The following is a 57,671-nucleotide window of genomic DNA, read 5'->3' on the forward strand; positions in this document are numbered from 1 at the left end:
GGTGACGGGTCAGGCGGGTGTAACCGACCATGTCGGCAAATCCGACGGCCAGTTCGCGCAGCGTGTCCCCGGCCACCGCTCCCCCGTTCAGCGACCGCGCCAGCGCGGCGTCCAGGTGCCGGCGGAAGGCATAGCGCTGCAATGTCTCGAACTCGGTGACCACCTCGTCGGTGGCGATGCGCGCGGCCTCCGTGGGATCGATGTCCGGCCGCTCGCGGGTGATGGTGGCGAGGCGATCCAGGATCTCCTCGGTCACCAGATCGACCTGCCACTCGGCCAGCCGGGCCATGGACCGGCCCAGCGTGCGCGCCGCGGTGGTCTGCCGGTGTACGTCCGCGGAGGCCAGCACGTGCAGTTTGGCGAAGGTCCGGGCGGCCTCGACATCGGAGTCGCCGTACTCCACGGCCTCGTCGTCCGGGTCGGCCGGGAAACCGAGCGCCACCCACAGCCGCCGGGTGACGCTGTTGGGCAGCCCGGTCAGGTCCGACACCTGGTGCCGGTTGTACCTGCGCGGCCCGCTGAGCAGATAGGGCTCCACCACGGACTGCACCAGTTCGGAGATCTCAGTGGGAGCCATACTTCGACCTTACGGCGTGAATCGATCGGAAAACCCCGGGTTGTTCCGTGTCACAGCCCCGATCTTCCCGATCGGTTCGACCGCCCCGCCACCGCGTGAAACCGCGGCTGCTCGGACCGAACGGCGCGGGCAGGACCACCACTGTGCAGATCCTGTCCGACGGTGGCCGGCGTGCGCTGCGCGGGCAGCCGCCGCCAGATCGCCTGCGCGGGTGCGTCTTTCGATGGCCTGCGTGGGGAATCCAGCGAACAGTGTGCCGATTTCGTCATCAGATTGACGAAATCGGCACACTGTCAGCGGTTTTCAGCGGGTGGTGACCTCGTGCCAGAGGTCGGCGTCATTGCGCTGACGCAACTTGCTGATTCCGAAGACAACGGCGGCGATCACAACGAGGGTGAGGACGAATTTCATGTCTCCCACCCTACGTGGCGGAGTCTTGACGAACAAACATAGGACTCCTATGTTTCCTGGCATGACGATCTCAGCCCCCGCCGGATACACCTACGACAGCCCGAATCTCACGCCCTCCCCGATTTCGCCGGACGAGCTCGCCGAACTCCAGCGCTCGCTGCTGTGGAGCGCCGAGGATGCCGCGGCCCTGCGGCGCGCCGGGGAAATCCTGGTGCCGCAGACCGATCGAATCCTCGATGTCTGGTACGGATTCGTCGGCGCGAACAGCCATCTGGTCGCCGCCTTCGCCGGCGCCGACGGGCAACCCGATCCGGCCTACCTGGCCGCCGTACGGGCCCGGTTCGGGCAGTGGATCGCCGATGTGTGCACCCGCGAGTACGACGCGAACTGGCTGGCCTATCAAGAGGAGATCGCGCGCCGCCACCACACCTCCGGCAAGAACCGCACCGATGGGGTCGACTCGCCCGCCACCCACATCCCGCTGCGGCATCTGCTCGCGCTCATCGTGCCGATCACCGTTACGGTCCGCGGCTTCCTGGGCGCGACCGGCGCACCCGCCGCCGAGGTCGATGTCATGTATCACGCCTGGTTCAAGGCGATCACCCTGTCGGCGGTGCTGTGGGCCAGGCCGTACAGTCCTGACCTGTGGTGAATGCGGGAGACGACAACGAGGTCGCGGACAAGGTGGTCGCGGCACTGGACCGGATCGCCCGCGGCGTCCGCGCCCACCGTCAGGCCATCGCCTCCCGCACCGGCCTGACGCCCCTGCAACTCGAACTACTGCGCACCCTCGCCGACGGCCCGCCGCCCGAACCCCTCACCGGGCTGCTGGCCGCCGAACTCGGGGTCAGCCAGCCCACGGTGTCGGATTCGCTGCTGGCGCTGGAACGCAAGGGTCACGTGGCCCGGCAGCCGGCCCCGGGCGACCGCCGGCGCAGCGCCATCGTCCTCACCTCCGACGGCGCCGAACTGGCCGCCGAGATCCGCGCCGCGGACGACGTGTTGCGCGCCTGCGTCGCGGATCTGCCCGGCGCACAACAGGATCAGACCCTGCGCACCCTGCTCGACCTGATAGCCGGGCTGCTCCGGGCCGGGGTGGTGCAGGTGGCCCGCACCTGCACCACCTGCCGCTTCTACCGCCCGGGCGATGCGGGCACGCCCCGCTGCGACCTGCTCCAGCAGCCGCTCCCCCCGCGTGATCTCCGCGTCAACTGCCCCGAGCATCAACCGGCAGGCGACTGAGCACGAGGTTTGACCTGGGCCAACTCCGACATGTACCTTCGTGCAGGTCCGGGGCCTTAGCTCAATTGGCAGAGCACTGCCTTTGCAAGGCAGGGGTTAGGGGTTCGATTCCCCTAGGCTCCACAAACGAAAGCCGCAGGTTGCCTCGCAGCCTGCGGCTTTTTCGTATTCCGTACGCACCGTATCCGAATGCGGCAGTGGCCTGATCGTGAAATGAAAAAAGCCTCCCGGGGTTCCCGGGAGGCTTTTTCGATCTTTCGAGTGGGCCTAGGAGGACTTGAACCTCCGACCTCTTCGTTATCAGCGAAGCGCTCTAACCGCCTGAGCTATAGGCCCTCGATGGGTGTTCGAAGTGTGTGACTCGAACGAGGCAGAAGATTACCGTACCGAAGCGCCGATAACCAAAACGGCCGGTCAGCGCCCTGCACAGGGCAGGACGGACCGGCCGTAGCGGCGGATCGAAACAGCGATTTCTAGTCGGGATCGGCCAGGGTGACCTGGATGCCGCCGACCAGATCGGTGCACTGGTTGTAGACGAACACGCCCACGGTGGACAGCGCCGTCAGCAGCACCACATTGATGAGGCCGATGACGCCCGCGTAGCCGAAGACCGTGCCCGCGTCGATGAGCGAGGAGCTGGAGTTGGAGCTGTCGGCGAAGTCGCCCAGGGTGGAGTTCACGCGTTCCCAGACGCCCATGCCCTCCAGCACCAGGTACAGCAGGCCGACCGCCAGCATCCACACGAAGAACATGGCCACGCTGATCACCAGCGAGACCTTCAGCGTGGACCACGGGTCGATGTGGCGCAACTGCACGGTGGCGCGCAGCGGCTCACCGGTGGCCGCGGCCTGGGCCACCGCCGCGGGGGCGGACGGCGAGACCGGACCGGCCGGCGCGATCGGCTCCGGCGGCGGCAACGGGTGCCGCAACTCGGACAGATCCGGCAGGTCCTTGACCAGTTCAGGGCGGGAGATGCTGCGGGTCGGTCCGTCGATGCCGACGGACTTCACCATGGCCGCCTCCTTGCGAGCCGCCTTGGCCGCCAGGTCGGTGGTCGTGCGGGCATTGGAGACGCCGGCGTTGAGGCCGCCGCCCTGCAGACCGCCGCCCTTGAGGCTGGCGGTGCTGCCCGGCGTCGGGACCTGGCCCGGGCGGTACAGGTTGGACTGCGGCTCCCGCTGCGGCAGCTGCGACCAGCCTTCCTGGAAGGGCGAACCGCCCTGGGTGCCCGCGGCCTCCGGTGCCGCGGCCTCTGCCGAATTGTTACCTTCCGGCCCGAAATCGCCGGACTGGTCCGACAATTCGGGTGATTGCGGCGCACCGCCGTCGTTCCCGCCGGTCCGCGGAATAGGCCGCGGCGGAATCGGGGACGGGGCGATTCTCTCGGTCACGCCATTGGCATGACCGCGCTGGTCATTCGGCTGATTCGTGGTCAATGGTGAATCCTTCGATCCGTTTGTGCCGCCGCTGCTGTGGTGAAACTACTGCTTCGCCGAACCGCTGGTGTCATCTTCGGCAACCTGGTCGGGCTCATCCGCGTTCCGGGCGATCGCGAGCAAAATATCGCCCTCGCCCAGGTTCATCAACCGCACACCCTTGGTTTGGCGACCGGCCTTGCGAACCTGTTTGGCCGCGGTGCGAATGACACCGCCACCGGAGGTGATCGCGTACAGCTCATCGTCATCATTGACGATGAGCGCACCGACCAGATTGCCACGCTTCTCGTCGTACTGAATCGTCAGCACGCCCTTGCCGCCGCGACCCTGCGCCGTGTACTCCTCGATGGCCGTGCGCTTGGAGTACCCACCCGCCGTCGCGACAAGCAGATAGATACCCTCCTCATCGCGAACCACGTTGAGCGACAACAGTTCATCGTCGGCGTTGAACCTCATGCCCTGCACGCCGGAGGTGGCCCGGCCCATCGGGCGCAGCACCTCGTCATTGGCGGCGAAGCGGATGGACTGACCGTGCGCCGACACCAGCAGCAGATCGTCATCCGCCGAACACAGTGCCGCACCGACCAATTCGTCCTCATCGCGCAGATTCACCGCCACGATGCCGCCGGTCCGGTTGGAATCGAAGTCGGTCAGCTTGGACTTCTTGACCAGACCCTTGCGGGTGGCCAGCACCAGATAGGGCGCGTCCTCATAGGACTTGATCTGAATGACCTGGGCGATCTTCTCGTCCGGCTGGAAGGCGAGCAGGTTCGCCACGTGCTGGCCGCGCGCGGTGCGGTTGGCCTCGGGCAGCTCGTACGCCTTGGCCCGGTACACCCGGCCCTTGTTGGTGAAGAACAGCAGCCAGTCGTGGGTGGAGGTGACGAAGAAGTGCTTGACGATGTCGTCCTGCTTGAGACCCGCGCCCTGCACGCCCTTGCCGCCGCGCTTCTGCGAACGGTAGAGGTCGGTCTTGGTGCGCTTGGCGTAGCCGGTCTCGGTGATCGTCACAACCACGTCCTCGCGGGCGATCAGATCCTCGTCCTGCACATCGCCGTCGGCCGCGATGATCTTGGTGCGGCGGTCGTCGCCGTACTTGTCGACGATCTCGGCCAATTCGTCACGGACGATGGCGCGCTGGCGCTCCGGCTTGGCCAGGATGTCGTTGAGGTCCGCGATCTCGGCCTCGATCTTGGCCAACTCGTCGAGGATCTTCTGACGCTCCAGGGCCGACAGGCGGCGCAACTGCATATCGAGGATGGCGGTCGCCTGGATCTCGTCGATCTCCAGCAACTGCATCAGGCCGGTGCGCGCGGTCTCGGTGTCGGCCGAGCGGCGGATCAACGCGATCACGGCGTCCAGCTGGTCGAGCGCCTTCACCAGACCGCGCAGAATGTGCGCGCGTTCCTCGGCCTTGCGCAGCAGGTACCTGGTGCGCCGGACGATCACTTCCAACTGGTGGTTCACATACAGCCGGATCATCTGATCCAGGCGCAGCGTGCGCGGCACCTTGTCGACGATCGAGAGCATGTTGCAGCCGAAGGAGGTCTGCAACTGGGTGTGCTTGTAGAGGTTGTTCAGCACCACCTTGGCGATGGCGTCGCGCTTCACCGTGATGACGATGCGCAGCCCGACACGGTCCGAGGACTCGTCGTGGATATCGGAGACACCCGCGATCTTGCCGTCCTTCACCTGCTCGGCGATGGCGTTGATGAAGTTGTCGGTATTGACCTGGTACGGCAGCTCGGTGATGACGATCGTGGTGCGACCCCGGTTGTCCTCCTCGATCTCCACCACACCGCGCATGCGGACCGAACCGCGCCCGGTGGTGTAGGCGTCGATGATGCCCTGGGTGCCCACTATCAGGCCGGCGGTCGGGAAGTCCGGGCCCTTCACGCGCTCGATGCACGCCGCGAGGGTGGCCTCCTCATCGGCGTCGTGGTTGTCCAGCGCCCAGTAGATGGCCTCGGCCAGCTCGTTCAGGTTGTGCGGCGGGATGTTCGTCGCCATGCCGACGGCGATGCCGTTGGAGCCGTTCATGAGCAGGGCGGGCACCCGGCTCGGCAGAACGGTCGGCTCCTGCGTCTTACCGTCGTAGTTCGGGATGAAATCGACCGTCTCGTGGTCGATCTCGCGCAGCATCTCCATGGCCAGCGGCGTCAGGCGGCACTCCGTGTAACGCATGGCGGCCGCGCCGTCGTTGCCGCGGGAACCGAAGTTGCCCTGGCCGTCGACCAGCGGGTAACGCAGCGCCCACGGTTGCGCCATGCGCACCAGGGTGTCGTAGATCGCGGTGTCACCGTGCGGGTGGTAGTTACCCATGGTGTCGGCGACCGGGCGCGCGGACTTCACATAGCCGCGGTCGGGCCGGTACCCGTTGTCGTACATCGCGTACAGGATCCGGCGGTGCACCGGCTTGAGGCCGTCGCGCACCTCCGGCAGCGCGCGGCCCACGATCACGCTCATGGCGTAGTCGATGTAGGAGTTCTGCATCTCCTGCTGGATATCGACCGGCTCGATGCGGTCGCCACCCGAGGGCGGAAGCGAAGTCTCAGTCATGAATTGGTCTCCGTAGGAAGTCTTTTGGTGTGTGCGGGCAGCGCGCGACGGGGGTTCGGAGGGCCGGCCCCCGAATGGGGGTCCGGCGGCTCAGCCCCCTTCTCCGAGTTCCGGGGTGGCCCGATCACACATCGAGGAAGCGAACGTCCTTGGCGTTGCGGGTGATGAAGCTGCGCCGAGCTTCGACGTCCTCACCCATGAGGATGGAGAACAGCTCGTCGGCGGCCGCGGCGTCGTCCAGGGTGACGAGACGCAGGACCCGGACGCTCGGGTCCATCGTCGTCTCCCACAGCTCCTTCGGGTTCATCTCACCGAGACCCTTGTAGCGCTGGATGCCGTCGTCCTTGTTGATCTTCTTGCCCGCCGCCAGGCCGCGTTCCAGCAGACCGTCGCGCTCCTTGTCCGAGTAGGCGAACTCCGGCTCGGACCGCTGCCACTTCAGCTTGTACAGCGGCGGCATGGCCAGAAACACGTGACCGTGTTCGACCAGCGGGCGCATGAAGCGGAACAGCAGGGTGAGCAGCAGCGTCGAGATGTGCTGGCCGTCCACATCGGCGTCGGCCATCAGCACGATCTTGTGATAGCGCAGCTTGTTGATGTCGAACTCGTCGTGGATACCGGTGCCGAACGCCGTGATGATCGACTGCACCTCGGTGTTCTTCAGCACGCGGTCGATGCGCGCCTTCTCCACATTGATGATCTTGCCGCGCAGCGGCAGGATCGCCTGGTACATCGAATCGCGGCCGGACTTGGCCGAACCACCGGCGGAGTCGCCCTCCACGATGTAGATCTCGGACTTGCTCGGATCCTTCGAGCGGCAGTCGGCCAGCTTGCCCGGCAGCCCGCCGATATCGGTGGCCGACTTGCGGCGCACCAGCTCCCGCGCCTTACGGGCCGCGACCCGCGCCTGCGCCGACGAAACCGCCTTCTGCACAATCGTCTTCGCATCGGCCGGGTTCGCCTCGAACCAGTGCGAGATGTGCTCGTTGCAGGTGCGCTGGACGAAGGACTTCACCTCGGTATTGCCGAGCTTGGTCTTGGTCTGGCCCTCGAACTGCGGGTCGGCGATCTTCACGCTCACGATGGCGGCGAGACCCTCACGGATGTCGTCACCGGTGAGGTTGCCTTCCTTCTCCTTGAGAAGCTTCTTGTCCTTCGCGTACTTGTTCACCACCGTGGTGAGCGCCGCGCGGAAGCCCTCCTCGTGGGTGCCGCCCTCGTGGGTGTTGATGGTGTTGGCGAAGGTGTGGACGGACTCGGAGTAGCCCGAGTTCCACTGCATCGCGACCTCGACCTCGTGGCCGGTGCCCTTGCCGGTGAAGCCGACGATCGAGTTGTGGATCGGCGTCTTGGTCCGGTTGATGTGGCGGACGTAGTCCTCGAGACCGCCCGGGTAGTGATAGGTGCGGGTCTTCGTCTTCGGCTCGGCGGCGGGCGCGTTCTCGTCGAGATGCTTGGGCGCCTCGGCGGTTTCGCTCACCACCTCGTCGGTGATGTCGCCCTCGTGGATCCGCTGATCGGTCAGCGTGATGGTGAGGCCCTTGTTGAGGAACGCCATCTCCTGCAGGCGGCGGGCGACCGTCTCGAAGCTGAAGGTCGTGGTCTCGAAGATGTCCGGGTCCGGGAAGAACCGGATGGTGGTGCCGGTCTTCTTGGTCGACTCGCCCTGGATCAGCTTGCCGGGCTTGGCGTCCTTGTACTCCTGGGTCCAGTGGTACCCGCCGTAGTTCACCTCGGCCTCGAGGCGGGTGGACAGCGCGTTCACCACGGAGATGCCGACACCGTGCAGGCCACCCGACACCGCATAGGACTCGCCGTCGAACTTGCCGCCGGCGTGCAGCTGGGTCATGACCACCTCGATGGTCGGCACACCCTGCGCATGCATATCGGTGGGGATACCACGACCGTCGTCGACGACCTCGACACCGCCGTCGGCCAGCAGGGTGACATCGACACGCGTCGCATACCCGGCCATCGCCTCATCGACCGAGTTGTCGACGACCTCCCAGATCAGATGGTGCAGGCCGCGCTCACCGGTGGAGCCGATGTACATACCGGGGCGCTTGCGTACCGCCTCCAGCCCCTCGAGCACCGTGATCGAGGTCGCGCTGTACGACTGATTACCCTGCTTGGTCGAGCCTTCTGCGTTGGAGTCCATGGCAGCCACTGGTGGGTAGCTCTCCTTACTTGCTGATCCTCCCGGCACAGTGCATGGCACGCGTGGAGCCCTCAGACGCTGTCTGCTCGAGTACCCAGACGCTGTCTGCTCGAGAATTACGGGGGCTCACGCGCGGGCGCTGCGGAACGCGCCGGGAGGTATCGCCGCTAGTTACTCCCCCATCCTACTGGTACGACCGACAGAGAACCCACCTATGACACCCCTGAGTGGGCCGTAGGGTCATGAAATCGACCAGCGACATGACCGGTTATGGGTGCGGGGGGTTCCGGAAGCCTCAGCGGGCGATGTGAGCACGGGCCCGGAGCCGTTTGCGCGAGGGTTCTCCGTGATCTCCGGACGCCGCGCGTGACGATCCCTTCTCGTTCCACGTGAAACAAACGCCGCGGAGCGGGAATTCGCGGTCTACCCGTAGGTGTCGCGCGGACCCCGGCCCTTGATGTGCCGCTCGCCCTTGCGCCAACTCGGTGCGGTCGGGCCGTTGATCCGGAGCTGTTTGACGACGCCGTTGCCGACCGCGGCCGCGATCTTGGCGAGGATCTGGGATTGGAACATGCGCAACTGGGTCGCCCAGGCCGTGGACTCGGCCTGAATGCTCAGCACGCCGTTCTCCAGCGAGATGGGCTGGGCGTGGGACGCGATGTCCTCTCCCACCACGCTGGTCCAGCGGCCGAAAACCGTGCCCTCGGCGACCTTGGCCGACCAGCCGCGGCCCTTGGCCAGCTGCATGGCCAGCGCGGAGAGGGTCTGCGGATCGCGCTCGTCCGGATGCGCACCCGACCAGCCGCTGCGCCGCCGCAGGGCACGAACGCCGCCCTTGCGCGGCGAGGCTCGGCCCTGCCCCACCGACTTACCGGCCGCACGCGCCGCCGCACGTGCTTCTTCGAGGGCGCGCCGAGCCAGGTCGACGCCGCGCAACTCCGGTTCTGGACCGGTCCCATCGCTGGATCGACCGGGCGCACCAGGATTCGCCCCGAGCGGGGTGTGGTCGTTGCCTTCGGTCGGCTCGGCCATCCACAACTCCTTCCACACCTGGGAATCCCGATGATCATCAGCGGTTCGTCACGTGATTCTGCCGTATCGCACCGACGGACTCACCGGCACGACGCACGATTCCACCGCAAGGTCACATGGACGCCGACTCGGCGATCCGGGACGCCCGGTGATCGGCCTCGCCCGTCGTCTCCACCCGCACCGGCGCGGCATCCAGCTCCGGCGGCACATCCTCGGGTACCGCGGCGGTGATCAGCACCTGCTCGGCGCCGGTGGCGACCGCGGCCAGCGCGGTGCGGCGCCGGCGATCCAGTTCGGCGAACACATCGTCGAGGATCAGCACCGGATCGGTTCCGGCGGAACGCAGCAGCTGGAAGGCCCCGAGCCGCAAGGCCAGGGCGAAGGACCAGGATTCACCGTGACTCGCGAAGCCCTTGGCGGGCGCGGAACCCAGCGTCAGATCCAGATCGTCACGGTGCGGGCCGACCAGGCACACCCCGCGCTCCAGCTCCTTGGGACGCGCCGCGGCCAGCTCCCGCAGCAGGATCGCCTCCAACGCCTCCTCGTCCTGTGCCTGTGGCGCACGGGCGGGATCCAGGAATTCCGGCGGCAGGCTCGCGCTGCGGTAACCGATTGCGGCGGGCCGGGATTCGGGCGCGATATCTGAATAAGCCTGTGCAAGATGTGGATAAAGGTCGTGCACCAGGCGCAGCCGCTGCGCCAGCAGCACCGCCCCGTGCGCCGCCAGATGGCCGTCCCACACATCGAGGGTGCTCATCTCCGCGCCACGCGCACCCGAACGGGCATTGCGCCCAGCCGTTTTCAACAGCGCCGACCGCTGCCGCAGCACCTTGTCATAATCCGCGCGCACCCCGGCCAGCCGCGGCAGTCGCGCGGTGGCCAGCTCGTCCAGGAAGCGCCGCCGCTCCCCCGGATCACCGCGCACCAGCGACAGATCCTCCGGCGCGAACAGCACGGTCTGCAGAATCCCCAGGATCTCCCGCGGCCGCCGCACCGGTGAGCGATTGATCTGGGCGCGATTGGCCGTGCCCTGATTCAGCTCGATATCCACCCGGAGCTCGCGGCCGGTATTGACCACCGTCGCACCGATCCGGGCCTTCTGCGCGCCGATCCGGATGAGCGGAGCGTCGGCCGCCACCCGGTGTGAGCCGAGTGTGGACAGATAGCCGATGGCCTCGACCAGGTTGGTCTTGCCGTTCCCATTGGCGCCCAGGAAAACCGTTCCACCGGGCGAAAGCTCGAGTTCGGCGGCCTCCCAGGACCGGAAATCGCGCAGTGACAGCGCACGCACGTGCATCCGGCTAGTCCACCATGCCCGCGATCGGGTCCAGTACCGGCCCCGGCTGGGGATACTCGAACACGCGCGGCGAATCCGCCACGCGCGCCGAGTTTTTCACAGGTTTGTCAACACTGTGCACAGGTGGTCGTCCGCGCCGAGTCGATGGTTGCCGAACAGGCTCAGCCCGGCAACCGCACCGGCATCAGCAAGTAGATGTAGTTGCCGCTGAGGGCCGAGAACGCGCCCGACTCCAGCTGGGCGGGCTCCTCCTCCGGCGTCGGCAGGAACACGGCCGGGCGGCTGGGAGTGGTGAAACCGAAGGTCACCCGGTCCGAATGCGCGGCGGAGAGGCCGTCGAGCAGGTAGCCGGGGTTGAAGGCGATGGTCAGCGGCTCACCGCGGAACTCGGCCTCCAGCCACTCCTCGGCGCGGCCGGCGTCGTCGCCACCGGCGGAGAGCAGCAGGCCCTCCTCGGAGAACTCCAGCCGCACCTGGGCGCCGCGCTCGGCCACCAGGGCCACACGCTTGATGGCCTCGGTCAGCGCGTTCACCGCGAGGGTGGCGATGGAGGTGTGCTCCTTGGGGAGCAACTGCCGGAACTTGGGGAATTCCGCGTCGAGCAGGCGCGTGGTGGTGCGGCGGCCGCCGTTCACGATGCCCAGCAGGCCGTCGGTGCCGGTACCGAACGCCAGCTGCACCGGCTGATCGGACGCACCGAGGGTCTTCGCGGACTCGGACAGGGTGCGGGCCGGGATCAGCACCGCGGTCTCCACATCGGCACGACCTGGCTGCCATTCCAGCTCGCGCACGGCGAGACGGAAGCGGTCGGTCGCGGCCAGGACCACCTTGGGGCCCTCGATCTCGACGCGGATACCGGTGAGCATGGGGAGGGTGTCGTCGCGGCCGGCGGCCACGGCCACCTGGGAGACCGCTTCGGAGAACAGGTCCACGGCGAGTTCACCGGTCTGCGGCGGCAGCTCGGGAAGCTGGGGATAGTCCTCGACCGGCATGGTCGGCAGGGAGAACTTGGCGCTGCCACAGGCGATCAGCACACGGGTGCCGTCCACCGACACGTCCACCGGCTTGTTGGAGAGCGCCTTGGTGATATCGGCCAGCAGGCGGCCCGACACCAGCACCTGACCCGGACCGGCGACCTCCGCGGCCACCCGCATCTGCGCGGAGACCTCGTAATCGAAACCGGAGACCGTCAGGCCGTCCTCGTCAGCCACGAGAAGCACGCCACCGAGCACAGGCACCGGAGGCCGCGACGGCAGGCTGCGGGCCACCCAGGCTACGGATTCGGCGAAGTCCTCGCGGGCGACCCGAAACTTCATGCTTGCAAGCTCCATCGCCCGGTCTGTCCTCTCCACTGTCGGTCGTTCGGATCTTCGGATCAGTAATCGGCAGTCTCGCACACGGGGCCGACACCAAACCGTACCTGCGCGAGACCGACGTGCCTACGCCGACCCTCCGGCTCACCACCGGAACTCTGGTGGGCTCCCACAGGCGTTGCCCCTGAACCCCTTCGGCACCGATCCCTTGCCCGTCCTTCTCCTTGCTGCCCGATCGGGTGCGGAGGGGCTGCCCATCGAACCGTGTCTTCCCAACCCGAGATTCCACACACCCTGTTTTAGAAGAACCTTTTCTAGAAGAAGAACTGAAGTAGTAGTAGGTCCTGTTAGTTCTGTGGACTTCGGCCATTCACCCAGGTCGGAGCGTCCGGCGGCGTGTGGATGTCGTCGGGGTGGCTCGAGGATGAACAACGCGTGGCTGTGGAGTCCACCTGCTACTCCACATCTCTCCTCGAGCCATCCTCGAGTTGGTCCCACGTTTCGGGCCATGCTGCGCACATCTGAGCGAAACCGGGGACAACTCGAGGATTCCTCGAGGACCTGACATGGACTCCTCGAGGAATCCACAAGCCGCTGAGCGCATCCGGGCAGGTCAGCCCTCGAGGATGAATCCACCTGTGAGAACTGTGCACGAAAAGTTGTGCACCCCTGTGCATGACGGCTTGGGGGCAACCCGGTGGACAACAGTGGGATTCCTCGAGGAGTCCACATACCTTCCTCGAGGACTCCTCGAGGAATCCACAACCCCGGAAAACAAAGAACCCCACGTCAGACGACGTGGGGTCCTGTGGACTGTGGATCAGCGCGAACGCTGTTTGATTCGGGCTGTGAGTTCTTGAACCTGGTCGTACACGCGCCGCCGCTCGGTCATCTCCTTGCGCACCTTCTTCTCCGCGTACATGACCGTGGTGTGGTCGCGGCCGAAGGCCTGGCCGATCTTGGGCAGGGACAGATCGGTGAGCTCACGGCACAGGTACATGGCGATCTGCCGGGCCTGCGCCAGCGGTCGCGCCTTGCCGGGACCGGTCAGCTCCTCCAGCGTGGTGTTGAAGTACTCCGCGGTCACGGCCATGATCGTGGCCGCCGTGATCTCCAGCGTCGCGGTGTCGGGCATCAGATCCCGCAGCACCACCTCGGCCAGCGACAGATCCAGCGGCTGCCCGTTCAGCGACGCGAACGCGGTGACGCGGATCAGCGCGCCCTCCAGCTCGCGAATATTGCGCTCCACCCGGCTGGCGATCAGTTCGAGCACATCGTGCGGCACGTCCAGGCGGTCCATGCGGGCCTTCTTGCGCAGGATCGCGATACGGGTCTCCAGCTCCGGCGGCTGCACATCGGTGATGAGCCCCCACTCGAACCGGGTGCGCAGCCGCTCCTCCAGCGTCGCCAGCTGCTTGGGCGGCCGGTCGGAGGACACCACGATCTGCTTGTTGGCGTTGTGCAGGGTGTTGAAGGTGTGGAAGAACTCCTCCTGGATACCTTCCTTGCCCTCGATGAACTGGATGTCGTCGACCAGCAGGATGTCGGTCTCCCGGTAGCGGCGCTTGAATGCCACCTTCCGGTCATCACGCAGCGAGTTGATGAAGTCGTTGGTGAATTCCTCGGTGGACACGTACTTCACCCGCATGCCCGGGAACAGCCGCTGGGCGTAGTGGCCGGCCGCGTGCAGCAGGTGTGTCTTGCCCAAACCCGAAGCGCCCCAGACGAACAGCGGATTGTAGGCGCGCGCCGGCGCCTCCGCGATGGCCACCGCCGCAGCGTGCGCGAAGCGGTTCGAGGCGCCGATGACGAAGGTGTCGAAGGTGTACTTCGCGTTCAGGCTGGCCGAGGACGGCGCGGGCGCGGGCTCGCGTTCCGGCGTCCGGTTGAAATAGGTCGGCCACGAATTGCGGACATTGACCACCGGCTCGTCGTCGTGCGCCTCGTCCACCGGCCGGCGCGCGGCCGGTTCCTCCGAATAACGCGGTGCGGGTTCGTCCGAATAACGCTGGGGCGCGGGCTCGTCCGAGTACCGCTGCGGGGCGGGTTCATCGGCATAGCGCTGCGGTTCGTCGGAATACCGCTGCGCGGCGGTACGGACGGGTTCGTCCTCGGGATCCGGCGAGAACAGCGACTCCTGCCCGGGCGGCATGGGCGCGCTGCGGTGGTTGTCGCGGCGCCGGGGCGGCGCGGGCGGCTCCCCGACCGGCATCGTGCGGTCCGGCGCCGACATCGGCAACTCTTCGGCCATCGGCGGCTGCCCGAATTCCACAGGTGGATAAGCATCGCGCTCGTCGTACTCGGCCGGGTAGTCCTGGGGAGGGAGGTAGCGCGGTGCCGCGTACTCCTGCGGACTCGGATACATGGGCTGTGGACGCTCGCCCAGCGGCGGCTCGGCCGGATACGCGGGAGGCGCGGGTTCGGGTTCGCGCGGGCGTTCGGGCCGGGAGGTCATGCGCGCGTGCCGCGGGGCATTCCCCGAGCGACCGGCGGGCGGATGCTGTTGCGCGCGAATGCGCACGCCCAGGCCCTCGACCTGCAGACCGCGACGGGCCAGGGATCGCAGAATGAGCTCCCGCAGGTCCCGCTCGACCGTCACCTGCGCCATCGTGCCCGGCACCGAGAGCAGGGCGAAGCCCTGCGCGAAGGTGATCGGTTCGATAGTGTTCAGCCACGCCTTGTGGGCCTTGCTGACCGGCTGGATCTCCCCGTCCGCGGAACCACTCGCCAACTCGGCGATCACCTCGGGCCAGACAGCCGTCAGCACATTCTGCTCGTCGTCCACGAACGTAGTCCTCCCCGGATGTAGGTCGATAGGAGCAGACGGTCTGCGCTGCTCGGCTCCCCCAGTCACCGGGCGTCGGCGAGTCACCGTCGGCCCTACGAATATGCCACTCCAGGGGTCTTTCCACACAATTATCCACAGATGTGGACAACCTGGGGATACACGCAACCGCGTGTCTGGTTCCTCGAATCCGGCGCGTACCTGCGGGTTCACAGCAATCGGCTGGCAAAGTCAACCGCAGTTGCAGAGAAGGACTGGAAAGGACCGTACACGACGCCCGCGCCGCGACACGAACCCGCAGCAAACGCCACGCGGAACGATCGATCCAGTATGGAAATCGGGCCTCGACCCCCGAGTTTGACCCTCGTCCAGGGGGTAAGTACCCTTCTACAGTCACCCTGTGGTGCGATGGCGGCTGTCTGCTGCCCGTGCCGACAAGGGTATTGCGCCGAGAGACCCAGGTCCCTCGAGAGCACTGTTTCACCGACAAGCTTCGGGCGTCACCGGATGCCCACCACCTAGAGGAGTGTTGACCGTGGCCAAGGGCAAGCGGACGTTCCAGCCGAACAACCGTCGTCGGGCGCGCGTCCACGGCTTCCGTCTTCGGATGCGGACCCGTGCGGGTCGTGCCATCGTCTCGGCGCGCCGTGGCAAAGGCCGCGCCAAGCTCACGGCCTGATTCGGCAACCCCCCGGATGCGGCGTCGTATGTACGACTCGCCGTCCGGTCTCCGGTCCCCCATCCGCCCGCACTCCGCTGGATGCTCAGGTGCTGCCTGAGCCCTACCGGCTGCACCGGCGCATCGACTTTTCCCGGACGGTGCGCCAGGGCCGGCGGATCGGGAGACGGGACCTCGTTGTGCACGTACTGCTACACGATGATCAGTCGAGCGGATCGACCCCGGCCATCCGGGTGGGCGGTCCGCGTTTCGGCTTGATCGTCAGCAAGGCGGTGGGTCCGGCGGTGGTACGCCACCGGGTGGCCCGCCGCCTGCGTCATATCTGCGCAAGCTTGACGGCCGAATTGCCCGGCGGCGCAGACATCGTCATTCGCGCCCTGCCGGGTGCGGCCGACGCGCCCTCCGACGAACTGCTGCGTCAATTGCACAGCGGTTTGCGTAAGCTCGGCGCTCTGTCATGAACGCCCTGCGCGCCGCTGCCCGGATACCGGCCAAAGCTCTGATATTCCTCATCGAGCTGTATCGGACCTATATCTCCCCCACCCGCATGCCGGTGTGCCGATTCACTCCCTCGTGCAGTGAGTACGCGGTGACGGCGCTGCGCACCCGCGGACTGTTCGTCGGGCTCGGACTGACGGCCGTCCGATTGGCGAAATGTGCGCCCTGGCACCCTGGTGGGTGGGACCCCGTACCGGAGCGCAAGCACCGGCACGCGGCATCAGCTTACGAAGGATCATCGCCCGCGGTGACCGGCGATACGAACGACGGGAGTGCATAGCGCCGTGCTCGACTTCATTTATTACCCGGTGTCGGCCATTCTGTGGTTCTGGCACCAGGCATTCGGGTATGTGCTGGGCAAGAACAGCGGATTCGCCTGGGCACTGGCCGTGGTGTTCCTGGTGTTCACGTTGCGGCTCGTGCTCTACAAGCCGTTCGTGAAGCAGGTGCGCACCACCCGGCAGATGCAGGAGTTGCAGCCCCAGATCAAGGAGCTGCAGAAGAAGTACAAGAACGACCGTCAGGAGATGACGGTCCAGATGCAGAAGCTGCAGAAGGAACACGGCTTCAACCCGCTCATGGGCTGTCTGCCGGTGCTGCTGCAGGTTCCGGTGTTCCTGGGTCTGTTCCACGTGCTGCGGTCGTTCAACCGCACCGGCCACGGGATCGGGCAGCTGGGCATGACGCCCTACGACAATGCCCACACCCCGAACTACATCTTCTCCGCGGCCGACGTTCAGTCCTTCCTGTCCGCCCGGCTCTTCGGCGCTCCTCTCTCGGCCTACATCACCGAGCCCGCCACCGTGCTGCAGTCCTTCGCCGACTACGGCGGCGTGCCGACCAAGCTGGCCATCGCTCTGGTCTCGATCCCGCTCATGGTGATCGCCGGTGTCGCGACCCACATGAACGCCCGCGCCTCGGTGAAGCGGCAGTCCGAGGCGGCCGCGGCCAACCCGCAGGCCGAAATGATGAACAAGCTGGCGCTGTACGTCTTCCCGCTCGGCGTGCTCGTGGGTGGTCCGTTCCTCCCCGTCGCCATCCTGATCTACTGGGTCTCCAACAACATCTGGACCTACGGGCAGCAGCACCTCGTCTTCGGCCGCATCGAGAAGGAAGAAGAAGAGAAGAAGAAGGCGGCCCTGGAGCGTCGCGCGCAGAACGCCCCGAAGCCGGGCGCCAAGCCCGTCGACGTCCGCAAGAAGCAGGCGGCCGCCAAGGTCGAGGACGCCCCCGCCGATGCCGTCGAGGACGCCGTCTCCGACGCGCCGCAAGCGTCGCAGAATGGTGCCAAGCCCGCGCCCGGCGCCCGGCCGAGCACCGGCAAGAAGCGCTCCGGTAATCGTGGCCGCGCCAACCAGAAGCGGCGTCGCTGAGACTTACAACTCCAGATGAAGGAAACAACCATGACTGTTGAAACCGACGGAGGGGAACCCACTGTGACGGCAGCGACTGCGGCACCGGACGCCGCGACCGACGCCGAGGAAGCGCTCATCGAAGAGGGTGAGATCGCCGGCGATTACCTCGAGCAGCTGCTGGACGTGCTCGACTTCGACGGTGATATCGACCTCGATGTCGAGGGCGACCGCGCCGTCGTGAGCATCGACGGCGGCAAGGATCTGGCGAAGCTGGTCGGTCGACGGGGTGAGGTGCTGGACGCGCTCCAGGAGCTGACCCGGCTGGCCGTGCAGCAGGCGACCGGCGTGCGCAGCCGGCTCATGCTGGATGTCGCGGGCTGGCGCGCGAATCGTCGTTCGGAACTGAGCGCGCTCGGCACCGAGGCGGCCAAGCGCGTGCTGGAAACCGGTGAGCGTGAGGCCCTCGCTCCCATGACCCCGTTCGAGCGCAAGATCGTCCACGACGCCGTGGCTGCCCTCGACGGTGTGGTGAGCGAGAGCGAAGGCGTAGAGCCGAACCGTCGCGTGGTGGTACTCCCCGCCTGACACGCGGACACATACGGCAGGGCCCCCGGGTTGCAGAGACCCGGGGGCCCTACGCTTATCTGAAGTCGTCCCCCGTCGCAATTCGCCACCGTGCGAGGGGGTTCGGGGCATGATCCCCGACAGTCCTCCATGGGTTGGGCAAGTTCGTTCGGAAGGATGTTTCACGTGGAACCTGACACCGAGATGACCGCTCCGGGTCCGGTCGATCCCCCGGCCGCGGCCGCGGTCGTTTTCGGCGATCGGCTCGACAAGGCCCGGCTCTACTACACCGCCCTCGCCACCGCGGGCGTGGAGCGCGGACTGATCGGCCCGCGTGAGGTCCCCCGGCTGTGGGATCGCCACATTCTCAACTGCGCGGTGATCGGTGACCTGATCCCCCACGGCGTGCGCGTGGTCGACATCGGCAGCGGGGCGGGCCTGCCCGGCATCCCGCTCGCGATTGCCCGCCCTGATCTCCGAATCACCTTGGTGGAGCCGCTGCTTCGCCGGACCGTCTTCCTGGCTGAGTTCGTGGCCGAGGCCGGACTCGACAATGTCCTCATTGTGCGCGGCCGGGCCGAGCAGGCCGGTGTGAAGAAGGAGGCGGGCGGCGCGGACATCGTCACCTCCCGTGCGGTCGCTCCCCTGGCGAAGCTCGCGGGGTGGTCCATGCCGCTGGTCCACGAACACGGACGGATGCTGGCGCTCAAGGGAATCAGCGCCGCTGAGGAACTCGAGCGCGATCGAGACGACCTGACCAAGGCGGGCGCGGGGCACGCCGAGGTCCTGGAATGTGGTGTGGGAGTGCTCGAGACGCCGACCTATGTCATCAGTGCCGAGCGGTTGGCGCGCGCTGAGCGCCGCGCGGAGCGCAAGGGCGGGGGTCGTGGGACCGGTCGTCCGAAGCGTCACTGACGAAGCTCGGGCGACTCCGGGGTTGCGATGTTTCATGTGAAACATGAAGCCGGTTGCGATCTTTGAGTGGTTTCGCGGGTGAGTTTCCCCGACTCGAGGCGTGTCGCGGTGCGAAGCTGCCCGTTCAACTTCCGTATTGTGTCCTCTACTGGCAAGCTAATGAACGTCGAGCGTGAACGACTTCCAGCCGATTCGAGCCAGCCCTCGGTGACAACGCAGCGTCGCGGCCGTTGCTGCCAGGTGCGCGAAATTCTGCTCGGCCATGTGTCTTTGAGTTCTTCGGGTTAGGAGCCTGTATGTCCAACGGTCCGGCGAATGTTTCACGGGAAACAACGTCCCGGGTTCCCGGCATGCTCGATAGCGGTCCCTTCGATACCGACGAGTTCAGCCGTACCCCGTTCGGGAACATCTCCGCTGACACCCCGATTGCCGCCGAGGCGCAGCGCGCGAGTCAGGTGCTGTCGGGCACCAATGCCCAGATTCCGCGTCCCCGGGAACAGCGCATCATCACCATCGCCAATCAGAAGGGCGGCGTGGGCAAGACCACGACGGCCGTGAATCTGGCTGCCGCGCTCGCCATTCAGGGCATGCGGGTGCTCGTCATCGACCTCGACCCGCAGGGCAATGCCAGCACCGCCCTCGGCATCGAGCACCACTCGGGCATCCCCTCCAGCTACGAACTCCTCATCGGCGAGTGCTCGGTCAGCGACGCTATCCAGCAGAGCCCGCACAATGAACGGCTGCTGTGCATCCCGGCCACCATCGACCTGGCCGGCGCGGAGATCGAACTCGTCTCCATGGTCGCCCGCGAGGGCCGGCTCAAGGCCGCCATCCAGGAGGCCAATCTCGCCGGGTACGACATCGACTACGTCATGATCGACTGCCCGCCGTCGCTGGGTCTGCTCACCGTCAATGCGATGGTCGCCGCCAAGGAGGTGCTGATCCCCATCCAGTGCGAGTACTACGCACTCGAGGGCGTGGGTCAGTTGCTCCGCAATATCGGTCTGGTGCAGGCACATCTGAATCCCGGATTGCACGTCTCCACCGTCGTTCTCACCATGTACGACGGCCGTACCAAGCTCGCCGATCAGGTGGCCGAGGAGGTGCGCTCGCACTTCGGAGATGCGGTGCTGCGCGCGGTCATCCCGCGCAGCGTGAAGGTGTCGGAGGCTCCCGGCTACGGCATGACCGTCCTCGATTACGATCCGGGCTCGCGGGGTGCGATGAGCTATCTCGATGCCGGACGTGAGATCGCGGCGCGTAGCTCGGCGCGCCAGACTGCGCCGGCGTCCGTTTCGGACGCACAATCCGGTGTGTAGGTGAATCTCGGTGGCGGTGAACGGTGAACAACGGAAGGGGTCGGTAGGCCGATGAGTCAGGCGAAGAAGGGTGGACTGGGGCGCGGCCTCGCGGCACTGATCCCGACCGGCCCGGCGACCACGCCCGGCGGGCTCGGCAGTGCCGCCGCCAATGTCGTCATCGGCCTGGATCCGGTTGGTCCGCAGCCGGGGTCGGCGCATCTGCATCGGGTTCCCGATCCGGTCGAGTCGGCCGTCGACGGCAGGGACGCGGGTGCGGTCTACCGGGAGATCCCGCCGGAGCAGATCGAGCCGAACCCCAAACAGCCGCGCACCGTCTTCGAAGAAGAGGCGCTCGCCGAACTGGTGCACTCCATCAAGGAATTCGGTCTGATGCAGCCCATCGTGGTGCGTCAGGTCGAGTCCGCGCCGGTCCCCCGCTATCAGCTCATTATGGGCGAGCGGCGGTGGCGAGCCAGCCAGGAGGCGGGCCTGCCCGCCATCCCGGCCATCGTGCGTGAGACCGGGGACGACTCCATGCTGCGGGACGCGTTGCTGGAGAACATCCATCGGGTGCAGCTGAACCCGCTCGAAGAGGCGGCCGCCTATCAGCAGCTGTTGGAGGAGTTCGGCGTCACCCACGAGGAACTGGCCACGCGCATCGGCCGTTCGCGTCCGGTCGTCACCAATATGATTCGCCTGCTGAAGCTTCCGATTCCGGTGCAGCGCCGGGTGGCGGCCGGCGTGCTGTCGGCCGGGCATGCCCGTGCCGTGCTGGCCCTGGAGGCGGGGGCCGACGCGCAGGAGGCCCTCGCCGCACGGATCGTGGCGGAGGGCATGTCGGTCCGGGCGACCGAGGAAGCCGTCACCCTGGCGAACCGGAATCCGGATGCGGTCGCTCCCCCGGCGCCCAAGCGCAAGCCGATTCAGATGCCGGGTCTGCAGGACGTGGCGGAGCGGTTGTCGGAGTCCTTCGACACCCGGGTGACGGTCAGTCTGGGCAAGCGTAAGGGCAAGATCACGGTCGAGTTCGGCTCCATCGATGATCTCGAGCGAATTGTCAGTCTCATGGAGCAGTCGAAGCCCTAGAGTGGGTCCACCCCGAGGGTCACAGTGGAAACGTCACTGTGACGTTCGGGTTCATGGCCCTGGAGAGGCGTAAAGCGTTGATCGCTTATTCTTTTTGGCGAGCACTGTGTGATGCGGCGTGAGTGTGGATGAATCAGACAGCTGGAGGCTGAGCAGAGCGGTGTCGACCAGCGTGACCGCACTTACCCTCGGCGGACTCGACAAACTTCCGGCACATGCGCGGCGGTGCGTGTTCTGGGAGATCGATCCGGCGGTGGCGGCGGATTCCCATAGCTTCAGTGACCCGACCTTCGAGAAGGAGGCCTGGCTCTCCACTGTCATGTTGCAGTGGGGGTCGTGCGGACAGGTCGCCGTGGTGGATGACCGGCCGGCGGGCTGCGCGCTCTATGCGCCGCCCAGTGCGGTACCGCGTGCCGGTCTCTTCCCCACCTCCCCGGTGAGCCCGGATGCGGTGCTGCTGACCACGCTGAGCGCCGAAATGCCCTACCGCGACACCGACATAGCCCTGCAGCTGATTCAGGCCGTGGTGGGCGATCTGGTGCGCCGCGGCGTGCGGGCCATCGAGGCTTTCGGCATTCGCAAGGATCCGCCGACCACCGCGATGCCGGCCATCGGTTCCATGACCCTGCGCGAGCGGATCGGCACGCCGCGCCGCTCCCCCGCGCCTGCCCCGTCCGGGTGTTCGCCGGAGCAGTGCATGATCGAGGCCGACTTCCTGGAGGACGTCGGTTTCAAGGTGGTCGCCTCGCATCATCGATTCCCGCGCCTGCGTCTGGAATTGGATCACGAGCACCTGTGGAAGGAAGACGTCGAGCGGGCGCTTGATCAGCTCCTCGCGGCGGCTGCGCTGACGATGCCCACCCGCATCGCCACGCGGTAGCCCATCCGCATCGAGACGCGGTAGACCGCCCAGGGTTCCCACTCCCCCAACGAAAAACCCCTCCAGCCCGAATGGGTTGGAGGGGTTTGTTTCATGTGAAACATCAGAGCCGGTCCGCGGCCGCCAGTTCCTCGGCGAGCAGTTCGGCGAATGTGTATGTCCCCGTGGGCTGGTCGTCCTGGCCCAGCAGGTACAGCCGCTTCACGGAGATCAGGATGGCCTCGGCGATCACGTCGCGCATGCGCGGGTTGGTCAGCACCGAGGAGTCGTAATCACTGGTCAGGTAGCCGATGTCGACCTGGACGGTCGGCATCTTGGTGAGCCGCAGCAGATCCCAGGTGCGGGCGTGGGTCCGGCAGTCCTGCAACGAGGTTCGCGCCACGATCTCGCGCTGGATGAACCCGGCCAGCACCTGTCCGATCATGGACGTGGAGCCGTGCGAGTTGCCGAAGTGGAAGCTGGCCACGCCGCTGGCGGCACCGCTGTCATTGCTGGCGCAGCGCAGCGAGATCATCAGGTCCGCGTCGAAGGTATTGGAGGTCTCGGCCCGTTCGGCATCGGAGGGGTTGGCCCCCCACGGCCGGGACAGGAAGGTCTCCATACCGGTTGCGGCCATGCGTCCTTCGAGCCGGCTGGCCAGATCCCAGAGGATCTCCGATTCGTAGACGTCACCGAATTCGGTCGGCACCGCGGAGCCCTTGTCGGGTCCGCCGAGGCCCGGATCGATGACGATGCGCTTACCGGTGAGCTGCGGCCCGGCCCGGTGCACCACCTCTTCCTCGGCGATGCGGTGCGGGTTGCCACCGGTGACGCGGGCGCCCAGCAGATCCAGCGAGCGCAGGGTGTCGGGACCGCAGATGCCGTCCGAGGACAGCCCGATCTCGCGCTGGAACGAGGTGAGCGCGTCGTGGGTGTGCGGGCCGAAATAGCCGTCCACCCGGTGCACGTAGAAGCCCAGATCCTGCAGTCGCCGCTGCAGAGTGGCGACATCGTCGCCGTACAGCGGTGCGGACAGCTGGTAGATGAGGGTCCGCGCGCCGAGGCGGTAGGACGCCTCTTTCAGCGCGCGGTAGGTCGCCGGACCGACCACGCCGTCGACCAGGAGTCCGCGGTGCTGCTGGAAGGCACGCACCGCGGAGTCCAGGTCATGGTCGAAGATCGCGTCGGCGTCCTTCCAGTACTCCCCGATCGGACCCGAGGGGTCGCTGTTGGGGCGGGAATGCAGGAACCCGAGGCTTGCCAGGGTGCTCCGAACCTCTGCTACGGCTGGTCCTGTATCGCCGTGACGAAGTCGGTGCATGCGTGAGAGCCCTTTCCTTCCGCCAACCCGGGTACCCATTCATGCGGCGGTTCATACCTACGCACGACCGGAGCGTCGAACGATTGTTTCAGACCCGGACCGAATTTCGGCAACTGTCGAGTGCAGGCATCCTAACCCTGGCGCCCGCGTCAGGGGTCGAAGGAGGCAGCTTGCGTAACCACGTGGGCTCCCGCTGGCGCCGAAATTCTATCCAGCGTCGTTAAAGAACTTCTTCCAGTTCGCGCAAGAGGGCAGCTTTGCCCTTCGCACCGACGATCCGCTTGGTTTCCTTGCCCCCTTGGAACAGGACCATGGTAGGCAACGACATGATGCCGTAGTGGGCCGCGGTCTCGGGGTTGTTGTCGGCGTCCACCTTGGCGATGGTGATCTTGTCCGTGTTGGCGGCGGCGATCTCGTCCAGCACCGGTGCGACCATCTTGCACGGGCCGCACCAGGCGGCCCAGAAGTCGACGAGAACGGGCTTCTCGCTGAGCAATACCTCGTCGGCGAACGTGGCGTCGGTCACCGTCTTGGTGGCACCGGTCTTGGCGTCGGACATGCCTAGCTCCTTTAGTTGTTCACTTCCACCGGCTGACCGGCGTGATCGAGGGTGTTGGTGGTGATGTCACCCTGCTCGGCGAGCCAGCGCTCGGCGTCGATGGCCGCGCGGCAGCCGGTACCGGCGGCGGTGATGGCCTGCCGGTAGGTGTGATCGACCAGGTCGCCGGCGGCGAAGACGCCCGGCAGCGAGGTGTAGGTGCTCTGGCCCTGGACCAGCACGTAGCCCTCGTCGTCCAGATCGACCTGGCCGCGCACCAGTTCGCTGCGCGGGTCGTGGCCGATGGCGACGAACAGGCCGGTGGCGGCCAGCTCGGAGGTCTCGCCGGTGCGGGTGTCGCGCAGGGTCAGGCTGGTGACCGCGGTATCCCCGTGCACCGCAACGACTTCCGAGTTCAGGACGAAGCGGATCTTGTCGTTGTTCTTGGCCCGCTCCAGCATGATGCGGGAGGCTCGGAACTCCTCGCGGCGGTGGATGATGGTCACCGAGCTGGCGAACTTGGTGAGGAAGGTCGCCTCCTCCATGGCCGAGTCGCCGCCGCCGACCACCACGATGTCCTGGCCCTTGAAGAAGAAGCCGTCACAGGTGGCGCAGGCGCTGACGCCGCGGCCGAGCAGCTCCTGCTCGCCCGGGACGTTCAGGTAGCGGGCCGCGGAGCCCATGGCGAGAATCACAGCGTAGGCCTCGTGGACCTCGCCGCCGACGGTCACCTTCTTGATGGGACCGGTCAGGTCGAGGGCGTCGACGTCCTCGGTGCGGATGTCGGTGCCGAAGCGCTTGGCCTGCTCCCGCATCTCCTCCATGAGGTCGGGGCCCATGATGCCCTCACGGAAGCCGGGGAAGTTCTCGACCTCGGTGGTGGTCATGAGCGCGCCGCCGAACTGGGTGCCCTCGAAGAGCAGCGGTTCCAGTTCCGCCCGGGCGGCGTACACCGCGGCGGTGTAGCCGGCCGGACCGGAACCGACGATGATCAGGTCGCGAACAGGCGTGCTCAAGGTGGCCCTCCGAAGCTGTTGTACAGAATCTCGATCGCTCGAGCGTGAGCGTGTCGGTCAACAACAGCCTAAACGCTGTTGTTCCCGCAGCTTCCCGACCTCGGGCCTCAGCCGATGTCGGCGCGTCCGAGGACCTGGGGATTGCCTGGGCCGCAGGCTGTTCCGAGGACGGCCGCGGTGATCTGCGGGGGTTTGGGGCCGGCCAGCAGGACCAGGACGCCGGGTGTGCCGGAGAACACGACGCTGCGGGAGCCGAGTATCTGGCGGTCCAGGCCGGCCGCCTGCAGGCAGGTGGCGAGGGCGTTGCCGGCCGCTAGTGGGCCGGTGATGTCGTGGCGGCCCATGGCGGTGAGGACGGCTGTGGGCGCCAGACCCGGGTCCAGGTTGGCGTCGGCGGTCGGTTGGGCGGCCGGGGCCACGGTGCGGGTGCTGACGGCGTCCACGGCTACCACGGCGCCCGCGACCACCGCCGCGGCGGCCGCGGCGACAGTGAGCCAGCGCAGGCGCCGGGAGGGGGTCTCGAACGGGACGGGCTCGCCGGGATCCGTGTCGTCCTCGAACGCGGCCGGGGGCTCGGGATCCTCGAGCTCCCGTGGATCGAGCCGGCCGGTATCGAAGACGGAGTCGTCGAGCACCGGCATGGGGGCGGTGGAGGGCGGGGACGGGTGGGTGGAGCGGGTGACGGGCGGCGGTGCGACGGGCAGCCGGGCCACGGTGGCAGGCCGGTCGGCGGTGGCCGGGTCCTCGTCGCCGGTGGCGAGGTCTTCGATCATGCGTTCCAGACGGGCGGCCACCTCGGCGGGCATGGGGTGGGCGATGTGTTCGTCGCGGCCGAGGTCGTGCAGGCGATCGTCGACGCGGTCGAGTGAGTGCAGATAGCGCATGGCCTCCGGGTCGCGCCGGACCGCGGGCCAGAGCCGCTCGGATTCTTCCGGCGGCAGACTGCCCCCGTGCAGATCGGCGAGCAGTTCGGTGGAGAAGGGCGGCGTGGGTACCTCGGTACCCGCCATTGCTCCTCCGGTGTCCTCCATTGCCCCTCCAGGGCCTCGAGTAGGAAACGCAGACCTGTCTTTGTATCCGACGCAGCGGAACCGTTCAAGGTTCCCCCAATATCGCGTTGTTCGAATGGAATTCAGGTGATCGCAGGTCCGGTGTTCGCTTCGTGAAAGTGCGCCGCGAGCCGCCGCCGCCCCCGGGCGCACCGGCTCTTGACGGTGCCCTCCGGAATACCCAGCAGCGCAGCGGCATCCGCGATGGAGTAGCCCTCGAGCTCGATGGCGACCAGGGCGGTGCGCTGGTCGGCGGGCAGGGTGAACAGCGCCGCGTCGACCATCAGGGTGGCCTCCAGGGCCGCGAAATCGTCTCGTGGGCAGCGTGGTTCGTCGGCCGCGTCCTCGGACAGGGGTTCGGTCCGGCGCAGCTTGTTGCGGCGGATGCGGTCCAGGCAGGCATTGACCACGATGCGGTGCAGCCAGCTGCGCACCTCGGCGTCGCCGCGGAAGGCGCCCGCGGCCTTGTGCGCGGACAGCAGGGCGTCCTGGAGCGAGTCGGCGGCGTCCTCGGGGCCGTAGGAGGCGCGTAGCGCGGTCTGCCAGAGATGGTCGCGGTGGCGGCGGAGCAGTTCGGCGAAGGCGTATGGTGCCCCACCGGCGTGGGCGGTGAGCAGGTCGCGATCGCTGACCTGCGCTGCTTCCACGAGTTCGTGCGCTGACGACAATGCTTCCCCTCAGACCGGTGGCACGGCCTGTTCACGGGCCGGGCTTCACCGAGATGTGTGGCTGTCATCCGGGACCGTAGAAGTCGGCGCCCGGGAGCTCCCCTTGCCGAGAGTACGCAAGATCATATCGAAGATAACGATTCGGTAGCAGCGAAAACCGAGAAAAAGCGCAGGTAGCAGGCGCTTGGTATGAATTGCGCGATCTGCTTGTAATCGGCGCTCAGTGTTGCTCAACTCTCAGGCCGCGAACCAGCCCGGAGCGAAGCGGAGGGCAGATCAGACGCTGGCTTCGAACCGGATCTCGGCGATCGACGACTGGAACTGGCCCCCGTTGTTGGCGAGCTGGGTGATCCACACCAGCACGTAGCGGGCCGGCTGATCGGCCCGGACCGGGATCTCGGTGGTGCCGTCGCCGAGCACCGCCGACCCGATCAGCTGGGTCTGATCCAGGGTCGGCGAGGCGGTCGGCGAGGTGCGGATCTCGACCTGCGTTCCGGGCGAGGGCGATTCGATGATCACCTTGGTCAGCTTGCTGGGGCTGCCCAGGGTGGTCAGCACGCCCACGCCCTTCTTCAGGGCCGGGAACTGCTGGAAGTAGGCGTCGGTGCGCCAGGTGGTGGCCGGGTTGTTGTCCAGCACCGCCGCGACGCTGCCGACATTGTCCGGGGTGCCCTCCGGGGAGAACACCGTGGCGCCGGTGACCGGCACCGGCACCCCGCCGGTGGCCGGCGCGCTGGCCGGAGCCTGGGACGCGCCGGGGCTGGGCGGTGCCGTCGCCGAGGTGGTGAGGCCGATATTGCGCTGTTCGTTGAGCGGCGCGTTGGAGGAGCCGGGCGCGAAGACGCTCAGCAGCCACCAGATGATGACGCCGACCACCAGCGCGGCCAGCACGCCCAGACCGACCAGGATCCACATCATCCGCTGTGAGCGTTCTTTCTCGGCGGCGAGCAGTTCGGGATCGGCGAGGGTCTCGTCGGGTGCGCTGGGCGGCTTCTGACCCAGGCGCAGCACCGGGATGAAGTCGGTCTTCTGGTCCACCACCGACGCCTGCTCCAGCACGTGCTGGACGGTGGCGGCGGTGCGCACGCCCTTGTTGGACTCCAGCGACCGCACCGCGACCGCGGAGATCTCGAAGGGCACCTCGGGCCGGATGGTCCGGGGCTCCACCGGCGTTCCGTCCGGGCCGAAGTCGGCCAGCGGCAGGCCGCCGACGGTGGCCGCGCTGCCGGAGATGCCGCCGACCCGGATGGGCCAGTGCGCGGTCATGAGCGCGTAGAGCATGGCGCCCAGGCCCCGCACGTCGGACTGGGCGTCCGAGTCGGACAGCGTGCCCGGGAAGGCCAGCACGGCATCGCCGGCGGCGCTGATGCGCACCCGGTCCGGATGGTCGATGGACAGCGAACCGCCGCCGCGGTGTGCCATTTCGGCCGCGGCCGCCAGCGCCCGGACGGCGCGCGCGGCGCCGATCGGCGACGGCACGGTCTCGGCCATCTCCTTGAGCGAGCGGCCGGGGGTCCACTCGGCCACCACGATGCCGCCGGAGGAGCCGCGCACCACGTCCAGCACCCGGGCCAGACCGGGCGAGTTGATCCGGCCCAGGCGCAGCGTGCGGGACAGGATGGCCTGCGGTCCATCGTGTCCGGAGTTGTCGGTGGCCTGCTGATCGGCGTCGACGAAGGTGAGCGCGACCTCGCGGTCCAGTTTCACATCCAGGGCCTGCCAGAACTTCAGCCCGCGCGCGCCGCCGTGGCTGGCCAGCAGCCGGTACCGGCCGCCCGCCACCGACGCGCCGGGCGTCAGCTTGGGGCCGCGCTGGATGCGCTTGCTCGGCGATTCCACCCGCATGGGCGGCATCTGCGGCGAGATGGCCTCGTACACACCGGTTTCGGGACCGGCGTGGTCCTCCGCCTCCGGTAGGTGCTCGGGTTCCTCGTGGTCGCCGGGACCGCCGGAGCGGGCCGCGGATTCGGCTCGGCCACCGGGCTTTCCGCCGGCCGCGCCGGAGGGAGGGGTGTCCGTGGAGAGCCCGCCGCCCGCGGCCGTTGCGGATTCGGCGGCCGGGACACCGCCCGCCGCATCGTCGCTCACCCTCGTTCCTCCTTCGCCCTGGTGTGTCGAAGACCGATGTATCGGAGCCGGAACCGCTGCGTCGGCATCCGAAGTCGTGCGGAAGCCGCCGTCCGGTGTCCGTGCACTGTCCGGCGTGCCGGGGGAGCTGTCCGCGGACATGCCGGTTCGGGCAGTTGCGCTTGCCTGCCGAACAGGGTACGGGAACTCGGTCTTTTCGGTGAGATCAACCGCATCGGGCCGGATGACGGGCAGCACCATGGTCTGCGCGTCGAGGTACGGATCGAAGCGGTAGTAGTACGGCGCCGCCCGCAGGTCCGGTTTGGGCAGCAGCGTGGTCTCGTGGATGTCCTCGAGCGGGGTGCCGTCGAGGTCGAGATCCGGCGCGGGCGGGGTGATGCCGAGCCGGCGCGAGACCGCGACGGTGATGGCCACGATCTCGGGAATGCCGAGCAGGCGCATCAGGCCGAAGGCCACGCCGAACATGACGAGGGCGGTGAGGCCGACCCGCACCAGCGAGCCGATGCCGCCGAAGGACTCCGAAAGCCGGTGCAGTCCCAGCACCTTGTCCACGATGAGCAGGACCGCGCCACCGGCCAGCGAGGCCAGCACCACCCGCGTGATGGTGTGGCCGACGTTGGCCATGCGCAGATCGCCCAGGCTGCGGTGCAGCAGCCAGCCGCCGATGATGGCGCCGGTGACGAAGCCGAGCCCGCGGGCCACACCGAGGGCGATGACCACGTGGTCGGCGGAGAACAGGACCGGTGCCAATGCGGACAGCGTGATCTGCACGCTGGTGATGCCCAGAATGATCCAGGTAGGTGTCCACGCCTGCTCGCGAGCGTAGAAGACCCGCAGGTGAATCAGCACCAGCGCATAGGGAATCAGGTTGAACGCCGACCAGGACACCGCCTCGCCGAGTCGCGCGGCGTCGGCGCCGAAGCGGCCGTAGCCGTAGATCGCCTCGCCGATCTGGGGTCCGGCGAAGGTGAGGAAGGTGACGATGGGGATCAGCGCGATCATGGTCAGCCGGGTGGCCGCGCCCAGGTCGTCCACCACCGCCGGGGTGTCGTCGGCGGCGGCGTTGCGGCTCAGCCTCGGCATGATCGCGGTCAGCAGGGTGACGCCGAGCACGCCCCACGGCAGTTGCAGTAGCAGCCAGGCGTTCTGGTAGATGGTCGGACCCGCGACGTCGGCGTGCGAGGAGACGCGCAGTGTGAAGCTGAAACCGGCCTGGCTGATCAGGACGTAGAGCACGATGGCCGCCGCCATGCCGCCGAACTGCTTGAGACGCGCATCCAAGCCCCATAGGGGGCGTAGGTCGATGCCTTCCCGCCGGATCGCCGGCAGCAATGTCGCCACCTGGACCGCCACGCCGACGGTGGTGCCGATACCGAGTAACAGCAGCTTCGGTTCGCCCATCCGAATCGGATCGAGTGTGATCTCGCCCGGTGCCAGCGCGAACAGACCGAGCACCAGCAGGGCGACGCAGTTGTTGAGGACGGGTGCCCAGGCGCCGGGCTTGAACACCTGGTGGGTGTTCAGAATCGCCATGAGCAGCGCCGACATTCCGTACAGCAGCACCGCGGGAATCAGCATGTAGGTCAACGCGGTGGTGAGTCCGGAATTGACCTTGCTGTCGGCGGAGAGGAAGACGTGTTTTGTCAGTACCGGGGTGAGAATCAACGCGATGACCGTGCCCGTGCCCAACACGGTGACCGCCATGGTGAAGAGGCGGCGCACGAAGGCCGCGCCGCCGTCGGCGTCTTCACGCTCGGCGCGGACCAGTGTCGGCACGACGATGGCGGTCAGCACCGCGCCGAGTAGCAGCTCCGAGATCATGTTCGGAATCGAGCTGGCGATGGTGAAGGCACTGGCGATGGCCGGTCCGAGCACGGTCAGCAGCAGCGCCTGTTTGGCGAAACCGGTGATGCGGCTGATCAGGGTTGCGAGGGCGAGAGACCCGGTATCCCGGACCAGCTTGGCGTTGGAATTGTCGGCCTTCTCCGCCACCTGCGCGGCAGGGACGGTCGCGGTGCGCGACATCGCCTGGCGTTGCGGGCCGGTCGACGGAGCCTGGCGTTGCGGGCCGGTCGACGGAGCCTGGCGTTGCGGGCCGGTCGACGGAGCCTGGCGTTGCGGGCCGGTCGACGGAGCCGGGCGTGGGTTCGACATCGGCGGTGTCGGGTATCGCTGCGGGCCGGGGGTGGGCGGGCGGTTGCCCTCGCCGCCGGGGTGCCCCCAGTGGTAGCGCTCTTCGGCCGGAATGTGCCCGCCCGCCATGGGATCGGGTCGTCCCTGCTGGGGGCGGGGGCGGTGCATGATGGGCCCGGATTCGCCGGGCAGCGGCCCCTGCCGCTGCGGACCGGACGGTTTGGCCGGATACTGCTGTCCCGGGTATCCCTGCGGATTACCGGGAACCGCTCGCTGCTGTCCGGAGGCCGGGCCCTGCGGGCCGCGCGGGCCGGGGCGCGGCGCGCCGCGTTCCCACGGCGCCGACGGCGTGCGCCGCGGCGGCGGCCCGTCGGGTCCCTCTGGTCGGCCGGATGAGCGCGGCCCGCCGTACTCGCTCACCGTGCCTCCTGTCGTGTCTTGTCCCGCTTACCCGCGCGCCCCGCACTGTCGTCTCCGCCTCGGGGTTCGGGGTCGAACCCTTCGTCGGCCGGGTCGGCCTGTCCGCGGAAGCGGTGCCAGAGCCGGCGGCCGACCAGCAGGAGCAGCAGCGCACAGGCGCACGCAGTAATTATTGCCAACACCTGACCGTAAGCGTTGGACCGCACGGATACCGATACGGCATTGCCGAGCGGCACCCCGTCGGATGTGGTAAGCGCGATGGGAATGACCAGGTTTCGGCTGTCGGATACCTCGGTGGGGATCTGGAAGGACCGGTTCCCCTTGGCGGGCAGTTGCTGTTCGCCGATATCAGTGATGTTCGTCTCGGCCGGCGCGTCGATCTTGAAGCGCACCCGGATGGCCACCGGCAGGTCGTTGCGGGCCACCAGCAGCAGCGGACTCTGCTCGGAGGCGAGGGTGTAGACGCCGCCGGGCGGTAGCACCGTCACCGAACCGTAGAGGTTGTCCATGGTTTTGGTGGTCTGGTCGAGCCGGCGCTGGGCGTTGGTGTCCGCGGCGGCGGTCCCGGCCCGCCGGTCGGACAGCGAGAGCACCCGGATCAGGTCGTCGCGCAGCGGGGTGAGGAAGGCGCGCGGGCTGAGTTCCTGCTGCGGCACGTCCACCAGCGCGCTCATCAGTTCGGTGATTCGCTGGGCCTGCTGATGCACCGGTTCGGCGAAGTGGGCGGGCACCGCGTCGTCGGCGGCCTCGCTCGGGTAGTCGAGCTGGTAGCCCTGCGGATCCGGCTGCTGCGCAACCAGTTCGGTGAACGGCCGTGGCGTGGCCAGGCCGTTCTTCACCAGCAGGTCGAGTTGTCCCAGCACGGTGGAGGCTTCGTCCCGGTTGGCGCCCCACTGCTGCGGGGGCATCAGCAGCGCGGAGCGCGGGCGGCCGGGTTCCGGGTTGAGCGCGGTCCAGGCCATGGCCCCGAGCGCGTCCTGCAGTCGGGCGGCGCGGGAGTCGTTGGTGACCTCGTAGCGGACCTTGTCGGGGGTGAAAGGCGGTGTGGGCGGATTGGATCCGATGGCGGCCAGGGCGGTCGCGGCCCAGATGTCGAAGGTGGCGGCGTGCAGGGTGGCCGGCGCGGGTGGCGGGGCCGCGCCGGCGGCGGGCGGCAGGGTGATGTCGGCGAGGTTCACCATGTCGGGGGTGCCGGGTTCGGGGGCGGCGCCGCCCGGTGGGGTCTTGGCGGCGGTGAAGTTGGCGCGGTTGTCGCCGGTGGTCACGGTGTTGTCGGCGAGCAGGGTGGTGGTGAAGCCGTGATGCGCGAACAGGGTGGCGCCGTCGGTGTCGATGGTGCCGGCGTCCGGAACGGCCACGCCGCGTACCGATTTCACCGCGAGCAGGGAGTCGATCAGGTCGGCGGGCGCGTTGAGCGCGCGGTCGGCCAGCGTGACGTCGCCGGCGGCGGCCAGCGCGCTCGGGTCGACCTGCGCGAACGGCAGTGCCACCACGCACATTCCGGGTGCGAGGGCGCGCAGCCGTTCCAGCCATGCCTTGGCGGCGTGGCTGCCGGTGCCGGAGCGGGTCGGCCCGTCCGGATCCGAGGGGCTGGCCAGCACCCGGTAGTCCCTGGTCATGTCGGACACGGTGACGAGCAGGTCCGGGTCGACGGCCAGGCAGAGCGCGTTGACGAGGTTGCGGTCGCGCCCGCTGTCGGGTTTGACCACGCTCTCCAGGGCCGACAGCAGCTGGTCGAGTCGTCCGCCCTGCGCGAGTGAGGCGGCCAGGTCGTCGTCGGTGAGCAGCGCCTGCCCGTCGGGGGTGCCGGGCTGTCCGGCGACCAGGCGGGGCCGGTCGGCCAGCGGCCACAGCATGGTGGTGGCCACCGGCGGGGCGTCGACGGCGGGCGGAGCGGCCGATGCGAGCGCGTGTTTGGGGTCGGTGCCGGGGACGCCGAGGACGGGCAGCAGGAAGCGGGCGTCGTCGAGGCGGGCCTGCCCGCCGTACGCGGGCTGGCCGTTCACATTGAGCAGCAGCGGATAGACGCCGGGCGCGGTGATGTCGAGTGACGAGATGTCGCTGGGCAGATCGGTTCCCGCGCGCAGGGCGACGGTGAGGCTGAACTGTTTGCGCTGTCCCGGGGTCAATTGGTCCGAGACGTCCTGGAATTCGCCGTTGATGTCGTAGTTGACCTGGTCCAGGCGCAGGGTGGAGCGCAGGCCGCTGGGGCTGGTGACGGCCGCGCCGCGCTGGATGCGGATGCTGACGTCGTCCACCGGCCGGTCACCGATATTGGTGACGGTGCCCGACACCACGAAGTAGGGGTCGCTGGCGGCGGTGATGGTGGTGGGCGTCACCGAATCCAGGGACAGCTTCAGGAATTTCGGTCCGCTCGGCTGTCCGCTGCCGCTGCCGGTGGGTTCGGCGGCGGCAATGCGCGTGCCGATTCCGGGTCCGATTCCCAGCGTCGTGAGCACCGCCAGCATTACCGCGACGAGTGAAAGCAGCGTGCGCTGCGATCCCGCACGCGTCATTGTCTGCCGTTCTCCATCCGGTCGATCAGCCGGTTGGCGACCTCGGCCAGCCTGCGTTCGTCAGCGTAGGCGAGCCGGGAGTCTAGTTCGCTCAAGGGAACCCAGGCCACCTTGGTGACCTCGACGTCGGCGTCGGAGAGCTCACCGCCGAGTGAGCGCATCAGATAGTGGTGCACGGTCTTGTGTACCCGCCGGCCCTCGGTGACGAACCAGTAATCGATGCTGCCGAGTTCGGCGACCACGGTGCCGTGGATGCCGGTCTCCTCCTGCACCTCGCGAATGGCTGTCTGCTCGGCGGTCTCGCCCTCTTCGATGTGGCCCTTGGGCAGCGACCAGAGCAGTCGTCCGCGCCGGTCGGTGCGTCCGATGAGGGCGGCGCAGCGTTTGTCGCTGGGGCCGTCGAGGCCGTCCACCACCAGTCCGCCCGCGGAGGTTTCGCGGACCGTGCGCATACGAGGCTTGGCCGCACCGGTGGATTTCGCCGCAGTACCAGCCGAACCACGCCGCCGGGGCTGGCGGCGTCGACTGTTCGCGCGATCGGCCGGGGACACTGCGTCAGTCTATAGGTGAAGGCGGCCGCACCCGCCCCAGCGCGGTAGCTCCTATATATACAGAGCTCTCATAGCAGGTAGATACCGTTCGCCGGGCGGCACGCCGGGCCCTGTCCGTGGGTTTGGCGGCGGAGCCGTGAGGTCTGGTTCCCGGGGGTTCGGGGGGCGGAGCCCCTGAGAGCTACCGAGAGTTGGGTAGGCTTCCTTTTCGTGGTTTCGCCGAAGTCCGAGGAAGCAGCCGTGGAGGATCGTCGTACTCGCCTGCTGGCGGCGGCCGCGATAACGCTGGGACGGCTCTCGGATGTGCTGACTCCGCTGGGTGAACTGTTCGCCGCGCACGGCCATCAGCTGTATCTGGTCGGCGGTAGCGTGCGCGACGCGGTGCTCGGCCGGTTGGGCACCGATCTGGACTTCACCACCGATGCCCGCCCCGAGGTGGTGCAGGAGCTGATGCGCGGCTGGGCCGATCACCTGTGGGACACCGGCGGTCTGGCCTTCGGCACGGTGAGCGCGGCCAAGTCCGGGCAGCAGCTGGAGATCACCACCTTCCGCAGCGACGCCTACGACCGGGTCTCGCGCAATCCGGAGGTCACCTTCGGTGACACCCTCGAGGGTGATCTGGTGCGCCGCGATTTCACGGTGAACGCGATGGCGGTGCGCATCGGCGCGCTGGGCGAGCTGGAGTTCGTGGATCCGCTGAACGGCGTCGAGGCGCTGCTGGCCGGGGTGCTGGATACGCCTGCGCTGCCGCATGATTCGTTCCACGACGACCCGCTGCGCATGCTGCGCGCCGCGCGCTTCGTCGCGCAGCTGGGTTTCCGGCTGACGCCGCGGGTGCGGGCGGCGATCGTCGAGATGGCTCCGGAGATCGATCGCATCACGGCCGAGCGGGTGCGGGCGGAGCTCGATAAGCTGATCGGCGGCGAATACCCGACCGAGGGCATCGATGTCATGGTCGAGACCGGGCTGGCCGACCGGGTGCTGCCGGAGGTCCCGGCCATGCAGCTGGAGATCGACGAGCACCATCAGCACAAGGACGTCTACCAGCATTCGCTGACCGTGCTGCGTCAGGCCATCGACCAGGAGCAGGGCGATCCGGATCTGGTGCTGCGCTGGGCCGCCCTGCTGCACGACATCGGCAAGCCGCCGACCAAGCGCAATGAGCCCGGCGGCGGGGTCAGCTTCCATCATCACGAGGTGGTGGGCGCGAAGATGGTGCGAAAGCGCATGCGCGCCTTGAAGTATCCGAAGCAGTTCACCGAGGACGTGGCGCGGCTGGTGTACCTGCATCTGCGTTTCCACGGTTATGGCAAGGGGCAGTGGACCGATTCGGCGGTGCGCCGCTACGTGACCGACGGCGGTGAGCTGCTCCCCCGTCTGCACAAGCTGGTCCGCGCCGACTGCACCACCCGCAACAAGCGCCGCGCCGCCGCGCTGCGTTCGACCTACGACGATCTGGAGACCCGGATCGAACGCCTGCGGGAGCAGGAGGATCTGGAGCGGGTGCGCCCGGATCTGGACGGCAATTCGATCATGGAGCTGCTGGACCTGAAGCCGGGCCCGGATGTCGGCAAGGCATGGCGTTTCCTGAAGGAACTGCGCCTGGACCGTGGTCCGATGACGCGTGAAGAGGCCGAGGCGGCTCTGCTCGAATGGTGGCCGACCCAGCAGGTTCGATAGCCCCGGGAGTTGGGCTTCCCTAGAAGATGATCAGCGTCGTCCCCGTGACGATGGCCGAGCGGATCTGTGCGAGGTCGAACGAGCCGCTGATCGCGGGCAGGTCGGCGCTGAAGAACACGTGTTCCCCGACGTGTTCGGCCCGGCTGATGCGCGCCTCGCTGGGCAGCCCCGACAGCGGAATCGGGTTCAGCGTCGTGAATCGCCTGGGCGCGCGCACCTTTCGCCAGTGGGCGCGGTGCACCGTGATGGACAGGACGTTGTCGGTGATCTCGGCGGCGGCCAGCGCCCGGATACTGCGGCGCCGGTGGCGGGCCAGGATGAGCCCGTCGCCGGCGGGCTGCAGTTCCCAGTCGGGCTGCCAGGTGTTGATCCACTCCAGCAGTGCCGCAAGGGTTATCACGCCGGTGAGGTCGAGCTGTGAGGTCCGCAGCTTGGTGGGGACGCCGGGTATCAGCCGCACGCCGTGGGCGATGACGGTGAGTTCCTCGATGGGGTGGGTGTTCCAGATGAGCCCGGTGAGCACGGTTTTGGTCTGGAAGTGCGCTCCGCGCCGGCGCACCTTGAGCGTGCGGAGGGTGGCTCGCAGGTCGTGGCCGAGCAGGGTGGCGCTGACCTCCTGCCCGCCGAACTGGCTCAGGATGCCCTCCGACAGCAGCGTCATGAGGACGTCGGGCATGAGCGCGGTGACTGTCCCGGCTCCGAAGTCGGCGGCTGGTTCGAGCCAGGCGGTGGTGAAACTGGTCCACTGGTCCAGCCAGCTCTGATCGAACAAGCGTCTTCCGAGGTCCATACCCAGGTCTACCGCGCGCAGGGGCGACCAGGCCTTCGGATCGAAATACGTGGCCATGATTGCTTCGAGCGTACTGGGCGCCGGTGCGGGCGCCAGCGGCGCGAAAGTGAACTGGAACACCTTGCCGGCCGTTGATGTCCGCATCTACGGTTCGATTCGGTTGGTATTTCCGTATTTGCGGATCTATTCTGCTTGTCATGCCCGAAATTCGGATTCGTGACGCCGCCCAGCTGCTGGGCGTCAGCGACGACACCGTGCGCCGCTGGATCGATGGTGGCGTGCTGTCCGCGCGCAAGGACGAATCCGGTCGCCTGGTGGTGGATGGCAGGGAGCTCGCGGAATTGGCCGTCGAGCAGGCTCGCACTCCACAGACCCGGATGGCTAGTGCCAGTTCGGCACGCAATCGTTTTCCCGGATTGGTCACCAGGGTGGTGGCCGATACCGTGATGGCACAGGTGGAGATGCAATGCGGACCGTTCACAGTTGTGTCGTTGATGAGCAGCGAGTCGGTGCGCGAGCTGGGGCTGCAACCCGGCAGCGTGGCGTGGGCGAGCGTGAAGGCCACCACGGTGGTGGTGGAGACCGCCACGGAAACCGGTGGCGTGGCCTAGGTTCCAGATCCGGAGCGGCGCTCGCCGCGACCGCGGTGCTGGGCGTGGGTCTGCTGTCGGGCTGCGGTTCCTCCTCGGACAGCAGTGAGACCACGACGATCACGGTCTTCGCGGCCGCCTCGCTCAAGCAGGTGTTCACCCAGCTGGGCACCCAGTACGAGAGCGCGCACCACGGCACCAAGGTGACCTTCTCCTTCGCCGGTTCCTTGGATCTGGTGGCGCAGTTGAATCAGGGCGCGCCCGCCGACGTCTTCGCCTCCGCCGATCAGGCGAACATGGACAAGGCGGTGAAGGGCGGCCGGATCACCGACAAGCCCCAGACTTTCGCCACCAATGTCCTCACCATCGTGACGCCGCCGGGCAATCCGGCGCACATCGGTTCGCTGGCGGATCTGTCCAAGTCCGGGCTGCGCCTGGTGGTGTGCGCGCCGCAGGTGCCGTGCGGTTCGGCCACCAAGAAGGTGACCTCCGGTGCGGGCGTGTCGATTTCGCCGGTCAGCGAGGAGTCCTCGGTGACCGACGTGCTGGCCAAAGTGACCTCGGGGCAGGCCGATGCGGGCCTGGTCTACGTCACCGACGCGGCCGGTGCGGGTAACAAGGTGACGACGGTGAACTTCCCGGAGTCCGCGACCGCCGTGAACACCTATCCGATTGCCACCGTAGCGGATTCGAAGAACGCCGCGGCCGCCAAGGACTTCGTCACCCTGGTCACCGGGCCCGATGGGCAGCAGGCGTTGCAGCAGGCCGGTTTCGGACGGCCGTGATCAAGCCCCCGGTCTGGCTGCTGCTGCCGGCGGCCATCGGCTTCGTGCTGGTGGCCGGTCCGCTGGTGGCGCTGACCGGGGCGGTGGACTGGTCGCATTTCCTGGATCTGATCACCTCGGAGTCCTCGCGGGTGGCGCTGCTGCTGAGCCTGCGCACCTCCGTGGCGGCCGCCCTGCTGTGCGTGCTGCTGGGGGTGCCGATGGCCGCGGTGCTGGCCCGCTCGCGCTGGCGGGCGCTGCCGGTGCTGCGCGCACTGGTGTTGCTGCCCTTGGTATTACCGCCGGTGGTGGGTGGTCTGGCGCTGCTGTATCTGTTCGGGCGGAACGGGCTGGTGGGCCATCAGCTGGAGTCGCTCGGCATCCGCATCGCCTTCAGCACGACCGCGGTGGTGCTGGCGCAGACCTTCGTGGCGCTGCCGTTCCTGGTGATCACGCTGGAGGGTGCGATGCGTACGGCGGGCGACCGCTACGAACGGATCGCCGCCACCCTGGGTGCGCGGCCTTCGCTGGTGTGGTGGCGGGTGACCTTGCCGCTGCTGCGCCCCGCGCTGGTGTCGGGCACGATCCTGGCCTTCGCCCGCGCTCTGGGCGAGTTCGGCGCGACGCTCACCTTCGCGGGCAGCCTGCAGGGGAGGACCCGCACGCTGCCGCTGGAGATCTATCTGCAGCGCGAGTCCGATCCGGATGCCGCCGTGGCGCTTTCGCTGCTGCTGGTGCTGGTCGCGGCGGTGATCGTGCTGGTGGCCTACCGGCGGCCGGAGGCGCGCTAGCGTGGCTGCCATGTCGCCGATATTCGTCTCCCGTGCCGAGCGCATCGTCGAAGCGTTGCTGACCGCCGGCCCGCGGCTGGCCGCCTCGGTGGGCGACCACCGCGCCGATCATCGGCTCCCCGACTGGTCGGCGGAGGCGGTGCGCGGGCACGCCGAGCTGCTGCGCGAGGCCTCGCACACCCTGGCCGAGGTCGATCCGGACGACCTGGCTCCCGCGGACGGCGTCGATCTCGCGCTCCTGCAGCAGCGGGTCGACGGGCTGCTGTTCGAGCTCACCGAGATCCGCGAGCACGAGTGGAATCCGCTGGTGCACAATCCCGGACCGCTGCTCCACCACCTGCTGGCGCGCCCGTTCGCGCCCGCCGAGGTGCGGCTGGCGGCGCTGCGCGACCGGCTGGCGGCGGTGCCCGACGCGCTGGCCACCGCCCGCGCGCTGCTCGGCGAGATGCCGCGCGTGCACGTCGAGACCGCCATCGGGCAGTTCGGCGGCGTGACCGCGCTGGTGCGCGACCAGGTGCCCGTGCTGGCCGCCGAGGTGCCCGGCTTCGAGATCGAACCCGCCGCCACCGCGGCGATGTCGGCGCTGACCGACTTCACCGCGTGGCTCACCGGCCGGGTCGAGGGCGCGGACCGCGATCCGCGTCTGGGCCGCAGACTGTGGGAGGCCAAGCTCTGGCACACCCTGGACACCGAGCTGGGCGCGCGGGAGATCCTGGACCGCGCGCACCGGCACCTGGATCAGTTGACCGGCGAGATCCGCTCCGCGGCAGGCGAACTGCTCGGTATCGCGAATCCGGATGCGGAGACCGTCCGCCGGGCGCTGGCGCAATTGTCGGCGGACCGACCGGCCGATGACACGGTGGTCGCGGTGGCGGCCGCGGCGCTGGCGGAGGCCACCGCCTTCGTCCGCGACCACGACCTGGCCACCCTGGTCGAGGATCCGCTGGTCATCCAGAAGATGCCGGAGTTCGCGCGCGGGGTGGCGGTGGCGTACTGCGATCCGGTCGGCCCGCTCGAAACCGCCGACCTGCCCACGTTTTTCGCCATCGCACCGACCCCGGCGGACTGGTCGCCCGAGCGGGTGACCTCGTTCTATCGCGAATACAACAACCACATGATGCGCAATCTGACCGTGCACGAGGCCATGCCCGGCCACTACCTGCAACTCGCCCGGTCGCGCCGCTTCCGCGGCTCTACCCCCGTGCGCGCGCTGTGCTGGAGCGGCACCTTCATCGAGGGCTGGGCGGTCTACACCGAGAAGCTCATGGCCGACACCGGTTTCGGTGGCCTGCCGGTGCGGTTGCAGCAGCTGAAGTCCCACCTGCGCATGACCATCAACGCCATCCTCGACCAGTCGGTGCACTGCGACGGCATGACCGAAGCCGAGGCCCTGCGGCTGATGCGGGACCGCGGCCTCCAGGAGGAGGGCGAGGCCGCCGGCAAGTGGCGCCGCACCCTGCTCAGCTCCACCCAGCTCTCGACCTATTTCGTCGGTTATACCGAGGTCGCCGCGATTGCCGCCGCCCGCCCCGCCACCACTCCCCTGCGCGACTGGCACGATGCCATGCTCGCCCACGGCTCCCCCGCCCCGCGCCATCTGCGCACCCTGCTCGGTCTCGACGGGAGCTGATTCGATGAGCGGGCTGGCGGTGTCGGCACGTCTGGCCGACCGGGATTTCCAGGTTCGGCTGGAGATTCCGGCCGGGGAGGTGCTGGCCGTGCTCGGCCCCAACGGTGCGGGCAAATCCACCCTGCTGGATGTGGTTGCCGGACTGGTGATTCCGGACGAGGGGCAGGTCCGGCTGGGCGAGCGGGTGCTGACGGATGTCGCGAAAGGCATTGCGGTGGCGCCGCATCGGCGGGCCGTCTCGTTGCTGGCGCAGGAGGCCCTGCTCTTCCCGCATCTGTCGGCGGCCGCGAATGTGGCCTTCGGACCGCGCAGCCGGGGTGTGCGCGGCCGGGCCGCCGCCGCTCTCGCGCGGGAATGGCTGCGGGCCGTCGACGCCGAGGAATTCGCGGACCGGTCGCCCGGGTCATTGTCCGGCGGTCAGGCGCAGCGCGTGGCGCTGGCCCGCGCGCTGGCCGTGCACCCGCGGGTACTGCTGCTGGACGAGCCGATGGCCGCGCTGGATGTGACCGCGGCGCCCGCCATGCGGGCGCTGCTGCGGAAAGTCCTGCGGGAACCCGCGTCCGGCAGTGCGGACGATGGAAATGGCGAGTCGATCGCCACCGCACGGGATATCGCCGCCCATCCCGTGACACTGCCGGATGCCCGGCCCAGCGCCACGATTCTGGTGACACACGACATCATCGACGCGGTGACCCTGGCCGATCGGGTCGCGGTCCTCGAGGCGGGGCGGGTGATCGAGTCCGGTTCGGTGGCTGCGGTATTGGCGCGGCCCCGCAGCCGGTTCGCCGCCCGGATCGCCGGCGTCAACCTGATCATGGGTGCCGCCGTGAGCGGCGGCAGCGCCGGGCTGGGTGCGGTCACGGACGGAACGGTCGAGGTCTTCGGCAGGTCCGAGGGTGAGTGGACGGCCGCCGGGCGGGCGGCGGCGGTGTTCTCGCCGGTGGCCGTGGCGGTGCATCGGGAGCATCCGGAGGGCAGTCCCCGCAATGTGTTCCGGGTGCGGGTGGCGGAGCTGGAGGATCGCGGCGGTCTGGTGCGGGTACGCGGGGTGGACGGTCCGGGGGCGGCCGCGGGCCTGGCGGCGGATCTGACTCCGGCCGCGGTGGCCCAGCTCGGTGTGGTCCCCGGGATGGAGGTGTACTTCGCGGTGAAGGCGACCGAGGTCGAGGTCTATCCCTATTGATCGGCCATCGCCGCGCCCCGGCCGGCGTCTTTCTCACTCCTCTGGTTTGCCGTACCCGCCGCCGCCCGGCGTGTGCACGACCAGGACATCACCGGGTTCGAGGTGCGCCGAGTCCGCGCCGCGCAGTTGCGTGGTCGTGCCGTCGGCGCGCTCGATCCGATTGGCGCCCAGGGCTCCCGGTGCGCCGCCCGCCATGCCGTACGGGGGGATGCGGCGGTGGCTCGACAGCGTGGAGACGGTCACCGCCTCGGTGAAGCGCAGTCGCCGCACGGCTCCGTCGCCGCCGCGCCAGTGCCCGTTGCCACCGCTGCCGGTGCGGATCGAGAATTCCTCGACAAGCACCGGCAATCGCCACTCCAGAACTTCCGGATCGGTCAGCCGGGAGTTGGTCATATGGGTCTGGACGACCGGTGCGCCGTCGAAGCCCCGGCCCGCACCGGAACCGGAACCGATGGTCTCGTAGTACTGGCAGCGGTTGTTGCCGAAGGTGACGTTGTTCATGGTGCCCGACCCTTCGGCCTGCACCCCCAGCGCGGCGTACAGAGCGCCGGTGATCGCCTGCGAAGTCTCGACATTGCCCGCGACGACGGCCGCCGGAGGCCGTGGTGACAGCATGGATCCGATCGGCACACTGATCGTGAGCGGGCGTAGACAGCCGTCGTTGAGTGGGATCTCGTCGGCGACCAGCGTGCGGAACACGTACAGCACTGCCGCGTTGACCACCGCGTAGGGCGCGTTGTAATTGCCCGTCAGTTGTGCCGACGTGCCGGTGAAATCGATGGTGGCGCAACGGTTCTCGCGATCCACGCGAACACGGACTCGAATGGTGGCGCCCAGGTCGGTCTCGTAGGCGTAGTCGCCGTCCTCGAGCGTGTCGATGACACGCCGCACGGCCTCCTCGGCATTGTCCTGAACGTGGTGCATGTACGCCTGCACCACATCGAGCCCGAAGTGGTCGATCATCTTGCCGACCTCCTCCGCGCCCTTCGCATTGGCGGCGATCTGGGCGCGCAGATCGGCGAGGTTGGTGGCCGGATTGCGGGACGGGTAGGCGGCTTCGGTCAGCAGCCGGTGGGTTTCGGCTTCCCGGAAGCGCCCGTTCTCGACCAGCAGCCAGTTGTCGAAGACGACACCCTCCTCGTCGATGTGGCGGCTGTTCGCCGGCATGGAACCCGGTGTGATGCCGCCGATTTCGGCGTGATGTCCGCGCGACGCGACATAGAACAGGATGCGTTCGGCGGTGATGTCGAACACCGGGGTGATGACGGTGACATCGGGCAGGTGGGTGCCGCCGTGGTAGGGATCGTTGACCGCGTAGGTGTCTCCGGGGCGCATGTCGGGCCGCCGCCGGATGATCTCCTTGACACTGGTTCCCATGGAGCCCAGGTGCACGGGAATGTGCGGGGCGTTGGCGACCAGATTGCCCTCGGGATCGAACAGCGCGCACGAGAAATCCAGGCGCTCCTTGATATTGACCGATTGCGAGGTCGACTCCAGCCGCGCGCCCATCTGCTCGGCAATGGACATGAACAGATTGTTGAAGACCTCCAGCAGTACCGGATCCACGTCGGTACCCACCCGCGGCCCGGTCGCTGTCGCGACCCGGGCCATGATCAGATGCCCGACGTCGTCGACGGTGGCCTGCCAACCTTCGTCGACAACCGTGGTGGAGTTGTCCTCGGTGACGATGGCCGGTCCGGTCACCGTGACGCCCGGTCCCAGTTCCGCACGGCGGTAAAGGAACACGTCGCGCCAGGTACCACCGGTGTGCATGCGGACCGGCGTGGTCGTCGCGGCCCCGGACGCCGTCCGGCTCAGTCCGGACAGATCGGGCGGTTCGGTGAGCCCGGTCGCCTCGACGGAGAGGGCTTCGATGACGATCGGCCGGTCCAGGACGAACGAGTAGGTGGCGCGGTGGCGCTCGACGAATTCCGTTGTCATACGGACGGGTTCGGTGAGTTCCACGGTGAGAGTGGTGTCCGTGCCGTCGTAGCGCAGCTGCGCCCGGCGCACTACGCGGATGCGGTGTTCGGGTACGTCCTCGGCGCGCAGCTCGGCGCGTGCGTCCGCTTCCAGTGCGGTTGCGGTGGCCTCGGCGCGGGGCATGGACTCGGGTTCCAGCGGCAGCTCCACCGATTGCTCGCGCATGGCGGTGGTGTCGGCGAGCCCGATGCCCAGCGCCGACAGCACGCCCGCCAGCGGCGGTACGAGCACCGTGCGAATGCCGAGCGAGTCCGCGACCGCGCAGGCCAGCTGGCCGCCCGCGCCGCCGAAGGTGGTGAGCGCATACCGGGTGACGTCGTGCCCCTTCTGCACGGAGATGTGTTTCACCGCAGCCGCGATATTGGCGACCGCGATCCGGAGATAGCCCTCGGCGACCTGTTCCGGCGTGCGGTCGTCTCCAGTGCGCGAACGGATTTCGGCGGCCAGCTCGGCGAAGCGGTCGCGCACCAGCGCGGCGTCGAGCGGCTGGTCGCCCTCCGGTCCGAAAACGTGTGGGAAGTAATCGGGTTGGATACGTCCCAGCATGAGATTGGCGTCGGTGACGGTGAGCGGCCCACCCGCGCGATAACACGCCGGCCCGGGCATTGCGCCCGCCGAATCGGGACCCACCCGGTACCGACTGCCGTCGAAGTGCAGGACGGAACCGCCCCCGGCGGCGACGGTGTGGATGTCGAGCATGGGCGCGCGCAGTCGCACGCCCGCGATCCGGGTATCGAAAACCCGCTCGTATTCGCCCGCGAAATGCGAGACGTCGGTGGACGTTCCGCCCATGTCGAAGCCGATGACCCGGTCGTATCCGGCGAGCTGGGACATGCGCACCATGCCTACGATGCCGCCGGCCGGCCCGGACAGGATGGCGTCCTTGCCCCGGAACTGCCCGGCCTCGGTGAGCCCACCGTTCGACTGCATGAACATCAGCCGCACGCCGGTGAGCTCGTCGGCCACCCGCCGCACGTAGCGTTGCAGCACCGGCGACAGGTAGGCGTCCACCACGGTGGTGTCGCCGCGTGGCACCAGTTTCATCAGCGGGCTGACTTCGCTGGACAGCGAGATCTGCGGGAAGCCGATCGCCTCCGCTACCCGGCCGATGGCCTGTTCGTGTGCCGGATACAGGTGGCTGTGCATGCACACCACGGCGAGCGCGCGAATACCGTTGTCGTACACCTGTTTCAGCCCATCGGCGAGGCTGTCGAGGTCCGGTGGCACGAGGACGTTACCGGCCGCGGTGACGCGTTCGTCCACCTCGACGACCCACTCGTACAACAGTTCCGGCAGCACGATCTCGCGGGCGAAGATCTCGGGCCGATTCTGGTAGGCGATGCGCAGGGCGTCGCGAAATCCACGCGTGATCACCAGCGCGGTGGGTTCACCCTTGCGTTCCAGCAGCGCGTTGGTGGCGACCGTGGTGCCCATCCGCACCGCGTCGATCCGGTCGGCCGGATCGGAAATCCCTTCGGCCCGCAGGATTTCGCGGATTCCGGCCACCGCGGAATCGCGGTAGCGGCCGGGATTCTCCGACAACAGCTTGTGCGTGATGATCGCTCCGTCGGGCCGTCGGGCCACCACGTCGGTGAACGTGCCGCCGCGGTCGATCCAGAACTGCCAGCGGGGTGCCGTACCGTCCGGACCTGCTGTCGTCGCGGCCGTCATCGCGACGGGTCGTTCCGGGTGGGCGCGTTCAGGTCGATCACAGTGCGCACGATACCGAACCGCCGCCGGGACGCCGGGTCTCACTACTTCAAGGCGGCGTGCATGAGGTACACGTTGTAGCTGTTCCACGCCGACATGGTGAAGTACAGGTCCTTGCCGCTCGACCACGGATGGATGTACCCGCCGTAGGTCGTCGGATAGTCGTCGGTGTCGACCAGGGTCACCGGATCGGTCCAGGTGCCCTGCGGTTCGGCGGCGGTGCGCAGCACGATGGCGTGGCGGTCCAGATCCAGGTAGATCATCTGCCACTGCCCGGTCGACTCGTCGTAGCGCACCGACAGCTCACCGGCGGTCCCGGACAGGATCGGCGTGGCCAGCTGTTCGTCTGGCCCCAGGGCCGGCACCCAGGTATCGGCGATCCAGTACTGGTAGGCCGATTTGTTCAGCACCTGGTCGGTGGGCACCCGGGCCAGCCCGATGGTGCCGAACCGCCCGTTGGGCGTGCCGAACATGTACACGTACCCGTCGTGCGGCGCCATCCCCATGACCTGGAACCGTCCCAGCCCGAAGAAGTTGTCCCAGCGCGCCCAATCGGATTTGGTCCAGGTCGCGCCGTTGTCGTCGGACCAGGCCAGCCCGCCCAGATTGGTCCACCACATGCCCGGCTTGTGGCGACTCCACCGGGCCACCGACATGTACGTCAGGTACTGCCGCCCGTTCAGCGCGAAGCCGGAGGTCGGGATGGTGGTGATCTCGAAGTTGTCGACCTTGCGGCTGCTCAGGATCTCGGCGGCGTGACAGCGGCTGTCCTGGGCGAAGGTGTCCAGCCGCAGGCCCTGGGAGAGATCGCGATTGCTGCTGAACGCGATGGAGTTGCTGCGCCAGTCCTGGTCTCCGGTGCCCGCGCCGATCGGCCCCCAGCCCTTGCCGAAGGTGTCGCCGAAGGCGACGGCGATCTGCCCGGGCTCGGACTCCCACATGATGCCCAGGTCGGTGCCGTCCACCGACCAGCGCATATCGGTGCGGTTGGTGGAGCCGTGCCCGGTCACCTGGTTCACCAGCGCCAGCGAGTCGAGCTCGGCCGGGGCCACGGGAGCGGCCACCGGCGCGGGAACCAGGGGCTGCACGGCGGGCGCGGGCCGGGGCTGCGGCGGCTCGGGGTCGCCGCCGGGCACCGGGATCGGGACGGTCTCCGGAATCTGGTCTATCCGGATGTGCGGCAGCTGAATCCCGCCGGAGCCGCTGCCGGCCTGCGGTGCGGGGGTCGGCTCGGGCGCCGCTTCCGGAGCAGGCTGGTCGTCGCCGGTGCCGGGATCTCCGGAGGTGTCGGCCGGGTCGCCGGGCGGGTCGGCCGGATCACTCTCGGGCGCAAGGTTTTCCGGCTTGGGACTCTGGTCGTTGCGCAGGTCCGGGCACGGATTGACGCACGGGTCCGCGGGCAGTGGCGCGGGATCGATGCGGGTGTTGTCCTGCCGCGGACCCGGAATGGGGACCGGCGTGAACTGCGGGACCGGGACCTGAATGTGGATGGTGTTGTCGGGCGGCTGCGGTTGCGGCAGTGGCACATCCGGGTCGGGTTCGCGGGCCAGCGGATCGAATCCCGTTTCGCCGCAGGCGTTCAACGGCGGCGGGGCCCACGGGGCCAAGGGTCCGGCGGTGGCGGGTGTGGCGGGCAGCAGCATGACCGCGGCCATCGCCAGGCTCGAGAGCGCCAGGGCCGCAGGTGCTTCGGAGCGCCGCGCAGTCATCCGTGGTGCGTCTCCTCGTCCGTGATCGGATCCACCTCACCGTAGTCCTGCGGGCCGCATCCGCGGAGCCGTCCCGTCGTGTCGCCGGAGTGGTGTGACCGAGCCGATACCTACTTCGGCTACGTACCGACCCGTCGGCGTGAATTGGCCGCAATGGCCAGGACGCCGGCCGCGTAGACCGCCGCCGCGGCCACCACCACCGCCGGTGCGCGGCCGTCCGCCGGAATCAACACCGCGGTACCCGCCAGCGCCAGCACGAAGGTGATGTTGAAGACCGTGTCCTGCAGGGCGAAGACCTGCCCGCGGTGCGCGTCGTCGATATCGATCTGCATGGCCGCGTCCCCGGTCAGCTTGATGACCTGGCCAACCAGCCCGAGCAGGTAGGCCGCCGCCAGCAACAGCAGCTCCGCCCGCCGCTCGGCGTCCCCGGTGGCGACGGTGATGGGCGTGACCAGGCCCAGCTGTACCGCGATCGCCGTCACCAGGCCGGTCACCACCGTCCGCGGCCGGCCGAGCCGGGGAATCAGCACCGGCGCGACCACGGCCGCCGTCAGCATGCCCGCCCCGGTCGCGGTGATGGCCGCACTGAATTTCGCGAGGTGCGTCCCCACCGCGGCGTCGTCGCCGCGGCGCAGCACCAGCACCATCAGCAGAGTGTCCGCGCCGAAGACGATGCGGTGCGCGCCGATCCCCAGGAAGGTCGTGGTCACCTCCCGGGACCGCCAGGCCGCGGTGGCACCCTCGCGCAGTCCGGCGGCGATGGCCCGCACCGTGCTCCACCCACCTCGCGCCGCGTCCTGCTCGCCGCGGTCGGGTCCCAGTGCGCGGGGCCGGAATCCGGCCACCGCCAGCCCGCCGGCGATCGAACCGGAGGCGCTGCCGGCCGCCGCCACCGCCGAGGCGAAGTCGCCCGCCCCGATCAGCCCGATGATCGAGAAGGCCAGGCCCGCGCCCAGAATCGCGCACCCCGAGGCCACCGTCGCCAGCACCGAATTCATCGGGACCAGCCAGCGCTGGGCCAGCACCTTGGGCAGCGACGCGGACACACCGGCGCCCACGAACCGGCTCACCCCGACCACGGACAACGCGCCCAGCAGCAGCGGGGTGGCGCGCACCCCGGCCAGCAGGCCCGCCGCGGTCGCCCCGATGAGCAGCGCGCGCAGCACGTTCGCGTAGAGCAGCACCCGGCGGCGATCCCAGCGGTCGAGCAGCGCGCCGGCGTACGGGCCGATGATCGAGTACGGCAGCAGCAGGGCCGCGAAGCCGCCGGCGATGGCCAGCGGATCGGTCTGCCGTTCGGGGTTGAACAGAATCGCGCCCGAGAGCGCGGCCTGGAACATGCCGTCGCCGAACTGCCCGGACAGCCGGACCAGCGTCAGCCGCAGGGTGCCGGGATTCTCGCGGAGCCCGGTCGCCACCGCGGCCAGCCGGGCGCGCAGGGTGGCCGGCGGCGGCGCGGTCACCGGGACGGGTGTGTGGTCACCAGCGCGAAGACGGCCGCGCGCATATCGTCGGCCATGGGCAGGTTCTCGACGGTGTCGGCGTCGATCCACTGGAAACGGTCGTGCTCGCGCGGGTCCAGCCGGATCTCGTCCGCCTCGGTCTCGACCACGAAGCTGTATTTGCGGACCCGGGACTTGGTGCGGGTGGCGTAGTCGAATCCGCCCAGCACGTCGGTGATCCGCACGACGCTCAGCCCGGTCTCCTCGAACAGTTCGCGGGCCACGCAGTCGGCGAAGGACTCGCCGGATTCCACGCCGCCGCCGGGCAGTTCCCACATCCCCCCGTGCGAGCCTTCGGCGACACGCCGCACGACCAGCAGTTTGCCATCCCGGAAGACGGCCACGCCCACGACGAAATGAGCGATCCCCTCGCTCTCGGCCTGTTGTCGGAGCTCGCGTTCGATGCCCGCGAGTGCCTCGGGTCGCATCCCCCTGCTCTCCCTCCCGTTTCGCTTGCGGCACATCATGATACGGTCGCCGACCGAAACCCGCTGGCGGGTACGACGGCATGCGGGCGGGCGTCACGGCCGCGCACTCACAATCGCCGGGCATTTGCCCGGTCCGGTTGCCGAGAGCGTAGTACCTGGTCGGCGGCGTGCGGAGCAGCGCTGCTCTCACGCTAGAATTTAACCCGGAATTCAGGTTGGGCCGCCGTATCGGCCCCTACCCTGGAATCCGATCGGTGCTCGCCGGTGAGAGGAGTACGGCGGTGTCCACCCTCACGACACCACACATCGATATCCATCGTGGCGGCGACCGCATGAAAACCCGTGTGTCGTGGCTGGATTCGAAGCATTCGTTCTCGTTCGGGGAACACTACGATCCCGACAACACCCATCATGGCCTGCTGCTGGTCAACAATGAGGACATCGTCCTGCCCGGCGAGGGCTTCGAGACCCATCCGCACCGGGACATGGAAATCGTCACCTGGGTGCTGAGCGGCAGCCTGGTCCATCAGGATTCGCTGGGGCACAGCGGGGTCATCTATCCCGGCCTGGCCCAGCGCATGAGCGCCGGTACCGGCATCCTGCATTCGGAGAAGAACGATTCCTGGCGGCTGAGCGATGCGCCCGAACACCAGGAGCCGGTGCATTTCGTCCAGATGTGGGTCGTGCCCGACGATTCCGGGCTGACTCCCGGCTATCAGCAGCTGGAGATCGACGACGAGCTGGCCGGCGGCGGCCTGATCACGGTGGCCTCGGGCCTGCCCCGCTACCGCGACCGCACCGCTATCGCCATCGCCAGCAGCCACTCCGCCCTGCACGTGGCCCGGATGTCCGGCGACGCCGCCGAGATCCGCCTGCCGGAAGCCCCCTACCTGCATGTCTTCATCGCGCGCGGCGAGGTGGAGATGGAGGGGGCGGGCACCCTGTACGAGGGTGACGCCGTGCGGTTGACGCGCAGCGGAGGCCAGCGGGTCACCGCGAACATGCCGTCGGAGATTCTGGTGTGGGAAATGCATGCCCGACTCGGCGGGCAATAGCATCGACACATGAACCAGTACCCGCCACCGGGGCAGTACGGCCAGTACCCGCCGCCTCCCTCCGGAAACTATCCGCCGCCCGGCGGACCGCAGTACTGGCAGGAATCGCCGCAGCGCAAGGGCATGGCGATCACCGCGATGGTCTTCGGCATCCTGGGCCTGCTCACCTTCTGGACGGTGCTGCTCAGCATCGTCGGCGTCCTGTGCGGCGCGCTCGCGATCATTCTCGGCGTGATCGCCGCGACGAAGGCGCGCCGCGGTACGTCCGGCGGCTTCGGAATGGCGCTGGCGGGCGCGATCATGGGCGTCATCAGCCTGATCGGCGGCATTCTGGTCGGCGTGCTGGTGTGGGTCGTCTTCAAGGACACCGGCGGCACCGATCTGATCGACTGCCTGAACAAGGCCGGCGGCGACAGGTCCAAGGTTCAGCAGTGCCAGGAGGAATTCAACAAGCGCGTCGAGGACAAGTTCAGCGTCACGCTGACGCCCGCGCCTACCCGCTGACCGGATGGCACTCGCGGGTGGCGGCCAGCACCTCGGCCAGTTCGGGGCGAAAGTCCCCTTCCGGTGGGTGAATCCACGTGCGGTAGGCGCTGTGCTCGTCCGCGGGAGACGGCAGCACGATGCTGCTGCCCGGTTGCGCTACGGACGCGCAATCGCGGAAAAGGTCTGAGAACAAAGCAGTGTCGTGATACGAGTCGTCCGTGGGTCCGGTCAGGAAGGTCCAGCGGCCCGAGCGCGGGTGGGCGATGACGGGTCCGCAGCGGCGCCGGGCGACCAGATGGTCGCGGACCCGGTGGCCCAGGTCGGCGGGCATGGTCACCGCCCCGACGGCCCCGACCTCCAACATGATTCGGCACAGTGCCGAGTCCACCACGCCGTAGAGGCCATGCTCCTTGCGATAGCGCCGGCACCGGGCCAGCGCTTCCTGGGTGGCGGTATACGAGGACGGGTCCAGCGCGCTCATGGCGAACCTCCTGCTACCGACCTTAGGGCCGGGCTATCGGTATGACAATAGTCACACGCCAGTGAGTTCCCCGGCGTAGCATCACAGCTCATGGCACCCGTCTCGCCCACCGTCGCCCGGTGGGAGCTGGTCCTGCGACTGCGCGAACTACGTGAGCAGTGCGGCTTCGATTCGGCGACCTTCGCCAAGCGTGTCGGCTTCACCCCCGCCAACTGGTCGCACGTGGAGAAGGGCCGGCGCGTCCTCACGGCGACCACCATCGGCCCGGTGCTGGAGCTGCTCGAGGTGGAGGGCGAGGAGCGCGCGGAACTGCTGGAACTGCTGGCGCTGAGCAAGGAGCGCGGCTGGTGGGCCAGGTCCTCGGCGCTGATCGGGCCGGAGCTGCAACGGTATTACGGCATGGAGCTGGGCGCGGAGAGCATTCGCAGCTACGACAGCCTGGTGGTGCCCGGGCTGTTGCAGACCGAGGAATACGCGCGGGCGCTCATCAGCGCCGACGTCATGATCCGTCCGGTCCAGGTGGAACAGCTGGTGGCGGTGCGGCTGAAGCGGCAGGAACGGCTGCGCGGCGACGACCGGGTGGAACTCACCGCGGTGATCGGCGAGGCCACGCTGCTACAGCAGATCGGCGGCCCGAAAGTATTGCGCGGGCAACTGGAACATCTGGCAACACTGCTGGACGAGCTGGATTCCATTTCGGTGCGGGTGATTCCGTTCACCGCGACCCGGGGCGCACTGCTGGGCGGGTCGAGTTTCCATCTGCTGGATTTCGCTTCCGAGAATCTTCCGACGTTCACCTGGGTGGAGAGCGCGGTTTTCGGTGGGGCGGTGGAGGATTCGTCGCAGATTCGCGATCTGCGGTTCGCATTTGTGCGTGCGCTCGACCAATCTCTCGGTCGCGCAGAATCTTTGGAGCTCATCAAACGCTATTCGCAAGGGTAGGATACGCATGCGTAACGGTAAAATGCTGCCCATGCTAAACACCGCGAACTATCAGCCGGTATCCCGCGGCTGGTTCACGTCGTCCCGTACCAATAACGGAAATCAGTGCGTGGAGGTTCGATTCGACGGTGATGCGGTGCTCATCCGCGACAGCAAGTACCGGCGCAATCCGGAACATCGCCTTGAAGACGAGCCCATCATCACCGTCGCCGCGACCGAATGGATGACATTCCTGGCCGCTGTGCTGGGCCGCCACTCCCTGCGCACCGCGCTCAGCGCGGAGACCGGTGCGGACGGCCACACCACCCTCCGGCACCGCGACACCACCCTGGTCTACACCCCCGGCGAATGGCGCGCCTTCATCGACGGGGCCCGCGACGGGGAATTCGACCGTCAGCCGCAAAGCGTCTAGCCACCGAACAGTGCAGTGTTGAGGCTCGGCCGTCGGGGGGCGAGCCCGGTGGTTCGCGGCGCGTCTCGTTCCGGGGGAGCGAACGGCTCCATAGACCTGCGCCTTGGAGGAGGCGGAGGGAGGGAAGAACGAGACTTTCAGCGCCGCGAACCCGCCCGGAGCGAAGCGGAGGGCAAAATAGACACTGTGACTTCGCAGCTGACGCCTCCCTCCGGTATCGATCTGTCCTTCCGTGACGCGGACGTACGGGTGCAGGACGACCTGTTCGCGCACGTCAACGGCAAATGGCTGGAGAGCTACGAGATACCGGCCGACCGGGCGGTGGACGGTGCCTTCCGCACGCTCTACGACCAGGCGGAACTGGATGTGCAGAAGATCATCCAGGACGCCTCGGCGGCCGATGCCGCGCCCGGCACCGAAGAGCGCAAGATCGGCGATCTCTACAACAGCTTCATGGCCGACGCGGCCATCGAGGCGGCGGGCCTGACCCCGATCGCCGAGGAGCTGGCCGCCGTGGCCGGCGTCGCCGACCGTTCGGACTTCGCCGCGCTCATCGGCCGCCTGCAGCGCACCGGCGTAGGCGGCGCGCTGGCCTTCTACGTCGACACCGACGACAAGAACTCCGCCCGGTACCTGGTGCACGCCACCCAGTCGGGCATCGGCCTGCCCGACGAGTCGTACTACCACAAGGACGAATACGCGGAGATCCGCGAGAAGTACGTCGCCCACATCCGCCGCATGTTCGAGCTGGCCGGGTTGAACCATGACGCCCAGCGGGTTTTCGAGCTGGAGACCAAGCTGGCCGCGGGTCACTGGGACGTGGTGCGCCGCCGCGATGCCGAATTGAGTTACAACCTCACCACTTTCGACGCGCTGGCCGCCGAGAACCCGGAATTCGACTGGACCGCCTGGACTTCCGCGCTGGCCGCGGGCCTGGATCGCTCCGGTGCCGAACTGTTCGCGGAACTCGTCGTGCGCCAGCCTGATTACGTGCGCACCTTCGCCCAGCTGTGGGCCTCGGAATCGCTGGCGGACTGGAAGGCCTGGGCGGCCTGGCGGGTGGTGAAGGCCCGCGCGCCGTACCTGACCGCGGATCTGGTGGAGGCCAACTTCGACTTCTACGGCCGCACCCTGACCGGCGCGCAGGAGAATCGGGAGCGTTGGAAGCGCGGCGTCTCCCTGGTGCAGGACCTGCTGGGCGAGGCCGTGGGCAAGCTCTATGTGGCCCGGCACTTCCCGCCGGAGGCCAAGGCCCGCATGGTCGAGCTGGTGGCGAATCTGCAGGAGGCCTACCGCCGCAATATCTCCGAGCTGGAGTGGATGGGCCCGGACACCCGGCAGGCCGCGCTGGCCAAGCTGGAGAAGTTCACCCCCAAGATCGGCTACCCGGAGAAGTGGCGTGACTACGCCGCGGTCACCGTGGACCCGGCCGACGTGGTGGGCAACTACCGCCGCGGCTATGCCGCCGAGCACGACCGCGACCTGAACAAGCTGGGCGGCCCGGTGGACCGCGGCGAATGGTTCATGACCCCGCAGACGGTGAACGCCTACTACAACCCGGGCATGAACGAGATCGTCTTCCCGGCGGCCATTCTGCAGCCCCCGTTCTTCGACATGAACGCCGACGATGCCGCCAACTACGGCGGTATCGGCGCCGTCATCGGACATGAGATCGGCCACGGCTTCGACGATCAGGGCTCCAAGTACGACGGCGACGGCAATATGGTCGACTGGTGGACCGAGTCGGACCGCAGCGAATTCGGCAAGCGCACCAAGGCTTTGATCGACCAGTACAACCAGTTCTCTCCCAAGGACCTGTCGGCGGACCACAAGGTCAATGGCGAGTTCACCATCGGTGAGAACATCGGCGACCTGGGCGGTCTCTCGATCGCCCTGGAGGCGTACCGGATCGCCATCGAGGGCCAGGACTCCCCCGTCCTCGACGAACTCACCGGCCTGCAGCGGGTGTTCTTCGGCTGGGCGCAGGTGTGGCGCACCAAGGCGCGCACCGAGGAGGCCATCCGCCGCCTCGCCGTGGACCCGCACTCGCCGCCGGAGTTCCGTTGCAATGGCGTGGTCCGCAACCTCGACAGCTTCCACGAGGCCTTCGATGTGCGGCCGGGTGACGAGCTCTATCTGGATCCCGCTGAGCGCGTGAAGATCTGGTAGTCCGGACCGGGCCCTCGCCGAGGTGGCGGGGGCCCCGGCCGGCTAGCGCAGGCGCTCTTCGGTTTCCGCGTCGAAGAAGAAGAGTTCGTCCTGCTTGGGCGTCAGGAGCAGACGGTCGCCCAGCGCGACCTGGAAGCGCCGATCCACCCGCGCGACGACCCGGCCGGAGCGGCTCGACCATTCGTCGGCCACGCCGTGCGAGTACACGAACGACTCCGAGCCGAGCTCCTCGAGCAGTTCCACCTCGACCGCGAGCGCATTGCCCGCATCGGTGGTGACCTCCCAGGATTCGGGCCGGATGCCCACGATCACGTTCTTGCCGTCGATATTGTGCGGCAGGGGAATTCGCAGGTCGTTCAGTACGGCCACACCGGCGCGGACCGGCGCGGTCAGCAGGTTCATGCCGGGCGAGCCGATGAACCCGGCGACGAAGGTATTGACCGGATCGTCGTAAAGCTCACGGGGAGCGGCGATCTGCTGCAGCTTCCCGTCCTTCATCACCGCGACCCGGTGCCCCATGGTCATGGCCTCGACCTGGTCGTGGGTCACGTACACGGTGGTGGTGCCCAGCCGCTTCTGCAGGGCCGCGATCTGCGAGCGGGTCGAAACCCGCAGCTTGGCATCGAGATTCGACAGCGGCTCGTCCATACAGAACACCTGCGGCCGCCGCACGATGGCCCGGCCCATGGCGACGCGCTGACGCTGGCCGCCCGACAGCCGCGCGGGCTTACGGTCGAGCAGGTCCTCCAGCTCCAGCATGGCCGCCGCCTCGGTGACGCGAACCCTGGTGTCGGCCTTGCTCATACCCGCATTGCGCAGCGCGAATCCCATGTTCTCGGCCACGGTCATATTCGGGTAGAGCGCGTAGCTCTGGAACACCATGGCCACGTCGCGCGAACGCGGTGGCAGGCCGGTCACGTCGAGCCCGCCGATGCGAATGTGCCCGGCGGTCACCGCCTCGAGACCCGCCAGCATGCGCAGACTGGTGGACTTGCCGCAGCCCGAAGGCCCGACCAGCACCAGGAATTCGCCGTCGGCGATGTCCAGGTTCAGGTCGTCGACCGCGGGGCCGGGCGCACCCGGATAGGTGAGGGAAACTCCCTCGAACTGCACAGTCGCCATGCCGGCGCTCTCCTTGTCGAATGCGCACGCTGCCGGGGGCCTGCGTGGTTACGCAGGCTGCCGCCTCCGGCCCTGACGTCAGCGTGCGGGTGTGTCTCTTACTTGGGCAGCTTGGGCGTGATCTGCCGGTCGATGATCGTCTGCAGCTGGTTGGCGATATCGCCGAAAGCCGCTGCGGTGTCCCGGTTCTGCAGGCCGATCTGCTCGAGCCCGGTGCCGATGATCTGGTCGCCGCCGGGCACGAACACGCGCGCGTAGTTCTGCGGCTTGGTCAGCGGCAGCTGGTCGATCGCGGTCTTGAAGTTCGGGTTCTTGGCCAGGAAGTCCTGCATGCCCGGATCCTGCTGCGCCGATTTGCGCACCGGCACATAGCCGGTGGCCTGCGAGAAGTACGAGGTGTTGGCCGCATTGGTGATGAAATCGATGAACTTCAGCGCGTTCTCCTTGCGGGCGTCGCTGATCCGCGACGGAATCACCAGGCCGGCGCCGCCGGTGGTGCAGCCCGCCAGCCCGTTCGGGTGCGGCAGGAAGCCGGTGCCGAACTGGGTCTTGCCCGCGGCATTGGTGTTGATGCTCTTCAGGTCTCCGGTGGAGCCGATGGCCGAGGCGATGATGCCGTTGCCGAAGTCCACGGCGTAGGTGGGCCGGATGCTGGCGTACTTCTTGGTATTGATGGAGTCGCGCAGGTAGTTTCCGGCCTTGATGGTGGCCGGGTCGTTGAACTTCAGCTTCCACTCGTCCGAGTACGCGCCACCGAAGGTCCAGCACGGACCCTGGAAGGTCCAGGCCAGGTAGTTCTTGGCGTCGCCCCAGCCGTGCGCCCACTTGCCGTCGCCCATCACGCTCTGGATCTTCGGGCCCCACTCGTCGAACTCGTCCCAGCTGTTCGGCGTGCGGTCGGGCAGTCCGGCCTTGGCCCAGACGTCCTTGTTGTAGTAGAAGATCTGCGTCGAGCGCGAGTACGGCAGCGCCCAGGTCTTGCCGTTGAACTTGTAGTCGCCGACGAAGGTGTCCACGTAGTCGGACACGTTCACACCAGCCGACGAGAAGTGGCTGTCCAGCGGCTCGATGGTCCCGTTGAGCGCGTAGTTGAACCACCACACATCGGACAGGATCACCACGTCCGGTAGTTCGCCGCCGGACAGGGCCGCGTTGAACTTGGTCGCGACCTCCTCGTAGTTCTTGCCGGCGTCGACCAGATTCACCTTCAGGTCCGGGTACTTGGCCTGGAACCGGTTGATCAGCTCGGTTTCCTGGTCCTTGGAGGTACCGGGGTGGTTGGACCAGAAGGTGATGGTCTTCGAGTCACCGCCCTGCGTGCCGCCGCCACCGGATCCGGCGCACGCGGTCAGCGCCGCCGCGCCCGCGGCCGCGCCCGCCAAGCCGAGAAACCCGCGTCGCGAAAGAGCACCACGGCGTGCCGTGAAATAAGCGGGGTTACGTGAATCCGACACAGGAATCTCCTTCTGGGACTTAACCCTTGACCGCACCGGAGGTGAGGCCCTTGATCATCTGGCGCTGGAGCACCAGGAAGACGATGAGGATGGGGAGCATGGTCAGGATGACCCCGGCCATGACCGGACCCCAGTTGGTGACGCTCGGGTTCTCGGTGTTCTGCAGCAGGGTCAGGCCGACCGGCAGGGTGGCCACCCGCGCGTCGTCGGCCATCAGGAACGGCCACAGGTATTCGTTCCACTCGTTCACGAGCGTGACCACCGCGAACGCCACCATGGTGGGTCCGGACATGGGCAGCACCACCCGGGTCAGCAGCCGCCACCAGCCCGCGCCGTCCATCCGCGCGGCCTCGATGACCTCGCTCGGCAGCGACAGGAAGTGGTTGCGCATCAGGAAGGTGCCGAAGGCGACGCCGCAGAGCG

48 protein-coding genes and 2 tRNA genes (2 of these 50 only partly in view) are annotated in these 57,671 nt (G+C 68.0%); 23 read left to right on the forward strand and 27 right to left on the reverse strand.

Features of this window, described 5'->3' with window-relative positions; translation table 11 throughout:
- Positions 1 to 577: the 5' portion of an adenylate/guanylate cyclase domain-containing protein gene (locus AB0L60_RS07855; protein WP_364608994.1), read on the reverse strand. The gene continues 449 nt to the left of window position 1, outside the view; only the first 577 of its 1,026 coding nucleotides appear in the window; it begins with the start codon at positions 575 to 577; the stop codon falls past the left edge of the window.
- Positions 578 to 880: 303 nt separating this feature from the next.
- Entirely contained in the window at positions 881 to 988 is a 108-nt protein-coding gene (locus AB0L60_RS07860; protein ID WP_354848972.1) for a DLW-39 family protein, read from the reverse strand.
- 61 nt (positions 989 to 1,049) lie between these two features.
- Here AB0L60_RS07860 and AB0L60_RS07865 point away from each other — a divergent pair, with 61 nt between their 5' ends.
- The 3 genes from AB0L60_RS07865 (at position 1,050) to AB0L60_RS07875 (ending at position 2,353) form a co-directional block, all read left to right on the forward strand.
- The gene (locus AB0L60_RS07865) at positions 1,050 to 1,640 is read left to right on the forward strand and encodes a protoglobin domain-containing protein (protein ID WP_364608998.1); all 591 of its coding nucleotides are present in this window, start codon (positions 1,050 to 1,052) and stop codon (positions 1,638 to 1,640) included.
- Entirely contained in the window at positions 1,634 to 2,230 is a 597-nt protein-coding gene (locus AB0L60_RS07870; protein WP_364609001.1) for a MarR family winged helix-turn-helix transcriptional regulator, read from the forward strand. Before AB0L60_RS07865 ends, AB0L60_RS07870 begins: the two co-directional genes overlap by 7 nt.
- Before the next feature lie 50 nt (positions 2,231 to 2,280).
- Positions 2,281 to 2,353 (forward strand) — tRNA-Ala (locus AB0L60_RS07875).
- Between the two features lie 139 nt (positions 2,354 to 2,492).
- Here the strand turns inward: AB0L60_RS07875 and AB0L60_RS07880 are convergent.
- The 8 genes from AB0L60_RS07880 to dnaA form a co-directional block, all read right to left on the reverse strand.
- Positions 2,493 to 2,566, reverse strand: a tRNA-Ile gene (locus tag AB0L60_RS07880).
- Between the two features lie 137 nt (positions 2,567 to 2,703).
- Complete coding sequence (locus tag AB0L60_RS07885) at positions 2,704 to 3,666, reverse strand: DUF3566 domain-containing protein (protein ID WP_364609004.1); 963 nt, start codon at positions 3,664 to 3,666, stop codon at positions 2,704 to 2,706.
- A gap of 45 nt (positions 3,667 to 3,711) precedes the next feature.
- Positions 3,712 to 6,225 carry a DNA gyrase subunit A gene (gyrA, locus tag AB0L60_RS07890; protein ID WP_364609007.1) on the reverse strand — a complete coding sequence of 838 codons (2,514 nt, stop codon included), beginning with the start codon at positions 6,223 to 6,225 and terminating at the stop codon, positions 3,712 to 3,714.
- A 124-nt stretch (positions 6,226 to 6,349) separates the two neighbouring features.
- Positions 6,350 to 8,383 carry a DNA topoisomerase (ATP-hydrolyzing) subunit B gene (gene gyrB, locus AB0L60_RS07895; protein WP_364609010.1) on the reverse strand — a complete coding sequence of 678 codons (2,034 nt, stop codon included), beginning with the start codon at positions 8,381 to 8,383 and terminating at the stop codon, positions 6,350 to 6,352.
- Positions 8,384 to 8,806: 423 nt separating this feature from the next.
- Positions 8,807 to 9,415 carry a DUF721 family protein gene (locus tag AB0L60_RS07900; protein WP_364609013.1) on the reverse strand — a complete coding sequence of 203 codons (609 nt, stop codon included), beginning with the start codon at positions 9,413 to 9,415 and terminating at the stop codon, positions 8,807 to 8,809.
- Positions 9,416 to 9,527: 112 nt separating this feature from the next.
- On the reverse strand, positions 9,528 to 10,712 hold the full coding sequence (gene recF, locus AB0L60_RS07905) for a DNA replication/repair protein RecF (RefSeq protein ID WP_364609016.1): 1,185 nt from the start codon (positions 10,710 to 10,712) through the stop codon (positions 9,528 to 9,530).
- A 161-nt stretch (positions 10,713 to 10,873) separates the two neighbouring features.
- Positions 10,874 to 12,043, reverse strand: coding sequence for a DNA polymerase III subunit beta (gene dnaN, locus AB0L60_RS07910; RefSeq protein WP_364609019.1), 1,170 nt, complete (start codon positions 12,041 to 12,043; stop codon positions 10,874 to 10,876).
- A gap of 802 nt (positions 12,044 to 12,845) precedes the next feature.
- Entirely contained in the window at positions 12,846 to 14,810 is a 1,965-nt protein-coding gene (gene dnaA / locus AB0L60_RS07915) for a chromosomal replication initiator protein DnaA (protein ID WP_364609022.1), read from the reverse strand.
- A gap of 535 nt (positions 14,811 to 15,345) precedes the next feature.
- On the opposite strand from dnaA, the gene rpmH reads away from it, so the two are divergent.
- The 9 genes from rpmH (at position 15,346) to AB0L60_RS07960 (ending at position 22,088) form a co-directional block, all read left to right on the forward strand.
- Complete coding sequence (gene rpmH, locus AB0L60_RS07920; RefSeq protein WP_033085250.1) at positions 15,346 to 15,489, forward strand: 50S ribosomal protein L34; 144 nt, start codon at positions 15,346 to 15,348, stop codon at positions 15,487 to 15,489.
- Between the two features lie 89 nt (positions 15,490 to 15,578).
- On the forward strand, positions 15,579 to 15,950 hold the full coding sequence (gene rnpA, locus AB0L60_RS07925) for a ribonuclease P protein component (RefSeq protein WP_364609027.1): 372 nt from the start codon (positions 15,579 to 15,581) through the stop codon (positions 15,948 to 15,950).
- Positions 15,947 to 16,267 carry a membrane protein insertion efficiency factor YidD gene (gene yidD / locus AB0L60_RS07930; protein WP_354849007.1) on the forward strand — a complete coding sequence of 107 codons (321 nt, stop codon included), beginning with the start codon at positions 15,947 to 15,949 and terminating at the stop codon, positions 16,265 to 16,267. Before rnpA ends, yidD begins: the two co-directional genes overlap by 4 nt.
- 4 nt (positions 16,268 to 16,271) lie before the next feature.
- A complete protein-coding gene (gene yidC, locus AB0L60_RS07935) occupies positions 16,272 to 17,360 on the forward strand; it encodes a membrane protein insertase YidC (protein WP_364609032.1) in 1,089 nt (362 codons plus the stop codon).
- 30 nt (positions 17,361 to 17,390) lie between these two features.
- The gene (locus tag AB0L60_RS07940) at positions 17,391 to 17,927 is read left to right on the forward strand and encodes a protein jag (RefSeq protein WP_354849012.1); all 537 of its coding nucleotides are present in this window, start codon (positions 17,391 to 17,393) and stop codon (positions 17,925 to 17,927) included.
- A gap of 156 nt (positions 17,928 to 18,083) precedes the next feature.
- Positions 18,084 to 18,821, forward strand: coding sequence for a 16S rRNA (guanine(527)-N(7))-methyltransferase RsmG (gene rsmG / locus AB0L60_RS07945; protein ID WP_354849015.1), 738 nt, complete (start codon positions 18,084 to 18,086; stop codon positions 18,819 to 18,821).
- A gap of 296 nt (positions 18,822 to 19,117) precedes the next feature.
- Complete coding sequence (locus AB0L60_RS07950; RefSeq protein WP_364609036.1) at positions 19,118 to 20,140, forward strand: ParA family protein; 1,023 nt, start codon at positions 19,118 to 19,120, stop codon at positions 20,138 to 20,140.
- Positions 20,141 to 20,191: 51 nt separating this feature from the next.
- Positions 20,192 to 21,208, forward strand: coding sequence for a ParB/RepB/Spo0J family partition protein (locus AB0L60_RS07955; protein WP_364609038.1), 1,017 nt, complete (start codon positions 20,192 to 20,194; stop codon positions 21,206 to 21,208).
- Between the two features lie 160 nt (positions 21,209 to 21,368).
- A complete protein-coding gene (locus AB0L60_RS07960; protein WP_364609041.1) occupies positions 21,369 to 22,088 on the forward strand; it encodes a GNAT family N-acetyltransferase in 720 nt (239 codons plus the stop codon).
- A gap of 103 nt (positions 22,089 to 22,191) precedes the next feature.
- Here the strand turns inward: AB0L60_RS07960 and AB0L60_RS07965 are convergent, their stop codons facing one another.
- The 8 genes from AB0L60_RS07965 to AB0L60_RS08000 form a co-directional block, all read right to left on the reverse strand.
- Positions 22,192 to 23,388 carry an N-acetylmuramoyl-L-alanine amidase gene (locus tag AB0L60_RS07965; protein ID WP_364609043.1) on the reverse strand — a complete coding sequence of 399 codons (1,197 nt, stop codon included), beginning with the start codon at positions 23,386 to 23,388 and terminating at the stop codon, positions 22,192 to 22,194.
- Between the two features lie 220 nt (positions 23,389 to 23,608).
- Positions 23,609 to 23,947: a thioredoxin gene (gene trxA, locus AB0L60_RS07970; protein ID WP_354849029.1), complete on the reverse strand. Its 339-nt coding sequence runs from the start codon at positions 23,945 to 23,947 to the stop codon at positions 23,609 to 23,611.
- 11 nt (positions 23,948 to 23,958) lie between these two features.
- Positions 23,959 to 24,942: a thioredoxin-disulfide reductase gene (gene trxB, locus AB0L60_RS07975; RefSeq protein ID WP_364609047.1), complete on the reverse strand. Its 984-nt coding sequence runs from the start codon at positions 24,940 to 24,942 to the stop codon at positions 23,959 to 23,961.
- A gap of 107 nt (positions 24,943 to 25,049) precedes the next feature.
- On the reverse strand, positions 25,050 to 25,952 hold the full coding sequence (locus tag AB0L60_RS07980) for a hypothetical protein (protein WP_364609049.1): 903 nt from the start codon (positions 25,950 to 25,952) through the stop codon (positions 25,050 to 25,052).
- Between the two features lie 122 nt (positions 25,953 to 26,074).
- Positions 26,075 to 26,659, reverse strand: coding sequence for an RNA polymerase sigma factor SigM (sigM, locus tag AB0L60_RS07985; RefSeq protein WP_364609051.1), 585 nt, complete (start codon positions 26,657 to 26,659; stop codon positions 26,075 to 26,077).
- A gap of 276 nt (positions 26,660 to 26,935) precedes the next feature.
- The gene (locus AB0L60_RS07990; protein WP_364609717.1) at positions 26,936 to 30,772 is read right to left on the reverse strand and encodes a lipid II flippase MurJ; all 3,837 of its coding nucleotides are present in this window, start codon (positions 30,770 to 30,772) and stop codon (positions 26,936 to 26,938) included.
- 524 nt (positions 30,773 to 31,296) lie between these two features.
- Positions 31,297 to 33,816, reverse strand: a complete 2,520-nt coding sequence (locus tag AB0L60_RS07995) for a DUF6049 family protein (RefSeq protein WP_364609054.1) — start codon at positions 33,814 to 33,816, stop codon at positions 31,297 to 31,299.
- Positions 33,813 to 34,367 carry an NUDIX hydrolase gene (locus AB0L60_RS08000; RefSeq protein ID WP_354849043.1) on the reverse strand — a complete coding sequence of 185 codons (555 nt, stop codon included), beginning with the start codon at positions 34,365 to 34,367 and terminating at the stop codon, positions 33,813 to 33,815. Before AB0L60_RS08000 ends, AB0L60_RS07995 begins: the two co-directional genes overlap by 4 nt.
- Before the next feature lie 210 nt (positions 34,368 to 34,577).
- Here AB0L60_RS08000 and AB0L60_RS08005 point away from each other — a divergent pair, with 210 nt between their 5' ends.
- Positions 34,578 to 36,047: a CCA tRNA nucleotidyltransferase gene (locus tag AB0L60_RS08005; RefSeq protein ID WP_364609057.1), complete on the forward strand. Its 1,470-nt coding sequence runs from the start codon at positions 34,578 to 34,580 to the stop codon at positions 36,045 to 36,047.
- A 19-nt stretch (positions 36,048 to 36,066) separates the two neighbouring features.
- On the opposite strand, the gene AB0L60_RS08010 is transcribed toward AB0L60_RS08005, so the two are convergent.
- On the reverse strand, positions 36,067 to 36,981 hold the full coding sequence (locus AB0L60_RS08010) for a hypothetical protein (RefSeq protein WP_364609059.1): 915 nt from the start codon (positions 36,979 to 36,981) through the stop codon (positions 36,067 to 36,069).
- A 53-nt stretch (positions 36,982 to 37,034) separates the two neighbouring features.
- On the opposite strand from AB0L60_RS08010, the gene AB0L60_RS08015 reads away from it, so the two are divergent.
- Genes AB0L60_RS08015 through AB0L60_RS08035 form a run of 5 tightly spaced genes read left to right on the forward strand, consistent with a single transcriptional unit; the run spans position 37,035 to position 41,795 of the window.
- Positions 37,035 to 37,448 carry a TOBE domain-containing protein gene (locus AB0L60_RS08015; RefSeq protein WP_364609062.1) on the forward strand — a complete coding sequence of 138 codons (414 nt, stop codon included), beginning with the start codon at positions 37,035 to 37,037 and terminating at the stop codon, positions 37,446 to 37,448.
- A 44-nt stretch (positions 37,449 to 37,492) separates the two neighbouring features.
- Positions 37,493 to 38,212 (forward strand): molybdate ABC transporter substrate-binding protein, encoded by a 720-nt coding sequence (gene modA, locus AB0L60_RS08020; RefSeq protein WP_364609064.1) that lies wholly within the window; start codon positions 37,493 to 37,495, stop codon positions 38,210 to 38,212.
- The gene (locus AB0L60_RS08025; protein ID WP_364609066.1) at positions 38,209 to 38,982 is read left to right on the forward strand and encodes an ABC transporter permease; all 774 of its coding nucleotides are present in this window, start codon (positions 38,209 to 38,211) and stop codon (positions 38,980 to 38,982) included. Before modA ends, AB0L60_RS08025 begins: the two co-directional genes overlap by 4 nt.
- A gap of 10 nt (positions 38,983 to 38,992) precedes the next feature.
- A complete protein-coding gene (locus AB0L60_RS08030) occupies positions 38,993 to 40,612 on the forward strand; it encodes a DUF885 domain-containing protein (RefSeq protein WP_364609069.1) in 1,620 nt (539 codons plus the stop codon).
- Positions 40,613 to 40,616: 4 nt separating this feature from the next.
- Positions 40,617 to 41,795: an ATP-binding cassette domain-containing protein gene (locus tag AB0L60_RS08035; RefSeq protein ID WP_364609071.1), complete on the forward strand. Its 1,179-nt coding sequence runs from the start codon at positions 40,617 to 40,619 to the stop codon at positions 41,793 to 41,795.
- Between the two features lie 33 nt (positions 41,796 to 41,828).
- Here the strand turns inward: AB0L60_RS08035 and AB0L60_RS08040 are convergent, their stop codons facing one another.
- The 4 genes from AB0L60_RS08040 to AB0L60_RS08055 all read right to left on the reverse strand — a co-directional run bounded on the left by AB0L60_RS08040 (position 41,829) and on the right by AB0L60_RS08055 (position 49,127).
- On the reverse strand, positions 41,829 to 45,449 hold the full coding sequence (locus AB0L60_RS08040; RefSeq protein WP_364609073.1) for a hydantoinase B/oxoprolinase family protein: 3,621 nt from the start codon (positions 45,447 to 45,449) through the stop codon (positions 41,829 to 41,831).
- Positions 45,450 to 45,532: 83 nt separating this feature from the next.
- A complete protein-coding gene (locus AB0L60_RS08045; protein ID WP_364609076.1) occupies positions 45,533 to 47,197 on the reverse strand; it encodes a DUF4185 domain-containing protein in 1,665 nt (554 codons plus the stop codon).
- A gap of 119 nt (positions 47,198 to 47,316) precedes the next feature.
- Positions 47,317 to 48,660: an MFS transporter gene (locus tag AB0L60_RS08050; protein WP_364609078.1), complete on the reverse strand. Its 1,344-nt coding sequence runs from the start codon at positions 48,658 to 48,660 to the stop codon at positions 47,317 to 47,319.
- Positions 48,657 to 49,127 (reverse strand): NUDIX domain-containing protein, encoded by a 471-nt coding sequence (locus tag AB0L60_RS08055; protein ID WP_364609080.1) that lies wholly within the window; start codon positions 49,125 to 49,127, stop codon positions 48,657 to 48,659. Before AB0L60_RS08055 ends, AB0L60_RS08050 begins: the two co-directional genes overlap by 4 nt.
- A 281-nt stretch (positions 49,128 to 49,408) precedes the next feature.
- Here AB0L60_RS08055 and AB0L60_RS08060 point away from each other — a divergent pair, with 281 nt between their 5' ends.
- Both AB0L60_RS08060 and AB0L60_RS08065 read left to right on the forward strand, forming a co-directional pair.
- Positions 49,409 to 50,182: a pirin family protein gene (locus tag AB0L60_RS08060; RefSeq protein WP_364609083.1), complete on the forward strand. Its 774-nt coding sequence runs from the start codon at positions 49,409 to 49,411 to the stop codon at positions 50,180 to 50,182.
- 9 nt (positions 50,183 to 50,191) lie between these two features.
- Complete coding sequence (locus AB0L60_RS08065) at positions 50,192 to 50,686, forward strand: DUF4190 domain-containing protein (protein WP_364609085.1); 495 nt, start codon at positions 50,192 to 50,194, stop codon at positions 50,684 to 50,686.
- On the opposite strand, the gene AB0L60_RS08070 is transcribed toward AB0L60_RS08065, so the two are convergent.
- Positions 50,676 to 51,149: a hypothetical protein gene (locus tag AB0L60_RS08070; protein ID WP_364609087.1), complete on the reverse strand. Its 474-nt coding sequence runs from the start codon at positions 51,147 to 51,149 to the stop codon at positions 50,676 to 50,678. The genes AB0L60_RS08065 and AB0L60_RS08070 overlap by 11 nt on opposite strands.
- Before the next feature lie 90 nt (positions 51,150 to 51,239).
- Here AB0L60_RS08070 and AB0L60_RS08075 point away from each other — a divergent pair, with 90 nt between their 5' ends.
- From AB0L60_RS08075 to AB0L60_RS08085, 3 genes are all read left to right on the forward strand, one after another.
- The gene (locus AB0L60_RS08075) at positions 51,240 to 52,091 is read left to right on the forward strand and encodes a Scr1 family TA system antitoxin-like transcriptional regulator (protein WP_354849086.1); all 852 of its coding nucleotides are present in this window, start codon (positions 51,240 to 51,242) and stop codon (positions 52,089 to 52,091) included.
- A 31-nt stretch (positions 52,092 to 52,122) separates the two neighbouring features.
- Positions 52,123 to 52,503: a DUF397 domain-containing protein gene (locus tag AB0L60_RS08080; protein ID WP_364609090.1), complete on the forward strand. Its 381-nt coding sequence runs from the start codon at positions 52,123 to 52,125 to the stop codon at positions 52,501 to 52,503.
- A 186-nt stretch (positions 52,504 to 52,689) separates the two neighbouring features.
- Positions 52,690 to 54,672 carry a M13 family metallopeptidase gene (locus tag AB0L60_RS08085; protein WP_364609092.1) on the forward strand — a complete coding sequence of 661 codons (1,983 nt, stop codon included), beginning with the start codon at positions 52,690 to 52,692 and terminating at the stop codon, positions 54,670 to 54,672.
- Between the two features lie 42 nt (positions 54,673 to 54,714).
- Here the strand turns inward: AB0L60_RS08085 and ugpC are convergent, their stop codons facing one another.
- The 3 genes from ugpC to AB0L60_RS08100 form a co-directional block, all read right to left on the reverse strand.
- Entirely contained in the window at positions 54,715 to 55,794 is a 1,080-nt protein-coding gene (gene ugpC / locus AB0L60_RS08090; protein ID WP_364609095.1) for a sn-glycerol-3-phosphate ABC transporter ATP-binding protein UgpC, read from the reverse strand.
- Positions 55,795 to 55,892: 98 nt separating this feature from the next.
- A complete protein-coding gene (locus tag AB0L60_RS08095) occupies positions 55,893 to 57,248 on the reverse strand; it encodes an ABC transporter substrate-binding protein (RefSeq protein WP_364609097.1) in 1,356 nt (451 codons plus the stop codon).
- Between the two features lie 19 nt (positions 57,249 to 57,267).
- A protein-coding gene (locus AB0L60_RS08100) for a carbohydrate ABC transporter permease (RefSeq protein ID WP_364609719.1) crosses the window boundary here: on the reverse strand, positions 57,268 to 57,671 show its 3' portion. The gene runs 388 nt beyond the window's last position; only the last 404 of its 792 coding nucleotides appear in the window; its start codon lies beyond the right edge, outside the window; the stop codon is at positions 57,268 to 57,270.

Source organism: Nocardia sp. NPDC051981, from assembly GCF_040680715.1.
Lineage (GTDB): Bacteria > Actinomycetota > Actinomycetes > Mycobacteriales > Mycobacteriaceae > Nocardia.

Excerpts from the sequence above, each read along its gene's own strand:
- AB0L60_RS07860 (WP_354848972.1), bottom strand. The coding sequence starts at position 988 with ATGAAATTCGTCCTCACCCTCGTTGTGATCGCCGCCGTTGTCTTCGGA.
- AB0L60_RS07865 (WP_364608998.1), top strand. The coding sequence starts at position 1,050 with ATGACGATCTCAGCCCCCGCCGGATACACCTACGACAGCCCGAATCTC.
- gyrA (WP_364609007.1), bottom strand. The coding sequence starts at position 6,225 with ATGACTGAGACTTCGCTTCCGCCCTCGGGTGGCGACCGCATCGAGCCG.
- gyrB (WP_364609010.1), bottom strand. The coding sequence starts at position 8,383 with ATGGACTCCAACGCAGAAGGCTCGACCAAGCAGGGTAATCAGTCGTAC.
- AB0L60_RS07900 (WP_364609013.1), bottom strand. The coding sequence starts at position 9,415 with ATGGCCGAGCCGACCGAAGGCAACGACCACACCCCGCTCGGGGCGAAT.
- recF (WP_364609016.1), bottom strand. The coding sequence starts at position 10,712 with ATGCACGTGCGTGCGCTGTCACTGCGCGATTTCCGGTCCTGGGAGGCC.
- dnaN (WP_364609019.1), bottom strand. The coding sequence starts at position 12,043 with ATGGAGCTTGCAAGCATGAAGTTTCGGGTCGCCCGCGAGGACTTCGCC.
- yidD (WP_354849007.1), top strand. The coding sequence starts at position 15,947 with ATGAACGCCCTGCGCGCCGCTGCCCGGATACCGGCCAAAGCTCTGATA.
- AB0L60_RS07940 (WP_354849012.1), top strand. The coding sequence starts at position 17,391 with ATGACTGTTGAAACCGACGGAGGGGAACCCACTGTGACGGCAGCGACT.
- rsmG (WP_354849015.1), top strand. The coding sequence starts at position 18,084 with ATGTTTCACGTGGAACCTGACACCGAGATGACCGCTCCGGGTCCGGTC.
- AB0L60_RS07950 (WP_364609036.1), top strand. The coding sequence starts at position 19,118 with ATGTCCAACGGTCCGGCGAATGTTTCACGGGAAACAACGTCCCGGGTT.
- AB0L60_RS07955 (WP_364609038.1), top strand. The coding sequence starts at position 20,192 with ATGAGTCAGGCGAAGAAGGGTGGACTGGGGCGCGGCCTCGCGGCACTG.
- AB0L60_RS07965 (WP_364609043.1), bottom strand. The coding sequence starts at position 23,388 with ATGCACCGACTTCGTCACGGCGATACAGGACCAGCCGTAGCAGAGGTT.
- trxA (WP_354849029.1), bottom strand. The coding sequence starts at position 23,947 with ATGTCCGACGCCAAGACCGGTGCCACCAAGACGGTGACCGACGCCACG.
- AB0L60_RS07980 (WP_364609049.1), bottom strand. The coding sequence starts at position 25,952 with ATGGCGGGTACCGAGGTACCCACGCCGCCCTTCTCCACCGAACTGCTC.
- AB0L60_RS07990 (WP_364609717.1), bottom strand. The coding sequence starts at position 30,772 with ATGTCGCGCACCGCGACCGTCCCTGCCGCGCAGGTGGCGGAGAAGGCC.
- AB0L60_RS07995 (WP_364609054.1), bottom strand. The coding sequence starts at position 33,816 with ATGACGCGTGCGGGATCGCAGCGCACGCTGCTTTCACTCGTCGCGGTA.
- AB0L60_RS08010 (WP_364609059.1), bottom strand. The coding sequence starts at position 36,981 with ATGCGGACATCAACGGCCGGCAAGGTGTTCCAGTTCACTTTCGCGCCG.
- AB0L60_RS08015 (WP_364609062.1), top strand. The coding sequence starts at position 37,035 with ATGCCCGAAATTCGGATTCGTGACGCCGCCCAGCTGCTGGGCGTCAGC.
- AB0L60_RS08030 (WP_364609069.1), top strand. The coding sequence starts at position 38,993 with ATGTCGCCGATATTCGTCTCCCGTGCCGAGCGCATCGTCGAAGCGTTG.
- AB0L60_RS08035 (WP_364609071.1), top strand. The coding sequence starts at position 40,617 with ATGAGCGGGCTGGCGGTGTCGGCACGTCTGGCCGACCGGGATTTCCAG.
- AB0L60_RS08040 (WP_364609073.1), bottom strand. The coding sequence starts at position 45,449 with ATGACGGCCGCGACGACAGCAGGTCCGGACGGTACGGCACCCCGCTGG.
- AB0L60_RS08045 (WP_364609076.1), bottom strand. The coding sequence starts at position 47,197 with ATGACTGCGCGGCGCTCCGAAGCACCTGCGGCCCTGGCGCTCTCGAGC.
- AB0L60_RS08055 (WP_364609080.1), bottom strand. The coding sequence starts at position 49,127 with ATGCGACCCGAGGCACTCGCGGGCATCGAACGCGAGCTCCGACAACAG.
- AB0L60_RS08065 (WP_364609085.1), top strand. The coding sequence starts at position 50,192 with ATGAACCAGTACCCGCCACCGGGGCAGTACGGCCAGTACCCGCCGCCT.
- AB0L60_RS08070 (WP_364609087.1), bottom strand. The coding sequence starts at position 51,149 with ATGAGCGCGCTGGACCCGTCCTCGTATACCGCCACCCAGGAAGCGCTG.
- AB0L60_RS08075 (WP_354849086.1), top strand. The coding sequence starts at position 51,240 with ATGGCACCCGTCTCGCCCACCGTCGCCCGGTGGGAGCTGGTCCTGCGA.
- AB0L60_RS08080 (WP_364609090.1), top strand. The coding sequence starts at position 52,123 with ATGCTAAACACCGCGAACTATCAGCCGGTATCCCGCGGCTGGTTCACG.
- ugpC (WP_364609095.1), bottom strand. The coding sequence starts at position 55,794 with ATGGCGACTGTGCAGTTCGAGGGAGTTTCCCTCACCTATCCGGGTGCG.